The following is a 57,280-nucleotide window of genomic DNA, read 5'->3' on the forward strand; positions in this document are numbered from 1 at the left end:
GCAGACCGAAACCGGTGCGGTGATGATCTCCCCGCTGCCCGGGGTGACCGACTGCAAACCCGGCTCGGCGATGACCGCGCTGCCCGGCATCTCGGCCAAGATCGTCGATGATGACGGTAACGACCTCGCACCCGCCCGCGACGGCGCCGAACCCGTCACCGGATATCTGGTGCTGGACAAGCCGTGGCCGTCGATGCTGCGCGGCATCTGGGGTGACGACGAACGTTTCAAGGAGACCTACTGGTCCCGGTTCGCCGAACAGGGCTGGTACTTCGCCGGTGACGGCGCCCGCTACGGCAGCGACGGCGAAATCTGGGTTCTCGGACGCATCGACGACGTCATGAACGTCTCCGGGCACCGCATCTCCACCGCCGAAGTCGAATCCGCGCTCGTCGGACACGCCGGGGTCGCCGAGGCCGCCGTCGTCGGCGCCACCGATGAGCAGACCGGCCAGGGCATCTGCGCGTTCGTCATCCTCAAGAGCCACGCCGCCCAGATCAGCCACGAACAGATGGTCGACGAACTACGCGCCGAGGTCTCCAAGGAGATCTCACCGATCGCCAAACCCCGGGAGATCCACGTCGTTCCCGAACTCCCCAAAACCCGCAGCGGCAAGATCATGCGCCGACTGCTTCGCGATGTCGCCGAAGGCCGCGAACTCGGCGACACCTCAACCCTGGTCGACGCACAAGTCTTCGAAGCCATCCGCGCCAACAAGTAACAGCCGGCGCGATCCCACCCTCAGCAGCACAGGACAAGGAGCAGACATGTCCGACGAAGCCTTCATCTACGAGGCGATCCGCACCCCGCGCGGTAAGCAGCGCGGTGGTGCCCTCACCGCGATCAGGCCGGTTGACCTGGTGGTCGGCCTGGTGGATGAAATCCGGGTCCGTTTCCCGGATCTCGACGAGAACCTGATCTCCGACGTCATCCTCGGTGTGGTCACACCGATTCACGAACAGGGCGGCGATATCGCCCGGACGGTGGCGATCGCCGCAGGCCTGCCGGACACCACCGGAGGTGTGCAGCTGAACCGGTTCTGCGGGTCCGGTCTGGAAGCGGTGAACATGGCCGCGCAAAAGGTCCGCTCGGGCTGGGACGACCTGGTGCTCGCCGGTGGTGTGGAATCGATGAGCCGCATCACGATGCTGTCCGACGGTGGCGCGATGTTCAACGACGTCGCGTTCACCTATGACAATCGGATCGCCCCGCAGGGCATCGGTGCCGACCTGATTGCCACCATGGAGGGCTTCACCCGCGAGGACGTCGACGCCTATGCGCTGCGTTCACAGCAGCGCGCGGCGGCCGCCTGGTCCGGCGGCTACTTCGCCAAGTCGGTTGTGCCGGTGAAGGATCAGAACGGACTGGTGGTGCTCGACAACGACGAGCACATGCGCCCCGGCTCCACGATGGAGAGCCTGGGCAAGCTCAAGGCCGCATTTGCCGACATGGGTGCGATGGGCGGCTTCGACGACGTGGCACTGCAGCGCTACCACTGGGTCGAGAAGATCAACCACGTGCACACCGGCGGCAACAGCTCGGGCATCGTCGACGGCGCCGCGCTCGTGCTCATCGGCTCCGAAAATGCGGGGAAGGCTCAGAATCTGACGCCACGGGCCCGCATCGTGGCCACCGCCACCAGCGGCGCCGATGCCACGATCATGCTCACCGGTCCGACCCCGGCCACCCAGAAGGTGCTCGACCGGGCCGGGCTGACCGTCGATGACATCGACCTGTTCGAGCTGAACGAGGCGTTCGCCTCGGTGGTGCTGAAGTTCCAGAAGGACCTGAACATCCCTGACGAGTTGCTCAACGTCAACGGTGGCGCCATCGCGATGGGCCACCCGCTGGGCGCCACCGGCGCCATGATCACCGGAACCATGGTCGACGAGCTCGAGCGTCGCGGCGCCAAGCGTGCGCTGATCACGCTGTGCATCGGCGGCGGCATGGGCGTGGCCACCATCATCGAGAGGGTTTAAGACCATGGCAGAGAACACGATTGCGTGGGACCAGGATGCCGACGGCATCGTCACCCTGACCTTGGACGACCCGACCGGTTCGACCAACGTCCTCAACCGCGCATGCCAGGACTCGCTGCATAGCGCCGTGGAACGGATCGTCGCCGAGAAGGATTCGATCACCGGTGTGGTGATCACCAGCGCGAAGAAGAGCTTCCTCGCCGGTGGCGATCTCAAGTGGATGATGGGGCTGGGTCCGCAGGACACCGCCGAGGCGTTCACGACCGTGCACGGTGTCAAGGCCGATCTGCGCACGCTGGAGACTCTGGGCAAGCCCATCGTCGCCGCCATCAACGGCGCGGCGCTCGGTGGAGGTCTGGAGATCGCGCTGGCCACCCATCACCGCATCGCGTTCGACGGTCGCGGTGTGGTGATCGGCCTGCCCGAGGTCACCCTGGGCCTGCTGCCCGGTGGCGGCGGCGTGGCCCGCACCGTGCGGATGTTCGGTGTCCAGAAGGCGTACACCGAAATCCTCGCCCAGGGCACGCGGTTCGCCCCGGCGAAGGCGCTGGAGGTCGGGCTGCTAGACGAGCTCGTCGGCAGCGTCGAGGAACTGATCCCGGCCGCCAAGGCGTGGATCAAGGCCAACCCTGAAGGTGGCGTGCAACCGTGGGATGTCAAGGGCCACAAGATCCCCGGCACCTCCGCACTGGCTGCGGTGCTGCCGTCGTTGGGATCGAGCCTGCGCAAGCAGCTCAAGGGCGCACCGAATCCGGCGCTGCGGGCCATCCTGGCTGCCGCGGTCGAGGGGGCGCAGGTCGACTTCGACAACGCCTCGCTCATCGAGAGCCGCTACTTCACCGAATTGGCCACCGGGCAGGTGGCCAAGAACATGATCCAGGCGTTCTTCCTGGACCTGCAGGCCATCAACGGTGGCGCCTCGCGCCCCGAAGGCATCACGCCGGTGCCGATCACCAAGATCGGCGTGCTGGGTGCGGGCATGATGGGCGCCGGCATCGCCTACGTGTCGGCCAAGGCCGGCTATGACGTGGTGCTCAAGGATGTCTCGATCGAGGCAGCCCAGAAGGGTAAGGCCTACTCCGAGGGTCTGGAGGCCAAGGCGCTCAAGCGGGGCAAGACCACCGAAGAACGATCTGCTGCCTTGCTCTCCAAGATCACCCCGACCGCCGATCCGGCCGACCTGGCCGGTGTGGACTTCGTCATCGAGGCCGTCTTCGAGAGCCAGGAACTCAAGCACAAGGTGTTCGGCGAGATCGAGGACATCGTCGAGCCCAACGCCATCCTCGGCTCGAACACCTCCACGCTGCCGATCACCGGTCTGGCCTCCTGCGTGAAGCGCCAGGAAGACTTCGTCGGTATCCACTTCTTCAGCCCCGTGGACAAGATGCCGCTGGTGGAGATCATCAAGGGTGAGAAGACCTCTGATGAGGCGCTGGCCCGGGTGTTCGACTACACGCTGGCCATCAAGAAGACCCCGATCGTCGTCAACGACAGCCGCGGCTTCTTCACCTCCCGCGTCATCATGACCTTCCTGAAGGAAGCCATGACTATGCTCACCGAAGGCGCGGCGCCGGCCAGCATCGAGCATGCCGGATCGCAGGCGGGCTACCCGGCTCCACCGCTGCAGTTGGCCGATGAACTCAATCTGGAGCTGATCCACAAGATCGCCGCGGAGACGCGCGCCGCGGTGGGGGACGGCTACGTTGCCCACCCGGGTGAGGCCGTGGTGGCGAAGATGATCGAGATCGGCCGGCCGTCGCGGCTGGCCGGTGCCGGCTTCCACGAATACGCCGACGGCAAGCGCATCGGCCTGTGGGGCGGTTTGGTGGCCACATTCACCACGACCAGCGGCAGTGGAATTCCCTTGCAGGACATGATCGACCGAATGCTGTTCGCCGAGGCGATCGAAACCCAGAAATGTCTCGACGAGGGTGTGCTGACCTCGACCGCCGATGCCAACATCGGGTCCATCATGGGCATCGGATACCCCGGCTACACGGGTGGCTCGGCCCAGTTCATCGTCGGCTACCAGGGTCCCCTGGGCGTCGGTAAGGCCGCCTTCGTGGCCCGCGCCAAGGAACTGGCCGCGAAGTACGGCGAGCGGTTCACCCCGCCCGCCTCGCTACAGGACTGACGACCCGCGGCCGGGGTCAGCCCAAGCCCGAGCGCAACCGCGTCACGAACTCCTGGGTCTCCGCCCAGGACGGCAGCAGTCCATCGGCCAGTGCCTGCGCCAGCGTCGGCGCCCCCGCATCGCGTTCGGACAGGATCAGCCGGTGCTCCAGTGGCCAGTCGATACCGAGCGAGGTCGCCAGGATGGTGTGCTCATGCTCGGGGACGTAGCCCGCCGAGCACAGGTACATCACCGTCGAATCGTCTTCCAGGGCAAGGAAAGCATGCCCCAGGCCCTCGGACAGATAGACCGAACGGCGTTGCCGGTCGTCGAGCAGCACACCGTCCCAGCGCCCGAAGGTCGGCGAGCCCACCCGGATGTCGACCACCACGTCGTACACCGCACCACGCACGCAGATCACGTACTTGGCTTGGCTCGGCGGCAGTTCGGCGAAGTGCACACCGCGCAGCACCCCCGCCGCCGAGATGGAACAGTTTGCCTGGGTGATGTCGAACCGGTGGCCGGTCATCTCGGTGAAGGACCTGTCGGTGAACCACTCGAAGAACGTTCCGCGCGCGTCGTTGTGCACGGCGGGGGTGATCTCCCAGGCGCCGGGCACGCTCAGTTCCCGGGCGCTCATTGCGCGCACCGAGTTCCCGCGCCGACGCTGACCAACCACCGCATGGCGTCAGCGTAGACGCGGGACGTGCGCCGCTCGCCGAAATCAGTTGAGCCCGAGGGGACCCGCCAACTCGGTCAGCGTGGGCACCAGTTTGTCCCAGCCGCCGAGCACCTGGATGGCGACGTGATCGGCACCGGCCTCCAGATGCTGGTTGAGCCGGGCCGCCACGGCATCGGCGGTCCCGTGCGCGACGACCGCGTCGATCAATCGGTCGCTACCGGGCTTGGCGATATCGTCCTCGGTGAAGCCCAGCCGGCGCCAATTGTTCAGGTAATTACTGAGATTCAGGTAGAAGTCCACCGATCCGCGGCCGATCTCGCGGGCCTCGTCGACATCGGTGCTCAGCACCACCTTGTGCTCGGGCGCGAGGAACACGGTCTTCCCGATCAGATTGTGGGCCTGTCCGGTGTGCTGTGGGGTGGTCAGGTACGGATGTGCCCCCGCACTGCGCGCCGCCGCAAGCTTGAGCACCTTGGGGCCCAGGGCGGCGATGACGCGACGGCTGGTGGGCACGTGCGCGGCATCGAGGGCGTCGAGGTATTCGACCAGCACGTCGTAGGGCTTGCGGTACTCCTCGGTGTGCTCCGGGTGGCCGATGCCGATGCCCAGCAGGAACCGGCCGGGGTAGGCCTTCTCCACCCGGTGATACGCCTCGGCGACCTCGGCGGCATCGGCGGTCCAGACGTTGACGATGCCGGTGGCGATCTGCAGGTTCTCGGTGGCCTCCAACAGCGGCTCGACGTAGTTCAGGTCGCCCTTCGGTGACCCGCCGATCCACACCGCGCCGTACCCGAGCCGCTCGATCTCGGTGACCTGATCCGGCTTCGGGACCCCGAAGGTCCATACCCCGTAGCGGCCCAGATCCGGCTTGAGGTTCACGGCGTCTGTCATGGCGTCATCATCCTTCGTCTCGGTGCAGCGGTCTCAGCGCAGGCGCAGCGGCCCGGCCAACTCGGTGAGTGCGGGCAGCAGTTTGTCTGTACCCGTCAGCACCTGAACCGGAACATGGTCGGCTCCGGCGGCGATGTGCTCGGCGAGCCGGGCCGCGATCGCCTCGGTGCTGCCGTAGGCCACGACGGCGTCGACCAGCGCATCACTGCCCGGTTTGGCGACATCGGCGTCGGTGAAACCGAGCCGGCGCCAGTTGTTCAGGTAGTTCGCCAGGTTGAGGTAGACCTCCAGGGCCTTGCGGCCGACCGCCCTCGCTTGGTCGGCGTCGGTCGTCAGGACCACCTTGTGTTCAGGCGCCAGCAAGGCATCCGGCCCGATCAGCTCACGCGCCTGCGCGGTGTGTTCCGGGGTGGTCAGGTAGGGGTGCGCGCCGGCGCTGCGGCGGGCCGACAACTTCAGTACCTGCGGGCCGAGGGCGGCGACCACGACGCGGTCCTTGGGTACACCGTGCTCGCCGAGCGCGTCGAGATACTCGGTGAGCGCGTCGTAGGGCTTCTTGTACTCGGTATGCGCCTCGGGGTGCCCGACGCCGATCCCGAGCAGGAAGCGGCCGGGGAAGGCCTTCTCGATCCGGTGGAACGATTCGGCGACGGGACCGGCCGCCGCGGTCCAGATGTTGACGATGCCCGTCGCGAGCGCCAACGTGTCGGTGGCCGCCAGGATCGGGTCGATCCATTCGAGCGCGGCCGGCGGGGATCCCCCGGCCCAGATGGCGCCATAGCCGAGCGCCTCGATGTCCTTGAGCTGTTGGCCGTCGAGCTGCTGCCACTGCGAGTAATGCCCGAAGACGCCGTACGGTCCGAGATCTGGTTTGGTCATAGTCCGGTCAACCTCAGGCCAAACCCTGCGCATTCCGATCGCCGCATGGCGATTCGAATTATTCGGTGCCTGCGGCCGACAACTCACCCGGCGTCGGGATGATCGGTGCCGGCGCCACCAGCGGCAGGCACACCGCGAACCGGGTGTCACCGGGTTTGGACTGCACCGAGATGTTGCCGCCGTGCTTTTCCACCACGATCCGCCAGGCCAGGTCCAGACCGAGGCCGGTGCCCTCACCGAACGGTTTGGTGGTGAAGAACGGTGTGAAGATCCGGTCGATGACGTCCTCGGGAATGCCCGGTCCGTCATCACAGATCTCGACGCGGATCATCTCCTCGTTGTCCCGGCTGGTACGGATGGTCAGTGTGCCGGACCCGCCCATCGCCTGGATCGCGTTGTCGATGATGTTCGTCCACACCTGATTGAGATCGCCGGGATAGCACTGCAATTCGGGCAGTGTCTTGTCCAGGTCCTTGCAGATGGTGACCGGCCGCCCCTTACCCGGGCCGCCGATCTTGTCACCGAACATCATGATGGTGCTGCGCAGCAGCTCGTGGACGTCGGCGCTGCCGTAGCTGCCGCGGTCCATCTGCGAATACTGTTTGGCCCCGGCCAGCAGCGCCGAGATGCGCTTGCTGGCCTCGGCGATCTCGTTCATCCGCAGCTCGTTGTCGATCGTGTACTTGAGCCAGCCGATGGCGCCCTGCAACGAGGCGGTGGAGTCGAGATCGTCGACCAGTGCGGACACCCGTTCCAGCCAGTCGGTGTCCAGACCCGCCTCGACGAACGTCGGGGCGTAGTCCCAGGCGCCGACGATGCCGTGGTCCTCCAGCCAGTCGCCGAGTTCGTCCTCGCGGTCGGAGGCCTCCAGCGCGGTCAGCTCCAGGTCCTTGTTCTTGGCGACCTGCTCGGCGACCTGATCCTGGATGTTGACCAGGGCCCGCAGCGCCTCCGGGGTGAACTTGGCCTCGGCCACCATCGCGAGCTTGTGCCGCATGTGCCCGACGCTCTCGCGCAGGTCGGCGACGGCCCGTGCGGTGGCGGCGGCGGGGTTGTTGAGCTGGTGGGTCAGACCGGCGGTGATGGTGCCCAGGGCCAGCAGCTTCTCGCGCTGGCCGATGATCTGGCTCTGCCGGCGGCCGCCGACCATGTGGCCCTCCAGCAGGTGCACCGCCATCGGGAACTGATCGCGCATGAACTCGGCGAAGGCCCGGGCTTCGAGGACGAACACCCGCGACGGTTCCACCAGCCGCACCGACGCCTGATAGAGCTGTTCCTCACCGGGGATGTAGGCCGACCACGCGCCGAAGTAGACACCGCGCTGTGAGGTGCGGTTGGTCTGGATGTCGACCCCACCGGAGCGTTTCGACATGATCAGCTCGCCGTCGATCATGACGTAGAAACAGGTCGCCGGCTCACCCTCCTGCACGATGGGCCCGGCCGGGAAGTTCTCGATGGTGCCCGCCTCGCAGAGCGTGTCGAGCTGCTCATCGGAGAGGTGCTCGAACAGGAACAGCGTCCGCAGTTCGTCGCGCACACACTCTTCACTCATGTCTCAGGCCTCCGCTAGGTACCGGTGCACGAACATCACTGCCATCGACCCTTCGCCGACGGCCGCGGCAACCCGCTTGGCGGATTCCGAACGCACGTCTCCTGCAACAAACACACCCGGCACACTTGTTTCCAGGTGGTGTGGCGGCCGGTCCAGCGTCCAGCCGACCACGTCGCGCAGATCCGGCCCGGCCAGGATGAACCCGTGGTCGTCACGGGCGACCACGCCGTCGAGCCAGTCGGTGCGCGGCGTCGCCCCGATGAAACAACACAGCCGGTTGGCCGGAACTTCCTCCGTCTGTCCGGACTGTCGGTCGGCCAGCGTGAGCCCGACCAGATGATCGTCCTCGGCCGCGGTGCCCACCACCTCGGTGCAGGTGCGGACGTGGATGTTCTCGGTCGCCTCGATCTGCTGGATCAGGTAGTAGGACATCGATGCCTCCAGCGAGGGCCCGCGCACCAGCATCGTGACGTTCTTGGCCGTCTTCGACATGAACATCGCGGCCTGGCCCGCCGAGTTGGCCCCGCCGACGATGTAGACCTCTTCGCCGGCGCATTCAGCGGCGTCCGACACCGATGCGCCGTAGTAGACACCCCGCCCGATCAGATTGGACTCCTCGGCCGCCGAACAGCCACCGACCGACAGCTCGCGGTAGTCGACGCCGGTGGCCAGGATGACCGCACGGGCGCCGATGGTGCGGGTGCCGTCGTTGTCATCGGAGAATGTGATGGTGCGGGCCGTGCCGACCTCGCCGGCCTGCAGATGCACGGCCTTGCGCGTGGTGATCACCTCGGCGCCGAACCGCTCGGCCTGCCGTCGCGCAGTGGTCGTCAGATCGATCCCGGAGATGCCGTTCTCGAAACCCAGGTAGTTCTCGATCCGTGAGCTGCGCCCGGCCTGCCCGCCGGTCGTCGCACGCTCGATCAGCACGGTGTTCAGTCCCTCGGAGGCGCCGTACACCGCCGCGGCCAGGCCGGCCGGACCGCCGCCGATGACGGCCAGGTCATACATCTCCAGCGACGGATCGGTGGACAGGCCCAGCATGTTGGCCAGGTCGGTGTCCGTCGGCTCGACCATGGGCTTGCCGTCCTCGGTGATCACCACCGGCAGCTGGCGGCCGTCCAGGCCGGCGGCCTCCAACAGCTGACGGCCCTTGGGCTCCTCGGCGGTGAACGCCTTGAACGGGTAGCCGTTGCGGGCCAGGAACTGCCGCACGTCCCAGGACCGCGGATTCCATTGGTGGCCGATCACCTTGGTGTAGGGAATGGCGTGATCGCCGGCGGCATGCCAGGACTCCAGCAGACCGTCGATCACCGGGTAGAGCTTCTCCTCCGGCGGATCCCACGGCTTGAGCAGATAGTGGTCCAGGTCGACGACGTTGATCGCGTCGATGGCCGCGGTGGTGTCGGCGTACGCGGTCAGCAGGACCCGCCTGGCCATCGGATAGAGGTCCATCGCGGCTTCGAGGAACTCGATACCGCTCATCTGCGGCATCCGGTAGTCGGCGACGAACACCGCGACGGTGTCCCCGCGCAGCTTGAGTTCGTGCAGGGTGGTCAGGGCGTCGGGGCCGGATTCGGCGCGCACGATGCGGTACCGCTCGCCGTAATGACGACGCAGGTCACGCGCGACGGCACGGGACACGGCGGGGTCGTCATCAACGGAGAGGATCACTGGTTTGCGGGGTTGGCGCTCGGCGTCAGACATCAATGATGATTATGCGCCGACGGTCCACTACTTATCCCTGTCAGATCGCTGACGGCGTAAGGGCCTACGCTCGCGCTTTGTGACGGCTCTGGAATTTCTCCGACTCGATCCACGTCGACCTTGACCCCGAAGCGATGTACGCGCTGGTGTCCGATATCGGCCTGATGGGGAGTGGAGTCCGGTCTGCAAGGTGTGCTGGTGGGACGATCCCGACGCCGGGGCGGTGGCCGGGGCCTGGTTCACCGGGCGGAACGTGCTTCCCGAACGCACCTGGGAGACCCGCAGCCAGGTGGGTGGCCGCCGAACCCGGCCGCGAATTCGCGGGAGGTCAACGACGGCTGGGTCCGCTGGGATTTCGGCATCGAGGGCTTCCACGGCCGCTTCGGCGACGATGCCGACAATCAGATCGCCGCGCGTTCCGCGCCGGCGCTCTCCGGGATCCCGGTGACACTCGCGGCCATCAAGGCGACCGCCGAGGGATAGCTCACCGCCGAGTGTGAAACGGCTGCGAGTAAACCGCGCGGAGATCGCGACCGATTCACACTCGCGGACGCACCGCTTTCGAGCTGCGCTTTCGGTGATTTTGGGGTACGGCATCCGGCAGGTAGTATGGACCAACGGTGCGACTTGCGCGCCGACTCTTTGCGTGCCTCGTCTAAGAACCTTAGCGATTCGGATCCGGCTCACGTCATGTAGTCGGTGTCCCGGTCGTGCCGGGGCGCAGAGATACGAAAACGAAGGCAAGGATCGCTAAGACAGTATGGCCAAGAAAGACGGTGCCATCGAGGTCGAGGGCCGCGTAGTCGAACCCCTGCCCAATGCGATGTTCCGCATTGAGCTGGAGAACGGACACAAGGTTCTGGCCCACATCAGCGGCAAGATGCGGCAGCACTACATCCGCATCCTGCCCGAGGACCGCGTCGTGGTGGAGCTCTCTCCATACGACCTGTCCCGGGGCCGCATCGTGTACCGGTACAAGTAACCAGCCCACCACCAGACCAGACGAGAGAACAGGATCGCGAAACGTGAAGGTGAACCCGAGCGTCAAGCCGATCTGCGATAAGTGCAGGGTGATCCGCCGGCATCGGCGAGTCATGGTGATCTGCTCCGATCCCCGCCACAAGCAGCGGCAGGGTTAAGAGTCACACGCACCACCCACAACTGAATGCAGACCTCCCAGTACCACTGAGGGCATAGGGCTCTCAACCACGTCCGGCACGGAGGCCGGACCCCGAACAAGACGGGGAACGGACTGGGAACAGACCTCCGCAACGAAAAGGAACACTGCCTGATGGCACGTCTCATGGGCGTTGATCTCCCGCGCGACAAGCGCATGGAGATCGCGCTGACCTACATCTACGGCGTCGGCCGTACCCGCTCCCAGGAGATCCTGGACGCCACCGGCATCAGCCGGGACCAGCGCACCAAGGACCTGACCGATGATCAGGTCGCCACCCTGCGCGAATACATCGAAGCCAATCTCAAGGTCGAGGGTGACCTGCGCCGCGAGGTGCAGGCCGACATCCGTCGCAAGATCGAGATCGGCTGCTACCAGGGTCTGCGCCACCGTCGTGGCCTGCCCGTGCGTGGACAGCGCACCAAGACCAATGCGCGCACCCGCAAGGGCCCCAAGCGCACCATCGCCGGCAAGAAGAAGGCCAGGTAACCCCGGATGGCACAGGCAAAGAAGGGCGGCACCGCCGCCAAAAAGGGTCAGAAGACCCGCCGCAGGGAAAAGAAGAACGTCCCGCACGGCGCCGCTCACATCAAGAGCACGTTCAACAACACGATCGTCTCGATCACCGATCCCCAGGGCAACGTCATCGCCTGGGCCTCGTCGGGTCACGTCGGCTTCAAGGGTTCGCGCAAGTCGACCCCGTTCGCCGCGCAGCTGGCCGCCGAGAACGCTGCCCGCAAGGCGCAGGAGCACGGTGTCAAGAAGGTCGACGTGTTCGTGAAGGGCCCGGGTTCCGGCCGCGAAACCGCGATCCGTTCCCTGCAGGCCGCCGGCCTCGAGGTCGGCGCAATCTCCGATGTCACTCCGCAGCCGCACAATGGCTGCCGTCCGCCCAAGCGGCGCCGGGTCTAGGGAGGATCTAGAAAATGGCTCGTTATACCGGACCCGCAACCCGCAAGTCGCGCCGCCTCGGCGTCGACCTGGTCGGTGGCGATCAGTCGTTCGAGAAGCGCCCCTACCCGCCCGGCCAGCACGGCCGCGCGCGGATCAAGGAGAGCGAATACCGTACCCAGCTGCAGGAGAAGCAGAAGGCTCGCTTCACCTACGGCGTCATGGAGAAGCAGTTCCGCAAGTACTACGAAGAGGCCAACCGGCAGTCGGGTAAGACCGGCGAGAACCTGCTCCAGATCCTGGAGAGCCGGCTGGACAACGTCATCTACCGAGCCGGGCTCGCCCGCACCCGCCGGATGGCACGCCAGCTGGTCAGCCACGGCCACTTCACCGTCAACGGTGTCAAGGTGAACATCCCGAGCTACCGGGTATCGCAGTACGACATCATCGACATCAAGGACAAGTCGCTGAACACCCTGCCGTTCGAGGTCTCCCGGCAGACCGCCGGCGAGCGCCCGATCCCGTCCTGGCTGCAGGTCGTGGGCGAGCGTCAGCGCATCCTGGTCCACCAGCTCCCCGAGCGGGCGCAGATCCAGGTGCCGCTGACCGAACAGCTCATCGTCGAGTTCTACTCGAAGTAATGATTTCGGGCCGACCGGCCTGAAATCACCCAGACGGCATCAAATAGCGGGTGCCGAGAAGGAGATAGAAAAATGCTGATTTCTCAGCGTCCCACCCTGTCCGAGGAGTCGTTGGCCGACAACCGGTCCCGGTTCACCATCGAACCGCTGGAGCCCGGCTTCGGTTACACCCTCGGCAACTCGCTGCGGCGCACGCTGCTGTCGTCCATCCCGGGCGCGGCGGTCACCAGCATCCGCATCGATGGTGTGCTGCACGAGTTCACCACCGTTCCCGGGGTGAAGGAAGACGTCACCGACATCATCCTGAACCTGAAGGGTCTGGTCGTGTCCTCGGAGGAGGACGAGCCGGTCACCATGTACCTGCGCAAGCAGGGCCCGGGTGCGGTCACCGCCGGTGACATCGTGCCGCCGGCCGGTGTGACGGTGCACAACACGGATCTGCACATCGCTGCGCTGAATGACAAGGGCAAGCTCGAGGTCGAGCTCGTCGTCGAGCGGGGCCGCGGTTACGTTCCGGCCGTGCAGAACAAGGCCTCCGGTGCCGAAATCGGCCGTATCCCGGTCGATTCCATCTACAGCCCGGTGCTGAAGGTGACCTACAAGGTCGAGGCCACCCGTGTCGAGCAGCGCACCGACTTCGACAAGCTGATCCTCGATGTCGAGACCAAGAACTCGATCAGCCCGCGCGACGCCTTGGCGTCGGCCGGCGGCACCCTGGTCGAATTGTTCGGTCTGGCAAGGGAACTGAACACCGATTCCGAGCACATCGAGATCGGCCCGTCGCCGGCCGAGGCCGATCACATCGCCAGCTTCGCGCTGCCGATCGACGATCTGGACCTGACCGTGCGGTCGTACAACTGCCTCAAGCGCGAGGGTGTGCACACCGTCGGCGAGCTGGTCTCGCGTACCGAGTCGGATCTGCTCGACATCCGTAACTTCGGGCAGAAGTCCATCGACGAGGTGAAGATCAAACTGCACCAGCTCGGTCTGTCGCTCAAGGACAGCCCGGCCACCTTCGATCCGTCCGAGGTTGCCGGTTACGACGTCGCCACCGGCACCTGGACCGGCGACACCGGCTATGACCTGGACGAGGGCCAGGACTTCGCCGAGACCGAACAGCTCTGACAGGGCATATTCCCACCCAGCTTCGCCCGCCCGAAGAACCAACCGTCCCGGCCCTACCTGATACGGGGGCCGGCCCCACAAGGAGATAGTCGTAATGCCCAAGCCCACCAAGGGTGCTCGCCTCGGCGGGTCGTCCTCGCACCAGAAGGCGCTGCTGGCCAACCTGGCCACCTCGCTGTTCGAGCACGGCCGCATCAAGACCACCGAGCCGAAGGCACGGGCGTTGCGTCCGTACGCCGAGAAGCTGATCACCCACGCCAAGAAGGGTGAACTGCACAATCGCCGTGAGGTGATGAAGAAGATCCGCGACAAGGATGTGGTACACACCCTGTTCGCGGAGATCGCACCCTTCTTCGCCGACCGCAACGGTGGCTACACCCGCATCATCAAGATCGAGAACCGCAAGGGCGACAACGCTCCCATGGCGGTCATCGAACTGGTGCGGGAGAAGACCGTGACCAACGAGGCCGACCGTGCACGTCGTGCGGCCGCCTCGCAGGCCAAGGCCGAACAAGCCACCGAGGCTCCCGCCGAGGAAGCCGTTGCGGAAGAGGCTGTGACCGAGGAGACCACCGAGGCCCCGGCTGAAGAAGCCGCTGCCGAGGAGGCTCCGGCTGAGGAAGCCAAGGCTGACGACACCAAGTAGTCAAGCTGTGAACGAACCCGCCACTTCGACAGGTGGCGGGTTTGTTCGTCTTCGCCTGGACGTAGCCTACGACGGCACCGATTTCGCCGGGTGGGCCACCAATGTCGGGCAACGCACCGTGGCCGGTGTGCTCGAGGAGGCGCTGTCGACGGTGTTCCGCACCCCGGTGGTGCTGCGTGCCGCCGGCCGCACCGACGCCGGTGTGCACGCCTCCGGACAGGTGGCCCACGTCGACGTGCCCGGCGACGCACTGGCCCATGCCTACCCGCGCACCACCCGCCCGGCGGGCGAACCCGAATTCCTGCCGCTGGTTCGGCGGCTGAGTCGCTTTGTGCCCGAGGAGATCCGGGTGCTGGACGTGACACGCGCGCCGGACGGTTTCGACGCCCGGTTCTCGGCGCTGCGCCGGCACTACGAATACCGGCTCGGCACAGCGTCGTACGGGGTGATGCCGCAGCAGGCCCGGTTCGTCACCCCGTGGCTGCGCGCGCTGGATGTCGACGCGATGGCTGCTGCCTCGCGGCATCTGATCGGGCTGCACGATTTCGCCGCCTTCTGCCGGCACCGTGAGGGTGCCACCACCATCCGGGATCTGCAGCGCCTGGACTGGGCACGCAACGGTGATCTGATCACCGCGTACGTCACCGCCGACGCGTTCTGCTGGTCGATGGTGCGCTCTCTGGTCGGTGCGCTGCTGGCCGTCGGGGAGGGTCGCCGTGACCCGGACTGGACGGCCACGCTGCTGGACGCCGCGCGGCGGTCCAGCGATTTCGCGGCCGCCCCGGCACGCGGGCTGACGCTGGTCGGTGTCGACTATCCGCCCGATGCGGAGTTGGCGGCGCGGATCGAGATCACCCGCGACCTGCGCACACTCTGAGTTACAGTCGCGGGGCGACGAAGTCGGCGGCCTGGTTGACCATGCCTGCGCCGATATAGGCCGGCGCGAGGTGATCAGCCCAGTAGTCCTGCCAGTTCTCGGGATCGGTGGGATTGCAGATCGGGTCGTCGCCGTGGCACAACTCGATGGTGCGCTCCTGATAGAGCGGATTGAAATTGGAGATCGGCCCGACCCACGCGATGCCGTTGCCGAACAGGGCCACCGCGGTGACCTTCTGATCCAGCCCCGGCGGCAACGGATTCCGGAAGCCGAACACGCCGAAGGGAACAGCGAGCACCACATCGGTCACCGCCGCGCCCAGCGAGTACCCGCCAAGCACCAGGCGGGTGTCGGGGCAGGTGGCCGCCATGTGCTGCACACGCGCGCTCATATCGTTGGCACCGATGTCGATCTGGGTGTCGGCCGGATACTTCACCGCGTACAGCGAGACGTTCTTGCCGGACTTGGAGCGCAGCGCACTGGCCAGCGCATTGCCGATCTGGCCGGCCCCGGGGGACTCCATCCGCCCACGCGCGAAGATCAACTCGGCATCGGGACAGGCCGCCGTGGCGACCGGCAGCATGGCCGGTGGGGCGAGGGTGGACAGGACAAGCAGCACAGCTGCGACAAGCACCCCACGCGTGCGGATCCGACCCCTCGACATCAAGATCACCGTGCCGATTGTAGCGGCCGGAATTGACGCTCGCGCTGCGAAAGTTTGCCGCTAACGGACCCGGGCGGCCGCGAAATCGGCGGCCTGGTCGATCAACCCGGAACCGATGTAGCCGTCCTGCAGATGATCCCCCCAGACCCGCTGCAGGTCGTTCAGGTCGTTGGGCAGGCTGCCCGAGCAGACCGGGTCCTCGGCATTACACACATCGATGGTGCGCTCAAGGTACTGCGCGGCGATTTGATGGCCAGGAATCGACTTGGAGAAGTTGCCGACCAGCACGACTGCGGCGATATGGGAGTCCATCCCGGGCGGCAGTGGACGGTTGAAGCCCAGGCCCGACTGGTTGGCCGACAGGGCGAGCACCGCCGAGGCCGCGCCCAGCGAGTAGCCGCCGACGATCAGCCTGGTGGCCGGGCAGGCCCCGGCCATGTACTGGATCCGGTTGCTGATGTCATTGGCGCCCGCGGCGATCTCGGTGTTGGCCGGGTAGTTGACGCCGTAGACGCCGACGGGCTGGGGCAGCCGGGCGTTCAGCGTGCCGACGAAGTTGTTGCCGAGCCGTCCGACACCGGGGGCCTCGTTGCGGCCGCGGGCGAAGATCACCTCGACGGGTGCGCACGGTTCGGCCGACGCGACCGACAGCTGTGCCGCGGGGACGATGGTGACCGACGCCATGAATCCACCGACGGCGGCCGCCACCGTGGCCACGGTCGCGAGGAACTTACGCCCACGGCGCTTTGCTGAGAGGGTTCGGCTGGACACCAGCGCAATTGTACTCAGGTTGCTGCTCAGAGCAGGCCGGCCACGAAGGTGGCGGCCTGATCTGCCGGGCCACCGTCATAGGCCCGGTGAGCTGCGACGTCCTCGCCACCGGTGCATACCGGGTCACCCGGATTGCACAGGTCGATCGAGCGCGGAGCCCACACCGGGCTGACCGTCAGCGGCAGACCCACCTTGGCCGACGGATTGCCGAAGACCGCCAGTGCGGCGACGTGCTCGGGGGTGTTGGGCGGAAGCGGGGCGTTGAATCCGATGGCCGGTACCGGCACTGCGGCGATGACGTCGATGACGGCCGCGCCCTGTGAGTAGCCGCCCAGCACCAGGCGGGTGGTGGGGCAGTTGTTGATCATCCATTGGATGTGGGCGCTCGCGTCGTTGGCGCCGTTGGCGGCGGCCAGGAAGTCGTAGCTGGCCGGATAGTTCACGGCGTAGGTGCCCACCGAGCGACCGCCGACCTTGCCGCGCAGTGAGTTCACGAACGCATTGCCGATGCGGCCCAGCCCGGGGTCCTCGTTGGTGCCGCGCGCGAAGACGACCTCGATATCGGGACAACCTTCGGCCTGTGCCGGGGCTGCCGGGGTGATGATCAGACTGCCGGCCGCGGTGATTGCGGCGGCAAGGACCAGGGTGCAACGACGGATCAGCTTGATGCCCACACCAAAGCTTAACGCGAAGTCGAGCTAATCAAATTCCGTCAGACACGCGCCGCGATGAAACCGGCTGCCTGCCCGATCGCCGCGGAGTTCTCGTACCGGGTGTGTGCGAACGGGTTCCGCCCGCGGGAGCAGATCGGGTCACCGTCCTCGCACAGGTCGATACCGCGCCCGCTGAACGGCGGGGGAGCTGTTGATATCGGGTAGCTGAACTTCGCCCCGGCATTGCCGAACGTCGCCATCGCCGCGACATTGCCGGCCAGGTTGCCCGGCAGCGGCGGTGCGGAGCCGATATCGCCGATGCGGTCACCGACCGGCGGCAGACCCACGAGCATGTTCACGATCGCCGCGCCCTGCGAGTAGCCGCCGAGCACCACGCGGGTGTTGGGGCAGTTCTGGGCCAGGTAGGTGATCCGGTTGACGGCGTCGTACGCGCCGTCGGCCGCGCGGAAGAAGTCATAGGTGGCCGGGTAGTTGATCCCGTATGTGCTCAGCGTGCGTCCGCCGAGCTGAGGTCGTAACGCCTGCTCGAGCGCCACGCCCACCCGACCGATGCCGGGGGCCTCGCTGGTACCGCGCGCGAACATCAACTCCACATCCGAGCAGGCGGGCTCGGCCGACGCCAATGGTGCCGGGGCGGCAAGTACGGCAAGTGTGGAGACCAGGGCCGAGCCCAGCGCGGCCGAGCGGGCCGCCATCGTGCGCAACTTCATGAGCACATCTTCACATTTCAAGTTCAGGTATGGGCAATCGGCCGTTCTGCCGGTGGCGGAACATCCGGCCAATTCGCCTGCGCGACCTGATCGGAGCGATCGCCCTGACGGGCCAGCGCCAGACCTGCCAGCACGACGGCGCCGCCGACGGCCTGGGTGACCGACACGGCCTCGCCGAGCACCAGCCAGGCGATGAGCACCGCGAACAGCACCTCGGACAGCCCGACCAAGGAGGCGAACCGGGGCCGCAGGCGGGCGACGCCCATGATGCCCAGCGTGTAGGCGATCGCGGTGGGGATCAGCGCCAGCGCGATGACCGGGATGTACCAGGCCACGGTGAACCCGGCGACAACGGTGTCCGCGGCGGTGAAGCGCAGCGGCATCACACCCGAGACGCCGAGTGCCGCGACGGCCAGGGCGCCGACGACCAGGCCGCCGGCAGCCAGTGTGATGGGGCTCAGCCCGGTGCCGTCCGAGCTGGCCTTCTCCGACATCATGAAGTAGCAGGCCGCGCAGATCGCGGCGGCCAGGCCCCAGGCCACGCCCGTCGAATTGATGTGAGCACCGGCGAACACATCGAGCACCAGCATGATCCCGAGGATCGCCAGTGCGGCGCCGGCCAGGGTCATGACGGCCGGGCGACGCCGGGTGGTGGCCCACAACCAGCCGACGACCAGGATCGGGGCGGTGTACTCCAGCAGCAGGGCCACGCCCACGGACAGATGCGAGACCGCGTTGTAGTAGCAGAGCTGCGCGCCGGCGATCGGGATCAGGCCGTAGGCGATCACGGTGCCGCGATGCGCCAGGGCCTCGCGGATCCAGGCTGGCCGCGCGTAGCCGGCGAAGGCGGCCATCGCCAGTGCACCGCCGGCCAGTCGGGCCGTGACCGCGGCGGTCGGGGTCCAGCCGGCCTCCATCAGGGCCTTGGCCAGCGGACCGGACATCCCGAAGGTGAACGCGGAGGTGATCGCGAACATCAGCCCGAGTCGGAACCTGTTGGTCGCGCGCGCGTCGATCGCCGTCATGAAGCACTCCGGGGTGTAATGAGTAAAATGGATATTGCTCATGACAATAGGCACGACGGGAGTCATGCGTCAAATGATTTTCACTCATGACACGGAGCTCACACTGCGGGCGGCCTGCGTCCTGATCAACAGCGATCGGGTGGACGGTGACGATTTCGCGGAGCTGGCCGGTCTGGACGCCTACCTGGCCGAGTTCGGCTGGACCGGACGTCGCGACCGCGACGGCGCCGAGTTGGCCGCGGTGCATCGGCTGCGGGAACGCCTCGGCCGGCTCTGGGAATGCGCCGACGACGAGGAACGCACCGTCGGGCAGGTCAATGCGCTGCTGGCCGATACCAACGCCTCGCCCTGGCTGACCCGGCACGCCGAGATGCCCGAGTGGCACCTGCACCTGGCCTCCATCCACGACCCGCTGGCCCAGCGGATGGGCGCCGAGATGGCCATGGCGCTGGCCGATCTGGTCCGCGGCGGGGAACTGCGCCGGCTCAAGGTGTGTGCCGCACCGGATTGTGGTGCTGTACTTTTCGATATCTCCCGGAACCGGTCGAAGATCTTCTGCGACACCGGAAACTGCGGCAACCGTCAGCATGTCGCCGCTTACCGGGAACGGCGCGGCCGCGACGGGTAGCGTTGGCCCGCATGCGCGCCCAGCGTGACCTGGACCTCGTCCTTTACGGCGGGACCGGCTTCGTCGGACGGTTCGTCGCCGCTTTTCTCGAGTCCCACGGTGCCGGGCTGCGCATCGCGCTGGCCGGGCGCTCGTCCGCTCGACTGGAAGCGCTGCGCGCCTCGTTGGGGTCGGCGGCGCAGGACTGGCCGCTGATCGCCGCCGACCTGGACTCCGCGGCAGATCTGGCGGTGCTGGCCGCCCGGACGCAGGTCTTGGTGAGCACCGTCGGGCCGTACTCGGCGGTGGGTCTGCCGCTGGTGCAGGCCTGTGCGCGCGCCGGCACCGACTATCTGGATCTGGCCGGCGAGGTGCCTTTCGTCCACGCCAGCATCGACCGCTGCCACCGAATTGCGGCCGACAGTGGGGCGCGGCTGGTGCACTCCTGCGGATTCGATTCCATCCCTTCCGATCTCACCGTCTATGCCCTGCACCGCCGGGCCATCGCCGATGACACCGGGGACCTGGACCGGACCACCTTCGTGCTGCGCGCCTATTCGGGTGGCTGTTCCGGTGGCTCATTGCGCACCATGGTCGATCTGATGCGCAGTGCGCATGACGATCCGCAGCTGCGCAAAATCCTGGACGACCCCTACAGTCTGAGCCCGGACCGCGCCGGCGAACCGGATCTGGGTGCCCAGCCCGATGTCCCGGCGTTCAGCGGCGCGGAGATCGCCCCCGAGCTCACCGGGCTGTGGACCGGTGGTTACCTGATGGCGCTGTACAACACCCGCTGTGTGCGGCGCACCAATGCGCTGCTGGGCTGGGCGTACGGCCGTCAACTGCGCTACACCGAGACGCTGAGCTACGGGTCATCACCGATGGCGCCCATGTTGGCGACGATGAGCGGGCTGACCATCACGGCCGCCTCTCGGCTGGGCGGTGCCTACCTGCGCATGCTCGGCCCGGACGTGGTGGACCGCATGCTGCCGGATTCCGATACCGGCCACGACCAGGGCCCCCAGGGGCGATACCGGGTCGAAACGTACACCACCACCAGTGCCGGGCGCCGTTATGTCGCGACCATGGCGCAGGACGGCGATCCCGGATACACCGCCACCGCAACACTTCTCGGTGTCGCGGCGCTGGCTTTTGTGCGCGACCGGGAACGGCTGACGGATCTCCGCGGTGTGTTGACCCCGGTATCGGCGATGGGAGATCTACTGCTGGACCGGCTGCCGGAACACGGCGTCACGCTCACCACGACGGCCCTGCCCTGACCTCATGGCAGGTAGAACCCGCGGATGCGGTGAAACCGGCTGCGGCCGAGCAGACTGTTGGCTGCCTGCAGGCCCGACATCACGGCGGCCTCGATGCACCCGGCGTTGATCCCGGAATCGGTCCAGTCCCCGGCGAGCACCAGATTGTCGTAACCGCTCTCGTCGGAACGTAACCGGTACTTGTCCGAGCCGGGTACCGACTGCACATACCTATCGGACGGATCGATGTTCACACTGACATGCTGGGTCTCCAGGGCGTCCGTGCCACGGCGACCGTCCGATCCGCAGAGCAGGTGCCAGGCGAAACCGTCGTCGTCGACCGCGCCCGGAAGGTAGAAGCCGATGTGGCGGTCCAGGTGTTCCCGCGCGGTGGCGAGCACCCGTTGCCGGCATTGCCGCACGTAATCGGCGTCGGCGGCATCGGGAGGCCAGGGGGCGTCGAAGACACCGCAGAAGTACGCGACCGTCTTAGGTTCCTCTGCCGGGGGCCAGTTCTCGGCCCACAGTGTCTGTGGCATCGAGGCCCAGGTGTCGAATGGTGCCACGTACCCGCTGGTGGTCACGCCGGGTCGGGGCCAGCCGAGCGTCGGTTCATCGGGTGCCAGCCACAACTGAAATGCCTGGGTGGCCACCGTTTTCACATGCCGGGTCATGTCCCGCCATTCGCGCCGGTCGGCGATCAGCTCGGCGCAGACCATCGTCACCATCGCAGCCGATGTCGCCAGCACGACCTGATGGAAATCGGTGCCGTGCCGCAGCACCCGGCGCTCGGTGTCATCGCGCTCGGCGAAATGTGATTCCAGATCGTCGAGCCGCCGGTCGGTATCGGCGATCTGGATTTTCAACGGTGCGTGCGGGAACACCGGCAGACCGCCGACCCGGATCAGCGGATCGTAGTGCTCGACACCGTCGGCCAGGTCCAGCTGGCGACCGAGTGTGATGGCGGCGATGTGCGTGTGCCGGTCGTCGAGGTGCAATGCATCGACACGGTGGAAGAATTCGAAGTCGACACCGCGCCGGCGCAGTGCCTGATACATCGGGGCGATCACGACATCACCCATCCCGGCCGTCATCTTCCAGAAGAACGCGCCCTTGTACTGGAACAGTGCGATACCGGTCAGCAGGACCGCCAACCCCGCTGCAAAGGAGGGCTTTTCGCAATCACCGTCGGCGTAGCCGAACACCATGTCGTACAGCCCACGCACCAACGCGAAATCCAGTACATCGGGGTGGGCGCCGTGGCGGCGCAGCCAGTCGCCGTACTCCTCGTCATTGATCGCCCGGAACCCGGCCGGATCGGTCAGCAGGTTGTCGGCGATCAAACCGCGCGCGGTCGCGGTCAACATCGACAGCAGCAGCCAGAATCGGCGGTGGTCGGCGCGGTGCTCGTAGTCGAGCGCCGTGCGGATGGCAGTGAGCGGATCGTCGAGAACATCGCCGAGCGCGGCGGAGCCGGCCGGTTCGGCCAGTGCGGCCCGGGTGCCACGATCGATCTGTCCGACGATGTCCAGGAACAGCCGATGCGTGCTGGGTTCTGCAGGCAGCTGCTCGTCGAGTGAGTCGGCAAAACCCCGTACGAGTTCCAATACCCGCATCAGGAAGTCCACCACCGTGATATCGCGGCCGTCGGCGTGCGGCTCGCCGGGCAGCTCCGGGTTGTGCGGAAACGCGCCGGGCCACAGCGACCATTCGCCGCGCCAGCGGTCGGCCATCCCGAGCTCGTCGGCCGGTGCCAACGCCTGATCCCAGGACCGGATCGGCGCATCGGGATCGGTTGATCCGCGGTCGATTTCGGCATAACACTCACGCAGCAGGGTGAACGCGTTCTCGTAGGAGCCCAGCCAGATGTGCAGTCCGTGTTCCTCGATGCGGTCGTGCACGCCGCGACTCGACGCGCCCTTGCCGCCGAGCCGCCAGCCGCGTTGGTAGACGGTGATCGAGTCGAAGCGCTGCCGCCAGCCCGGTTCGCTGAGCCGCCAGGCGGCACTGAGCCCCGCCATACCGCCGCCCAGAATGGCGACCTTACCCCGGCTCGGCATCAGTGCAGGAGTGCGCGGGCCGCGGCGAGGGCGGGCCACTCCTGTTCGGCGGGAAAACGGCTCAGCACATCGGCCAACTCGTCACGGTGGCGTGTGTTGTCGATCACGAACCGGTCGGCGGTGGCCCGCAGCTCAGACGCGAGGGCGCCCTGCCGGCGGGCCAGTTCGACGGCTCGGGCCAGGTCGGTGTCCCGGTCTTGCGTGGACTCCTGGGTGTGCGCGCGGATGCGCAGGAGCTCGGCGTCGAACAGCTGCCACGAGGTGTCGGCCGACATCTCCAGGGCCATGTCGACGCGCAGCCGTGCGTCCTGCACCCGTCCCGCACCGAGCAGGGCCGCGGCCAAACCCGCTTCATACCAGCATAAGAAGGCCTTCAGATCGAAATCCCGCCAGACCTGCACCAGCGCGGTGAGAGCCTCGGTGGCCTCGTTCAGGGACGGCTGATCGGCGGCGGCCAACGCCGCCTTCGTGCCCGCGTTCGCCGCCGCGGTGGCCGAGATCATCACCCATTCGTCGAGCCCGTTCTGGGTGGCGATCTCGGCGATCCGATTGGCCAGATCGAGGGCGTGACCGCATTGGCCGGCATCGGTGCGGACCACGGCCTCTTGCACCCGGCCGTAACATTCGGTGAACGGTCCGTGCGGGAACATCAACGTCTGGCAACGCTTTTCCATATCGGCGAACGAAGTGATCGCGCCGTCCAGATCGCCCTGTAGATAGCGGGTCAGGCCCAGCAGGGCGTACATGCCGCCGACCGGATCGTTGGGGGCGTACCAATCACCGTCGATCTCAGGCGATTCCATGTTCTCGATCGCCGCCGCAGCCGACTCCAGCAGCTCCCGTGCACTGTTGAGCTCACCGCGGAACAGGGCCAGTGAGCCGGACACCGCGTCCATGACGGCCTGGTACCACGGCGGCATATCGGCGATATTGCTGCGCAGCGCATCCACCAGCTGAGCCGAGCGGCGCAGATCTCCGCGGGAGGCGAAGAAGCTCCACAACGCACTGAACGTGGCGAACATCTCCACGCCGGGGTGATTGTCGATGATGTGCAGGCAGTGCTCGAAGTCCGCGGCCGCCTCGACGCTGGCGTGCCCGTTGGCGGCGAAGCAGAGGAAGCCACGCTCCAGTCGCACCGCGACTTCACGTTCGTCGCGCCGGTGCCCATCGGCGGGCATGGCGGCGATGCTGTCCAGGGCGCGGGTCAGCAGTGACCGCGATTCGTTGAGGGCGCCGCGGTGGCGGGCGTCGGCGGCGGCCTTCTCGTAGCTGGAGGACGCTTCCTCGAACTGTTCGGCCCGCATGAAATGGTGTGCCACCAGCGGCCATTCGGGTGTGCCGTCGGCCGCGGTGCTCACCAGCGCTGTGCCGATCCGGTTGTGCAGACGCTTGCGCGCGCCCGACGGCAGGAGCTCGGCCGCGACCTCACGCAGCAGCTCGTGCCGGAACCGCCAGCCGCCGTTGCCGAACGGTTTCATGACCCGGTTGCGGGTCAGCTCGTCGAGGATGTCCTTGATCGCCCGGCTGTCCAGTTCGACGACCGCCGCCAGCAGGCCCTGATCGACCTGGCTGCCGATCAGCGCGGCCGCCTCGATCACGTGCCAGGAGCGCTCGTCGAGTCGCAGCCGGGCGACAAGTGCCTCGTACAGGGTGTCGGGTACCGCGCTGGTCTGCATCGCCTCGTTCGCGACGGCCTGCATCTTGGCGACGACTTCTTCGATGTAGAGCGGCATTCCGTCACATCGGTCGGTGACGGCCCTGCGTGCGCCGTCATCGAGTTCGGGATGCAGTGCGGCGATCAGCATCTCGGAATCGTGATCGTCCAGCGGTTTCAGCTCGAAGGTGTGGCAGCCGGCCAGCGGCGGCACCTCCCGGCCGGTGATGACCACCATCAGCCGGCCGGGCGCCGCGCCCAGCAGCGCCTGCAGGATCTCGACGGTGTCCTCGTCGTACCAGTGCACATCCTCGAAAACGACCAGCGCCGGGCCGGTTCCGGTGGCCGCGAGCAGATAGTTGTGCACGGTTTCGGCGATCTGGTCGTAGAGGCGGCCGGGGCTGGCATTCGGCACCTGATAACCACCACCCGGTGCGATACCGAGAACCGGGGCGAGCAGTGGCACGGTCTGATCCGGATCGAGGCCGTGCCGGATCACCTCGGTGCGCAGCTGGCGCAGTCCCTGGGCGGGATCGGCATCGCGGGCGATCCCGCTCGTGCGTTCCAGCATGCGTCGGATCGGGCGCAGACCGACATCGGTGTGGAAGGGCGAACCGTAGATGCCCAGCACGACGGCCCCGGACTGGCGGGCGAGCGCGATCGCCGCGTCGGCCAACCGGGTCTTGCCGATGCCGCCCTCACCCTTGAAGACGATCCCGGAGACGGCCAGCGTCCCGGTCAGCGCATCGCTCCAGCAACGCTCCAGATAGGCCAGTTCGTCGTCGCGGCCCACCAGCGGCCCGCTGAGCAGTGGTGCCTCGGTCCGCTCGGCGAGCACCCGGTAATGCTCCAACGGTTTGTCGAATCCCTTGACCGGACGGGGCGGACGCACCTCCAGGGTGAAGTCCTCGCGCAGGACCCGCTTGACGGGTTCGGACACCGCCACCGTGCCCGGTTCGGCGAGATCGCAGACCCGGGAGGCGAAGTTGGCACCGACCCCGATCACCTCGTCACGGACCGGGTCGATGGTCACCACACCGCGATGGACACCCACCCGGATCGCCACGTCGAAACCGAATCTGCGGCGGAATCGTCGGCTCAGCGCGGCGACCTCCGCGGTCAGGTCGAGCCCGGCCGATACCGCGCGGTGTGCGTCGTTCTCATGCGGGGTCGGGTGACCGAAGGTGATCAGCAGACCGTCACCCTGGGCGGACCCGATGTGGCCCTCATACGAGCCGACGATCCGTTGCACCTCGTCGCGGTACCGCCGGATCACATTGCGGTACGTCTCGGGATCCAGCCGGGTGGACAGCCCGGTGGAGTCCACCAGGTCGACGAACAGCAACGTCAACCGCTGGACCACACACCCGTCGTCGGAGGCCGCGAGCACCTCTTCGGCTTCGAGATTGTCGCGGTCGACGGCAAGGATCTGGCCGGCAAGAGACTTGGCGGTGCTGTGGTCCTGCCGGTTGAGCGCCTCGACTGCCCGGTCGAGCAACTCCTCGATGGTCGGCTTGGTGTACTCGTCGCTCACAGCCCTATGGTGACGGATAGCGACGGCTGGGGCACGACATTCGTGCTTGCGTCCACGCGGCGGAATCCGACCTTTCCGGAGTAATTGGCGCCGATGTAGTTGTAATCGGTCAGCTTGATCTGGAAACTCGTGGCGCCCGCGGGCAGGATCGGCGGCGTGAACGCCAGCGCGCCGTCGGGCAGTCTGGCGCCCTTGCGGCCGACTCGTTCGAACGGCTGTGCCACCGACAGGATGCGTGGGTAGGGCTCCGGAGTCACGTCGATCGGGCTGGAGATCGCGGGTTCGCGGTCCACCGGCTTGAGCCACCACGGACCGGCCAGACCCAACTGCACACCCTGGGCGGCGGTGCGGATCTGGAGGTCGATCAGATCGTGGACGATGGTGATCCAGGGATCGACGCCCCACACCCCCTTTTCGTCGGTGCGGGCGGCCTTTTCGACGATCGCATTGATCTGGCTCAGGTAGCCGCGGACGGCGCCGGCGCCGGTCTGGATCCACTCGGCATCGGTCACGACGGACCTCCACTGTCGTGGTATCGCGGCCGGTTGATCGAGTTCAGGTAGGTCAGTGGCGCGGCAGCCAACCGGCTGCCCACCCGGCCGCCGAACTCGGCGAGTTCCGACGCGGACACCCCGGTGGTCCACCACTTCTGGGCCAGATCGGCGTAGTGGCCGGTGACATCCATCAACGTGTCGTTCCATACCTGGACCGCCGCGGGCACGGCGTGCCGGTGCAGTGCCACCGGCGGATCGTCGACATCGGCCTGATCCGCCGCGGCTTCGCTCACCGGGAATTCGAAGGGTTCGGCCTCCTTCGACGGCTTCTCCGCCGGCCCGAGCAGGAAATCCGAGGAGGCGGTGCCGTAGCCGGTGATACACACCAGACGTTGTTGCGCGAACGGGCTGATACCGCTGATGTGCACAACCTTGCGGGTCTGCACCCGAACGCCGTTCTGGTCCGGATCCCTGGCCTGATTCGTCGCCGTCATGTTGATATAACCGCGGTCCACCAGCACCCGGCGGTCGCCGGCGTCGAACTCGGACATGTCCAGGTCGTATTCCAGCATTGCCGAGTACCGGGTGTCGGCGATGGGTAGATACTTCAGCGGTGTCGTGATCTCGACCCCGTCGAAGAAGGCCACCGATTCGAGTACGCGGCGCCAGCCGTCAGAACAGATCTCGCTGCCGGGGTAGTCCTTCATCGCGACGAAGAACTGCGGATAGTTCTCGTCCCAGTTGTACGGGTTGACGATCGCCTTGAGGTTGGTCAGCGAGACACGGTCGGACTGCAACGTCGAGTCCACGACCACGGAATCCAGCCCGTTGACGGTCACCACCGCGGAGTCACAGATGGGTGCCAGCGCGGTCTGCTCGCCGATGACGCTCTTGTCCAGTGCGACCTTGCGGACGGCGGAGAAGGCGCCGCGGCCGACGAAGTTCTGGCGCACGCCGTCGGCGAGATCGTCGAGTTGGGCGTGTGCGATGTCGATGCGTGCAGCGTGCTCGCGGCTGTCCGGACCGGCGGCCGCGAGCGCCCGAACGGTGAGGTCACGGTGCTCGTCGTCGGTGAGTTCGGGCAGCGGACAACCGGGGTCGAGCTTGTTGAGCCGGGTGATGGTCGCGAGCGCAAACAGCAGACGTGCCTTCTGCGGCTGGGCCAGTCGTCGGCCGTCGTTGTCGAAGTCGACGATTCGGGTCAGACAGTCCTCGATGCCCGTGTGGTCCCGCGGGTCCTCGAACAGCGCGTGCTCGATCTCGGTATGCCACCCGCAGTGTGTCGAATACCCGGGCAGAAAACTGTCCACGGCCGAACGGAATTCGTTGCGATCGGAAAGCCTGACGGCGGTGTCGAGGGCACCGTAGATTCCGAGCAGTTCCCGGACTCCCTGCCTGCCCACCACCATCGCCCCTCCTCACGGTGTTTGCGCAGCTAGCATACCGTCAAGCGATGTTATTTGCGGCTGAGTAAAGGGACAAAACCGTCGATGGACAACAATGTTGGCAACGAGGTTCCGTGGGCCTCGGTATTCGACTCGACCGCCAACATGCGCGCCCTGACGGCCATTCAGGCCGAAGGTCTGCGCGCTGCCAGCAAACTTGTGGATCGTTTCATCGCGGCCGCCTCCGACAGTGTGAACACCCTCGGCGGCACCATGGGTTCGCGGTCGGCCCTGTCACCCGATCAACGGGCAGACCTGTGGGGTGCCACCGATATCGAGCCGCTGCTCAAATCCTGGTTCGCCATGGTGAATCAGTTGGGTCGCGGTGGTACACCGACGGCCGGCACCCCCGGACCGCCCACCCTGGAATTCGGTGACGACACCGCCGCCGGCCGACTCGATGTCGAGGTGCTGGTGGGGGCCGTGACGACCACCGAGATCTGGGTGAGCAACCGCGATGCCGGGGATGTCGGCACCGTCCGGCTGCGGGTGAGCGCATTGGAGTCCGACGCCGGCGAGGTGTGCAACCCCGGCGATGTGGCGCTGCTACCCGACACCGTCGAGATGCCCGGACGATCCAGTCGCGCAGTCGATCTACGGATCCGTGCCGAGTGCGCCCCCGGTGTCTACCGGGGCAGCCTGTTCACCGTGGGGCGCCCCGAGCTGTGGTTGCCGATCACGCTGACGGTGCGGGAGCTGCCCGCGTGACCTCGCTGGCCGATCGGCCCGGGCTCGTCGAAGAGGTGGAGAGCCGACTGCGGCTCGTGGGTCGTGATGTGCGCCGGGCGATGCTCGACGCCATGCCCGACGGTGAACCGGTGCAATGGCTGTACGCGCCGATGCGCGAGTATCCGTCACGGCCCGGTAAGGCCCTGCGTCCCGCGCTGTGCCTGTCTGCCGGTGCCTGTTTCGGGGCGAGTTCGACAGGTCTGATGGGCATCGCGGTGGCAATAGAGTTGTTGCACAACGCCTTTCTGGTGCACGACGATATCGCCGATGGCAGTGAGATGCGCCGCGGGCGGCCGACGCTCTCGGCCGGCTACGGACTCGCCGCCGCGCTGAACGCCGGCGACGCCCTGGCGATCGTCGCCAGCCAGGTGCTGCGGCGCGCTACCCGACAGTTGGATCGGGACCTGGCCGACCGGGTGATGGCCGAGTTCGACACGATGGCCCTGCGCACCCTGGAGGGGCAAGCCACCGAGGTCGGCTGGCAGCTCGACAATGTCGAGAACCTGGCACCGGCGGACTATCTCGAGCTGATCATGCACAAGACGTGCTGGTACACCACCATCTACCCGCTGCGGGTCGGGGCACTGATCGGCTCGAACGGCACGGCCGATCTGGGGCCCATGGTGCGCTTCGGGTTTCACTTCGGTGCGGCCTTCCAGATCCGCGACGACCTGCTCAATCTGATCGGCGACGAACAGACCTACGGCAAGGAGATCCTCGGTGATCTCTACGAGGGCAAGCGGACTCTGACGTTGGTGCACTTGATGGATGTCGCGCGCGGCGCCGACCGTGCCGCCCTGCGCGACTATCTGCGCCGCAGTCGTAGCGAGCGGACCGAGGAGATGGTGCGCCGGATCCGTTCGATGATGGACGAGTACGGCAGCATCGACTTCACCCGCGAGTACGCCGAAGGCATCCTGCTGGTCGCCGAGGAGTACTTCGAGCAGGCCTTCGCCGACGCCCGGCCGGGACCCGATCTGGACTTCCTGCGCGCCCTGGTGCCCTACGTGTGGGCGCGCTGGCGCTGAAACTCCCGCGCCCGGGCCGCCCGACGATCGGTTAGGGTCGAATGGGGGTCAGATGGGGCGTCGTTCGGTCAGTGCACAGCAGGTCAGCGGGTACCGCTTCCTCACGCGCAGAATGGAATACGCGCTGGTGTGTCGGGACGTCCGAATGCTCGACGACCCGATCCGGGTCCAGTCACGTTCCCTGGCCGCCGGTGTCGCGATCACCGCGATCGTGCTGGCGGTGTGCGCCGTGCTGGCTCTGCTGCGACCACACGGCCCGCTCGGTGACGATCCCATCGTCGTGGTTCGGGAATCCGGTGCGGTGTACGTCCGGGTCGGGGACACCGTGCACGCGGCACTCAACCTGGCCTCGGCTCGGCTGATCGCGCGGACCCCCGCGCAGCCGCAACTGGTCAGCGCAGCGATGGTCGCCGACGCCGAACATGGCCCCATGATGGGTATTCCGGGTGCACCGGCTACCCTGGACCCGGTGCTGGAGGCGGACCGGTCAGCCTGGACGGTCTGTGACGGTGCGGACCGCGGTAGCACCCTGATCATCGGCGCGTCCGGTGAGCAGGCCGCCGCGGCACCGGTGCTGGTGACCTCGCGCGAATCGGCCCGCACCTACCTGGTGCACGACGGGCGGCGGGCCGCCGTCGACCTGCGGGATCGGGCCGTCGTCACCGCGCTGCAGCTCGACGGTGTCGTCCCGCGGTCGGTGTCGCGCCCGCTACTGGACCTGCTGCCGGAACAGAACCCGGTACAGCCGGACACCGTGGCACCGCACGGTGCACAGGTCGGTGGTGTGCTCTGTGTGCGGTGGCGGTCGGTGGGGCTCGGGCAGGCCCCCGATATCGTGGTGTTCAGCACGAAATCCGTTCCGGTCGAATCGAAACCGGTTCAGCTCGCCTCGGCGGACGGTGCCGGACCGAATATCGACGCGGTGTCCGTGCCACCCGGTCGCAGTGTCTACGCCCGCGCGTCGGGAGTGGCGGGTGACGGCGCGGCCACCGGACCCCGCCATCTCATCACCGGATCGGGTGTCGCATTCGGTATCCCCGACGACGAGTCCGCCGATGCACTGGGGTTGCCGCCGGCACCCGGGGATGCGCCCTGGCCGGTGCTGGCGCTGTTACCGCGCGGCCCCGAATTGTCCATCGCCCGAGCCACTGTCGTCCGGGATACTGTCGCCGCGCCGTGACCGCGGTGCGAGCAGCACCGCGACCGCCAGACCGGCACACACCGCGGTGCCGATCAGCGCCACCCGGCCGTGCTTGTCGCCCGATGCCGTCGGTGGCGGTGCTCCCGCTCGTCGGGCCGTCGGCGGTGCCGGCTCACCCAGACCCGCCACGGCGGCGACCACGTCGACGACCCCATGTCCGATCAGTGGGTCCCATCCGGCGGCCGGCCGCCGGGCCGTGCTCTCGATGCGCTGCATCACCTGCCGCGCCGTCAGCTGCGGAGCCACCGCGCGCAGCAGCGCGACGATTCCCGATACCACCGGCGTGGCATAGCTGGTACCGGAGATCGGCTGCAGCCCTTCGACACCGGGCATCGAGTCGATCAACCCCTCGCCGGACGGGCTCAGTGAAACGACTGCCTCGCCGGTGGCCGCGACATCGACCCAGGGGCCGGCCAGCGTGAAATCCGATGGTCGGCCATCGGCGGTCACCGAACCGACCGTCAACACCAGGTCGTCGTACCAGCTCGGGCTCACCACCACCCGCACGTGCTCCCAGTCCGGGGTGGCGCCGCTGTCGGGATTCTGTGCCGGGCAGGTGCCGTGGCCGCCGACATTGCCCGCCGCGGCAACCACCACCGCGTTGCGGACGTCGACGGCGTAGGCGAGCGCTGCCCCGAGCACCCGATCGTCGAGACCTGCCGAGGCATCCAGACAGGCGACGGAGGCGATGTTGATGACGGTGGCGCCCTGATCCGCGGCGCTACGCACCGCGGCGGCCAGCGTCTCGACATCGCCGACACCGCCACCACCGGAGGTATCCACCGCGCGGAACATCATGCTGGACTGGCGGATCGCCAGGATGCCGGCCTCCGGTGCGATACCGCTGAACCCGGATGCCGGATCGGGTGGGGCGCCGATGATGCCGGCCACGATGGTGCCGTGTCCGTCGCAGTCGGCCGTTCCGTCCCCGGTGGACACATAGTCGCCACCCGGGGTCAGCCGGGGGAGCAACCGGTGCCGGGCCACCCCGGTGTCGATCACGGCGACGATCTGGCCGGCGCCGCGGGTGCGGGCCCACACCGTGTGCAGGTCGGGGCGGGCCACCAGATGCGGTGCGGTGGCCGGTGGCGGGGAAGCGCACACCCCGTCCTGGCGTGTCGGCACCGTCGGTGACGCGGGCCCGGGTGGCGGGGTCAGCGTGCCGTCCACCGGCGGCGGTCGCACCGCGCCCGCCGGGGCCGATACCGACACCGGGGCCGCGGCCAACAACACCGCCACCGCGGCACGCAGTATCGCGCTCATCCCGGACTCGCCGACTGCACGAGGTCGTAACCCCCGGCCACCCAACATGCCAACGGTATTGCGGCAGCCAGCAGTACGCATTCGACCACGTCGACGGTGCGCGCCAACGCGGGGCTGACCACTGCGGGGCGCAAGCGGTACCAGGCCGCTGCGGCGAACACCGTCACCGCGGGCCACCCGGCGTGCCCGGGTGCCACCACACACATCAGCGCCAGCGTCACCAGAGCGCCCGCCAGCCCGCTCCAACCGACCGCGGCGCCACACCGCGGGTCGGCATACAGTCGGCCGCGTATCAGCAGCACCCCGGCGATCACCGCGGTCAGTGCAACCCCGGGCGGCCACGGAGCAGCACCGCGCGCACATCCCACCGCGATCAGTGCTGTCGCACCGGCGCCGGCCGCTGCACTCCCGCAGACCAAGCCGGCCAATCGATCCCGGGCGGTGTCCGCCCCGCACACCGATCCCGGGCGCAGTCCGCTCATGCCCAGCGCCAACCGTCCCGACATCCCGAGCACACCCAGTGCCGCCCCGGCCAGGATCGCGCCGTGCGCGGCAGTGTCGAGGTCGAGCGCGACCGCCGCCACGGTCGCCACCGTTGCCAGGGCCGAAACCGTGGCAATGGCGGTGAACAACGGCGGATCACCGCCGGTCCGCAACACGGCCACCGCGGCGGTGGCGCAGACTGCCGTCGCCAACAACAGCTGTGGCGGGCCCGGCACCCCCGGAAGTACCTGGAATGCGGCGGCGCCGAGGAACACGATGCCCAGCGCCGCGGCCGGCGAGCGACCGGTGCGCCGGTGTACGAACAGGCAGCCGACGGCGCTTCCGAGCGCGAGCAGTATCCCGACGATCGGCCGATCCCGGCCCGAAAGGCAAAGGGCAACTGCGATACTCGCCCCGGCGATCCACCAGGTGGCCGACGGCGTCCCGGCCCGCGGTGGCCCACCACTGTCGGCGGTGATCAACTCGCGGACGATATCGACGGGTACCGGGCCGGGCGCCGGGTCGGTCTGCCTCGACAACATGATCACGTCGCCATCGTGGACACCGCTGTCGTGCAGGCTCAGCGCCTCGTCGCAGCGGCCGCCCGCCAGTCGGTCTAGTCGCCAGTCCGCCGACACCACGGCATCGTCGGTGACCAGTGCGGCGATATCCGGTAGCAGCAGCCCCAGCGGAGCGTGGCGCGGTACCGACAGGTCCACAAAGCAGTTGTCCCAGGCACGTTGAATCGTCACCCGACACAACGGCTCGTCCAGCACATCCTCACCGTAACCGGCCCGCAGACCACTGGTGCGCACCAGAATTCAATGGAACCGAACGGTGTCGCGCTGCGTCCATACAAGAATGGAGTTCCCGTGCACCAGCCGGATCCCGGCGCCGACCATGCCGTCGGGGACGGTGCGACTGCGTCGTCCGCCCGAAGTTCCCGCTTCGTCGCCGACCAATCCACTGGCCCGACTGCTGCCGTTGGTCATGCTGGTGGCCGCCGGCGGCATGGCGATCCTGTACCTGACCGGCGGGCCCGATCTGTCGCCCACCCGCAGCCCGATGTACCTGTTCTTCCCGCTGATGATGCTCGTCTCGGTGCTGGGCACGGTGGCGAACAGCGTCCGGGGACGCAGCGGTGAACTCGACGTCGCCCGTCGTGGGTATCTGCGCTACCTCGACACCATCCGTGCGGATCTGGAACACACGGCCGACGCGCAGCGGCGCAGTCTGCACTGGACACACCCGCCCCCGAGCACGCTGTGGGCGATGGCCGGCGGCCCGCGGATGTGGGAACGCCGCCGCGCCGATCCAGATTTCGGCCGGATTCGGGTGGGCCTGGCCCCGGCCGCGCCGGCGACGCAGGTGGTGATCGCCGATGGTGACCCGACCGGCGAGCCAGATCCGGTCACCGAGACCGCACTCGATGATCTGCTGGCCGCCGGCGCCGTGGTACCCGCGTTGCCCGACACCGTGGCACTCACCGGCTCGCTCGGCATCACCGGTGATCCCGAGTCCGCCCGTGATCTGGTGCGCGCCATGGTGTGTCAGCTCGCCATGCTGCACAGCCCGGCCGATATCACGATCGCGGCACGGGTCCGCCCCGGCGAGCGGCACTGGGACTGGCTGAAATGGCTGCCGCATCACCGGGCCGAACACTCCCGTTCCCGGACGGTGCTGATCGTCGACGACGACGGCCCGGTTCCCGACGGTTCGGCGCTGGCCGTGCTGGTCATCGGCGGCATCGGGGAACAGATGCTGCAGATCGGTCCCGACTCCGATGCGTTGACCGCCGCGCAGGCCCAGATGTGCGCGCGTAGGTTGGCTCGATGGTCGGCGGGTGGGGCCGCCGGATCCGGCCACAGCCCGGACTGGTCCCGGCTGATCGGCGATACCGGCGCCCACCTACGGGTGCCGATCGGGGTGGACGACCACGGTGTGCCGGTCCACCTGGACATCAAGGAAGCGGCCCAGGGCGGGATGGGCCCGCACGGCCTGTGCATCGGCGCCACCGGGTCGGGGAAATCAGAGTTCCTGCGTACCCTGGTCCTCGGGATGGTCGCCACCCATCCGTCCGACCGGCTGAACCTGGCGTTGATCGATTTCAAAGGCGGGGCAACCTTTCTCGGCTTCGAGCAGCTGCACCATGTCGCCGCGGTCATCACCAACTTGGCCGAGGAGGCGTATCTGGTCGACCGGATGCGCGAGGCGTTGACCGGTGAGATCCACCGTCGCCAGCAGTTGCTGCGCGCGGCCGGGGTCGGCGGTATCGCCGAGTATCGCGGGACCGATCTGCCGGTGCTGTTCATCGTCATCGACGAGTTCTCCGAACTGCTGAGCCAGCATCCCGATTTCGCGGAGTTGTTCCTCGCGGTCGGCCGGCTGGGCCGGTCGTTGGGGATGCATCTGCTGCTCGCCAGCCAGCGACTCGACGAGGGCAGGTTGCGCGGTCTGGAGACCCACCTGTCCTACCGGATATGCCTCAAGACGTTCTCGGCGGGCGAATCCCGGGCCGTGCTGGGAGTTCCGGATGCCCATGAGTTGCCCGCCGAACCCGGAGCGGCATATCTCAAGACCGCCGACGGTGCGCTGGTGCGCTTTCGCACGGCGTTCGTGTCCGGACCGGCGGATCCGCCGCCACAGACGCACCCCACGGTCCGGTTGTTCACCGCCGATGCGGACGCTACTGACACCGCGACGGCGGCCCCATCGACCGGGACCGTGCTGAGCCGGTTCCTGCACCGGCTGGCCGGGCACGGCCCGCGGGCGCACCGGATCTGGCTGCCACCGTTGAGCGCACCGCCGATGTTGGCCGCACTCCTGGAGTGCCACGACGGTTCCCGGCTGTGCACCCCGATTGGTCTGGTGGACAACGCCTTTGCCCAGCGCCGCGATCTGCATACCGTCGACCTGACCGGTGCCGGGGGACACGTCGCGGTGGTCGGCGCCACCCGATCCGGTAAGTCCACGCTGCTGTGCACCGTGGTGATGGGGCTGGCGGCACAGCACAGCCCGGCCGAGGTCCAGTTCTACTGCCTGGACTTCGGCGGCGGCATGTTGACCGCACTGCGCGAGGTGCCGCACGTCGGTGTGGTGGCCGGCCGCGACGACCACGAACTGATCCGGCGCACCATCGCCCACGTGCAGGGGGTGATCACGCGCCGGCAGGCCCGCCGACCCGATGACCACGGCGAGGTCATCCTGGTGATCGACGGGTGGGCGTCGCTGCGCCAGCACGGTGACGGACTCGACGACGCCGTCACCGAGATCGCCGCGCACGGGCTGGCACACGGTGTGCACGTGATCATCTCCGCGTCCCGATGGGCCGAACTGCGGCCCGCCCTCAAGGACCAACTCGGCAGCCGGATCGAACTGCGGCTCGGCGAACCCGGTGAGTCCGAGATGGACCGCCGGGCCGCCCGTCTGCTGTCCGACCAGCCACCGGGAACCGCCCTGACCCGCGACGGCGGTCTGTCGGTGCTGGCTCTGCCGGCCACCGACGCCACGACGATCGCGGCGCTTCGAGCCCGTCACCCGGATATCACTGCGCCGCCGGTGCAGCTGCTGCCCGTACGGCTGGACCGGCGCACGCTGCCTGCCTCGGCTCCGGGCTGCACGGTGGTCGTCGGGATAGCAGAAACCGACCTCGGTTTGGCCACCGTGGATTTCGCCGGATCCGGTCATCTGATCGTGCTCGGCGACTCCGGCTGCGGCAAGACCGCGACCCTGCGCACGCTGTGTGCCCAACTGGTCGATACCAACCCGCCGGAGGCGGTGCAGTTGTATCTGGCCGATCCACGGCGCACTCTGCTCGGTGCGGTGGATACCGGGCATCTGGCCGGGTACGCGATCTCGGCCGCCATCCTCGCCGATCAGTTGCCGGCCCTGGTGGACACCCTCCGTGTCCGGATGCCCGGTGCCACGGTGACCCAGCAGCAACTGCGGGACCGGTCCTGGTGGGTCGGCCCGGAGATCTTCGTCATCGTCGACGACTTCGAGTTGCTCTCCGGCACAACGGACCCGTTGACGGTGCTGCTGGAGTTCCTGCCGTACGCCCGTGATGTCGGCCTGCACGTGGTGCTCGCCAGGCGCGCCGGGGGAGCGGCGCGGGCATTGTTCAATCCGGTGCCCGCGACGCTGCGCGAACTCGGTGCCGCCGGTCTGATGATGAGCGCGGGCGCCGAGGAGGGCGTGCTGCTCGGTACGGTGCGCCCCAGCCGAATGCCACCCGGCCGCGCCATCCTGAGCCGGCGGGGGCACACCGATCAACGCATCCAGATCGCGTGGACCGAGCCGCCGTGACCGTCGTCGTGGTCGGTCCCGGCACCGTGCACGGACCCCGGCCGGTTCCCGGTGAACTCGCCGCGGCGGCATGCGCGGCGATCGACGACGGGCAGACAGTCGTGGAGGACCGTGTGGTCGATGTCGACGCGCTGTGGCGGACCGTGTTGGGCGCAGCAACGGGCGGTGCCGCACCGCTGGTGCTCATCTGCCCCGGCTGGTGGCGCCCGGCCCGCATCGACCGGGTTCGGCGCACGGCCGGTGCCGAACATGTGCTGCGGCAGCGACATACCTGCTACCCGGCGGCCGATGGCAGCGTCGAGATCACCGAGGATTTTGTGTTGGTGCGTCTCGGCGGCCATCCAGTCCCCGCGATACCCAGACTGGGACCCGCCGCGCAGATCGCCGACGAGGTCGACCGCCTGCTGACCGTCAGTGGACCGGTCGTGATCGACGCCGCGGTCGCAGTGTCCGGGGCAGCCGACCTGGCCGCCGCGATCGCGGCGCGCACTCGGGCCCGCGGCCGGGATGCCACGATCGTCGACGACCACGTGCTGCTGCGCAGCGTGCCGGCACCTCGGCGGGCCCGGCCGCCGCAGCGTCGCCGGGTGGGCCTGGCCCTGGCCGCCGGGGCATTGCTGGCCACCGGGGCGTTGCTGCCGACCGGCCGCGGGTCACCGGAGTCGTCGTCGCCCACCCTGATCACCGAAGGCCGGGTGGCGGTGCAGGTACCGGCCGACTGGACGGTGGCCAAGGTGCTCGACGGTCCGGGTTCGGCTCGGCTGCAGGTGATCTCACCCGAGCATCGACAGGCCGCTATCCTGCTCACCCAGTCGCCCGCGGGACCGGAACCGGCGGCGGTGCTGGCTGCCGCTCTCGCCGGGCAACCGCCCGGGGTGTTCGTCGACTTCCGTGCCGAGGACCACCGTGCCGGCCGGAATGTGATGAGCTACCGGGAGATCCGGCCCGGCCGCAATATCGACTGGGCGGTTTTTGTCGACGGAGGTGTGCGGATCGCCGTCGGTTGTCAGCAGCCCGGCGACCGTCCCGACATCATCCGCGCCGAGTGTGACGAGGCGATCCGATCGGCCCGCGCGGCGGTGTGAAAACCCGAATCAAAATGTGATGGAACCGATTCGGCGTCTGCTGCGTCTAAACACACAACACCACAGCGAGGAGTACACCGATGACAGCCCTGAACACCGACCTGGAGCTCATGCACACCGTCTCCGGTCAGATCGACGCCCGCAACGACGAGGTCCGGGCCATGCTCGGGGTCTTCATCGGACGGATGTGCAGTGTGCCGGCCTCGGTGTGGGGCGGCGCGGCGGCCGTCCGGTTCCGTGAGGTGGTCGACCGCTGGAACACCGAGTCGATCGCCCTGCACGCTTCGCTCGGACGCATCGCCGAGACCATCCGGCTCAACGAGGCCACCCTGCGCGATGCCGCCGACGGGCATGCGCAGCACCTCGCCGCCGTCACCACCAACCTGTAGAGGACCCGCACATGGACATGATGTTGACCTACAACTTCGACGAGATCGAGCACACCGTGCGCCAGGAGATCCACAACATCTCGGCACGGTTCAATGCCGCCCTGGCGGACCTGCGCGCGCAGATCGCACCGCTGCAGCACACCTGGACCGCGCAGGCCGCCGAGGCCTACCGCGCCGAACAACTGCGGTGGAATCAGTCGGCCGCGGCCCTCAACGACATCCTGCTGCGGCTCGGCAACGCGGTCCGCGACGGCGCCGACGAGGTGTCGGCCACCGACCGTCGGGCAGCCGGCGCCTGGGGCTGACACCGTCCGCCTGGTCCTGTGCAACCCCGCCGAGAGGAGAGCTCGGCGGGGTTGCACGATCCCGTCCCGGGCGAACGGTGATCCACTGTGACGCGTTCCACTACGCTGGTCATCGAGATGCGATGCGTCCGGTGATTGGCGCAGCGCGGGGAGTGTGAGCATGGTGGCGTTGTCCAAGACCTCCGGCGGCCGGGTGCCGCCTGCGCAGGTTCGTGCTGTCCACGACCTCTTCGTCGCTGGTCAGGTGGACGCCTCCTATCTCGATTCGGTCCCGCTGCGTCGCATCGTCGCCGAGAGCTGGCAGCGCAGCCTCGCCACCGGCGTCGACCCCGACACCGTCGGCCAGGCCACCGAGGCCGCCAAGGCGCTCGAAGAACTGCGCAGGTCACACCCGCTGGCCCCGACCCTGCCGCTGATCCGGCGGCTGCTGGTCGAGGACGCCACCGAGTCCGGTGTGGTCGTCGCCATCACCGCCGCCGACGGCACCCTGCTGTGGGTCGAGGGGGACCGGCGTGCCATCCGCAAGGCCGAGGGCATGAACTTCGTGCCCGGCACCGACTGGAGTGAGCACACCGCAGGCACCAACGCGCCGGGCACCGCGCTGGCGCTGGACCGGGAACTGCAGATCCGCGGCACCGAACATTTCTCCCGCATCGTCCACCCGTGGAACTGCACCGCCGTCCCGGTCCACGATCCGTCGACCGGTGCGCTGCTCGGTGCCATCGACCTGACCGGCGGTCCCGCGGTCGCCACCCCGCAGACATTGGCGCTGGTCCGCGCGACCGCCGTCGCGGTGGAGAACCAGCTCGCGCTGTTGCGCCTGGCCGGCCCGGCCGCCGGTACCGACGAGGCCACCAAACTGTCGGTGCTGGGTGCCGAGCGGCCGCGCTGGCATGTCGGTGGGGCCAACGCGGTCGCCCTGACCGGACGGCACGCCGACATCCTGGTGCTGCTCATCCGCCATCCCGAAGGGCTCAGTGCCGACCACCTGGCGATGCTGCTCGACGACAAGGACCTCGACGTCGTGACCATCCGCGCCGAGATGTCGCGGCTGCGCCGGGTGATCGGCGGTGACCACATCGCCTCGCGCCCGTACCGACTGCTCGGACCGGTCGCCAGCGATATGGGTGATGTGCTCGACGCCCTGCAGAGCGGTGACGTCGCCGGCGCCGTATCGGCGTATGCCGGGGCACTGCTCCCGCAGTCGGTGTCCCCGGCGATCGCCCGGTTGCGCACCGAGCTGACCACCAGCGTGCGCGGTGCGGTGCTCGCCGAGGCGGCCCGCGGCAATCTCGCCCTGCTGCGGCGGTGGTTGCAGCTGCCCGACGGCCGCGATGACCGGCGCGGCTGGCAGCTGCTCGCCGAACATGCCGCCGCCGACCCGGTGTTACGCGCCCGCGCCCGCGCCCATCTGGCCGGCCTGGACTCCGAGCTCGGCTGAAAACCTGAGCAAACCCGGCGGCACCCCCGCTGAACTGGTCTGATACCCGACCCGAACGCGAGTTGTCAGCACCTGCCGAACGTTCGACCATCAAGGCATGGATCTCACCGTCATCGAGCGTTACGCCGCCTTCCTGCCCGCCGAGCGCCGCACGCAGCCCTTCGCCGCGCCGCGGTCGGACTGGATGCCGTGGCGCGGCCGCCGCGTTCACATCGCCCGCAGCGGCAACGCGGATGCCCAGGTGCGCGGCATCCTGGTGCACGGGGCCGGCGGATACTCCGGGGCACTCTGGCCGCTGGCCGGGCTGGTCGCCGGTGCGCAGGAGGACATCGGTGTGGAGATCCTCGCGCCGGACATGCCGCTGTACGGCTACACCGTGGAACCCGATCCGGCGGGTGTGCGCTACCAGGACTGGCTGGACCTGCTCAGCGATATCGTCGCCGCCGAACGGGCCCGTGACGAGCGGCCCATCATCCTGTTCGGCGCCAGCATGGGCGGCCTGATGGCCTATGAGGTGGCTCATCGGACCGGCGCGGTGGACGCCGTGCTCGCGACCTGTCTGCTGGACCCTGCCGACACCGCGGCCCGGCGCGCCGCGTCGCGCTTCAAGATGCTCGGCCGGCCCAGTGCGGTCGCGCTGCGTGCCGCCGCACCCGCGTTCGGCCGGCTGCGGGTGCCGGTGAAGTGGCTGGCGGACATGTCGGCGATGAGCAACGACCCGGGCCTGACGCGGCTGTGCGCCACCGACCCGCGTGGCGGCGGGTCGCGGGTGCCGATCGGATTCCTGTCGACGTGGTTCAACCACCGGCACACCCCGCCCGAGGCCTACCGCGGCGCGCCGGTGACGCTGGTCGCCCCGGCCGCCGACGCCTGGACCCCGGCGGAGCTGAGTCAGCGTTTCCTGCAGCGGATTTCGGGCCCCACCCGGACCGTCCTACTGGAGAACTGCGGGCACTACCCGATCGAGGAACCGGGCCTGACCCAACTGGAAACCGTCGGCCGCGACATCGTCAGGAGCCTGGTTTCGGGGAGCGCTGCGGAGCGAGCCGAGCCACGGTGAGCCGCAGCTGCTCCATGCTGTAGCCGTGCTCGGGCATCACCCGGTGCAGCTGCGCGTCGATGGTGTGTACCAGGGTGCGGGCGGTCAGCTCGGGGTCCACATCCGGTGCGCCCCGGTCGCAGCGCTTCAGGTGAAAGGCCACCTCGGCGGACACCCGGTCCTCGAACAACCGCATCTCGTCGAGGTCGGCGGCCGTCATCGCCACCCGGTGCAGTACGGCGTGCAGCCGGGGCTGACCGGCGTGTAGATCCACCAGTTCGGCCAGCACCGCGTCCATCGTCTCGTCGAAGGGTGGCGCGGTGGCGCGCAACCGGCCGAACAGTGCCGTCAGCCGGGTATCGGCCTCGGCGACATGGCGGGCGGCCACCGCGTGCAGCAGCGCGTTCTTGTCCGGAAAGTACTGGTACAGCGTGCCGATGGAGACGCCGGCGCGCTCGGCGATCCGGTTGGTGGTGGCGGCCAGGCCCTCCCGGGAGAACATCTGCGCGGCGGCCTCCACCAGAACGGCCAGCGTCTGGATCGACCTGGCCTGCCGTGGACTCCTGCGTGTGGTGCCGATGGGGGTGATTGTTCTCTGTTCGGCCGAACAGGTGCAACCGTCATGCAACGTTGCAACACCTAAATTGAGTGACGGCCGACACACCCATGTGTCCGAACGCAGGAGATTCTCATGACTGTTTACGCACGGCCGGGTGCCGACGGCGCCTTGATGTCGTTCGACGCCCGCTATGACAACTACATCGGCGGCGAGTGGGTTGCCCCGAACGCCGGCCGGTACTTCGAGAACCGCACTCCCGTCACCGGTGAGGTGTTCTGCGAGGTCGCCCGCTCCGACGAATCCGATATCGAGAAGGCTCTCGACGCCGCGCATGCCGCCGCACCGGCCTGGGGCAAGACCTCGGCCACCGAGCGCGCGCTGATCCTCAACAAGATCGCCGACCGCATCGAGGAGAACCTCGAGTCCATCGCGCTGGCCGAGTCGTGGGACAACGGCAAGCCGATCCGCGAGACGCTGAACGCCGACATCCCGCTGGCCGTCGACCACTTCCGCTACTACGCCGGCGCGATCCGCGCCCAGGAAGGTTCGCTGTCGGAGATCGACAACGACACGGTCGCCTACCACTTCCATGAGCCCCTCGGCGTCGTCGGCCAGATCATCCCGTGGAACTTCCCGATCCTGATGGCCGTGTGGAAGCTGGCCCCGGCGCTCGCTGCCGGAAACGCCATCGTCCTCAAGCCGGCCGAGCAGACCCCGGTCTCGGTGCTCTACCTGTTCAAGGTGATCGGTGACCTGCTGCCCGCCGGTGTGGTCAACGTCGTCAACGGTTTCGGTGTCGAGGCGGGCAAGCCGCTGGCCTCGTCCAACCGGATCGCCAAGATCGCCTTCACCGGTGAGACCACCACCGGCCGGCTGATCATGCAGTACGCCAGCCAGAACCTGATCCCGGTGACGCTGGAACTCGGTGGCAAGAGCCCCAACATCTTCTTCAACGATGTGCTGGCCGCCAACGACGACTACCAGGACAAGGCGCTCGAGGGCTTCACCATGTTCGCCCTCAACCAGGGCGAGGTGTGCACCTGCCCGTCGCGCAGCCTGGTGCAGGCCGACATCTTCGACGAGTTCCTCGCCATGGCCGCCATCCGCACCAAGGCGGTGCGCCAGGGCGATCCGCTGGATACCGAGACGATGATCGGTGCGCAGGCCTCCAACGATCAGCTGGAGAAGATCCTGTCCTACATCGAGATCGGCAAGAGTGAGGGCGCCCAGGTCGTCACCGGTGGTGAGCGTGCCGAACTGGGTGGCGATCTCAGCGGTGGCTACTACGTGGCGCCGACGATCTTCACCGGCAACAACAAGATGCGCATCTTCCAGGAGGAGATCTTCGGACCGGTGGTCGCGGTGACGTCATTCAAGGATTACGACGACGCCATCGACCTGGCCAACGACACCCTCTACGGCCTGGGTGCCGGGGTCTGGAGCCGCGACGGCAACACCGCCTACCGTGCGGGTCGCGATATCAAGGCCGGCCGCGTGTGGACCAACTGCTACCACCAGTACCCGGCGCACGCCGCCTTCGGTGGTTACAAGCAGTCAGGTATCGGTCGGGAGAACCACCTGATGATGCTCGACCACTACCAGCAGACCAAGAACCTACTGGTGTCCTACAGCAACAAGGCGCAGGGCTTCTTCTGATCCCTTTCTGATCTCCGCGGACGTGAGCTTGGGACGAAACTCCCCCCGATCTCCGGCTCAAGCTCACGTCCGCGGCCCCTCTACCCTCAACTGAAAAGAACCCCTCTCGGCGTCAGGAGCAGCGTTGCCCAAATTCGTCGCGGCCATAGACCAAGGCACCACCAGCACCCGAGCGATGATCTTCGATCACGCAGGCGCGGAGGTGGGGCGCCACCAGCTCGAACACGAGCAGATCATGCCGCAGGCAGGCTGGGTGGAGCACAACCCCGTCGAGATCTGGGAACGCACCTCCTCGGTGCTGACCTCGGTGCTCAACAACACCAATCTCGGGTCCGATGACATTGTGGCCCTGGGGATCACGAATCAGCGCGAGACGACCCTGGTCTGGAACCGGCATACCGGGCGGCCGTACTACAACGCCATCGTGTGGCAGGACACCCGCACCGACCGGATCGCCTCGGCGCTGGACCGCGACCGCCGCGGCGACGTGATCCGGCGCAAGGCGGGTCTACCGCCGGCCACCTACTTCTCCGGCGGCAAGATCCAGTGGATCCTGGAGAACGTCGACGGTGTACGGGAAGCCGCCGAGGCCGGTGATGCGATCTTCGGCAACAGCGACTCCTGGGTGGTGTGGAACCTCACCGGCGGCCCGCGCGGCGGGGTGCACGTCACCGATGTCACCAACGCCAGCCGCACCATGCTGATGAACCTGGAAACCCTGGACTGGGACGACGAGTTGTTGTCCTTCTTCGGGATTCCGCGCCAGATGCTGCCGCAGATCCGGCCGTCGTCATCGCCGGAACCGTACGGGACCACCCTGGCCACCGGACCGATGGGCGGTGAGGTTCCGGTGACCGGCATCCTGGGCGATCAGCAGGCGGCCATGGTCGGCCAGGTGTGTCTGAAGGCCGGCGAGGCCAAGAACACCTACGGAACCGGAAACTTCTTGCTGCTCAACACCGGAGAGAAGATCGTCCGGTCTGAGAACGGCCTGCTGACCACGGTGTGCTATCAGTTCGGGGATGCCAAACCGGTGTACGCGCTGGAGGGTTCGATCGCGGTCACCGGCTCGGCGGTGCAATGGCTGCGCGACCAACTGGGCATCATCAGCGGTGCGGCGCAGAGCGAGTCGTTGGCGCGGCAGGTCGAGGACAACGGCGGGGTGTACTTCGTGCCGGCGTTCTCCGGACTGTTCGCGCCCTACTGGCGCTCCGATGCCCGCGGCGCCATCGTCGGGCTCAGCCGGTTCAACACCAACGCCCACGTGGCGCGCGCGACGCTGGAGGCGATCTGCTACCAGAGCCGCGACGTGGTCGATGCGATGGAAGCCGATTCCGGTGTGCACCTTGAGGTTTTGAAGGTGGACGGCGGGATCACCGCCAACGCACTGTGCATGCAGATCCAGGCCGATGTGCTCGGTGTCGACGTCGTCAAGCCGGTCGTCGCCGAGACCACCGCGTTGGGCGCGGCGTACGCGGCCGGGCTGGCGGTGGGGTACTGGGACAGTCCCGATGACCTGCGCGAGAACTGGCAGGAAGGCCGGCGCTGGTCGGCGCAGTGGGATGACGACAAGCGCACCGACGGTTATGCCGGTTGGCAGAAGGCCGTGCAGCGCACGCTGGACTGGGTCGACGTCTCCTAGATAGCACCGTTCCCGCCCTGCGGAAGGAGAGCCGCGGGGCGGGAACGGTTTTCGTGTGCGAGCCTACGCAGCTAGAGTGCCGCGACACCGGCCTCGGCGACGGAGACATCCTGCTCGACGCTGCCCGCGCTGACCCCGATGGCACCCACAACCACACCGTCGACCTCCAGCGGGATGCCGCCGCCGAAGATGACCAGGCCGCCGCAGGTCTGCTCCAGGCCGTAGAGCTCGGCACCCGGCTGCGCCAGTGGCATCAACGCGCTGGTGGGGGCATTCATCAGAATTGACGTGCGCGCCTTGCTGATCGAGATGTCGATGCTCGCCTTGATGGCGCCGTCCATGCGGGCGAATGCCACCAGATGACCGCCGTCGTCGACGACCGCGATGTTCATCGGCTGACCGATCGCGCCGGCCTTCTCGATGGCCGCATTGACGACCTTGGTTGCGCTGGACAGGCTGATGGCACTCATGGACGAACCTCTCGAATAGGTTTTCCCGCAACGAATTTTGACAATCGCGGGGGTGTACTGCCGCGGTATCGATCATAATCGGATTCCAGACGGCACAACAGGTGTTTGCCGCCGCCGGTAGAACCTGACCAAAAACTCACCCAAAGTCGTGACACGCCAACACCTCCGGCGAGTGTCCAACCGGGATCCACCCGATGTCCCGCAGTAACGCCCACAGCCACAAAGACTGTGCAGCAGCGTCTTTTGCCGAATGAGTTAGGTGGATCAGTGGCGAACATCGACATCTTCGTTTGGGAGTTCCTCGGCACGGCGGTGCTGTGTCTGCTGGGCAGCGGTTCTGTCGCCGCGGTGGTCCTGAAGAACTCGTTCTCCCATGGCGGCGGCGGTGATTGGATCGTCATCGTGCTCGGCTGGGGGTTCGCCGTGTTCACCGGCGCCAGCATCGCCGCACCGGCGGGCGCACATATCAACCCGGCGGTGACGTTCGCGGTGGCACTGTCCGGCGGTGTGCCGTGGGCGAGTGTGCCGGTCTACTGGGCGGCGCAGTTCCTGGGTGCCTTCGTCGGCGCCTCGCTGGCCTGGGCGGCGTTCAAACTGCAGTTCGACAAGATGGACGACAACTCCGGTACCCGCGGCATCTTCTGCACCTCACCCGCGGTGAAGAACACGCCGTGGAACATCATCACGGAGGTGATCGCCACCTTCGTGCTGATCCTCTGGATCCTGACCAACCCGGAGATCAACACGACCCTGGGTTATGCGGCGGTGTCGTTTGTCATCATCACCATCGGTTTCGGTCTCGGCGGGCCGACCGGCTACGCCATCAACCCGGCCCGCGATCTCGGGCCGCGGATCGCCTACGCCATCCTGCCCATCCCGGGTAAGGCGAAGGCCGACTGGGGTTACGCCTGGGTGCCTGTGGTGGCACCGCTGATCGGTGCGGGCCTGGCCGCCGGGCTGGTGCAGGTGTTGCCCGCCTGATAAGTGGCACCGGGCACCGCCGCCGCGAGCGACCCCAAAGGGTCACCCTCGGCGGCGTGTCTGCGTCAGGACACGGTCGCTCGCGCCACCTTCTGGGTGATCGCCCGGCCCGGTACGAACCCGGCTACCGCCCCGATCACCGTGGTGGCCGGCGGCCGGATCCCGGCGTTCGCGGCGGCCTCGGCGATGCCGACCAGATCGGCCCGGATCTCCTGCTGACCGGCGAGTGTGCCGTCGGCGATCACCGCCGCCGGGGTATCGGCCGGCATCCCGGCCTCGATCAGGGCGCGTGAGATCGGCTCCAGGTTGGCGACGGCCATCATCAGCACGATGGTGGTGTTGGCCAGTGCCAGCGCCGCATAGTTGACCGTGCACTCGGGGTGACCGGGCGGAACATGGCCTGAGACAACGGTGAAACCCTGGGTCAGGCCCCGATGGGTGACCGGGATCAGCGCGGATGCCGGTGCGGCGATGGACGAACTGACACCTGGGATCACCTCGACCGCGATACCGGCCCGCACACACTCGTCGATCTCCTCGCCGCCGCGGCCGAAGACGAAACCGTCCCCACCCTTGAGGCGCACCACGGTGCGGCCCGCGCGGGCGTTTTCGATCAGCATGGCGTTGATATCGCACTGCTCGGTGCGCCGGCCACCGGGGATCTTGGCGACATCGATGATGCGTGCCCGCGGGGCGATCTCACCCAGCGCGCCGACCGGGGCGAGGCGGTCGGTGACGATGACGTCGGCCCGGGCGATCGCATCACGACCGGCGAGGGTGAGCAGACCGGGGTCGCCCGGCCCGCCGCCGACGATGATCACCCGGCCGGATCCGGTGTTTGGGCGGACCGTCGGGCCGTCCGGTTCGATGCAGAACAATCTGTGTCCATCGACTGCGGCACGCTCGTCGGCGGTCAACTCTGCACAGTTGAACAGCACCGTGCCTGCGCCGAGTTCGTCGGCCCGGAAAGCGCGTGGCCGCAATGTGATCAGGCCACGTTGGGCCAGGTCGATCAGATAGCCGGTCGGCTGGTCGGCGAACAGGGTGACCGCCGCTCCGGCGTTCAGCAGGGCGCCGACAATCGTCGGGGCCCGCTCCGAAGAGCCCACGACGGCCACCGCGCGGCCACGGACGGGTAGCCGGACGGCGACCCCGTCAGCCATGGTCGCGCGCACGCAACACCGTGGCGACCAGTGCCGCGCGACTGTGTACCCCGAACTTGCTCTTGATGTTGTGCAGGTGGAACTTCACGGTGGCCTCCGAGATGAACAGCGCACCGGCGATCGCACGGTTGTCCAGACCGTCGACCAGCAGGTCGAGAACCTCCCGCTCGCGCCGGGTGAGTGATCCGGTGTGCCCCGGGTCGGCCTGTTCGCGGAGCTCGTCGATGACGGTTTCGGCGCTGCGGACGTCCAGGGTGCGGTGACCCTCCAGCATTCGCGCCACGGCAGCATGCAGCTCCGCCGAGGACGAGCGCCGGTCGACCACCGCGTCGGCGCCGGCCCAGATCAGCGGCAGCGCACGTTCCCGGGGGTCCTCGCCGTCGATGACGGCCAGCACCTTGGGGGTGGGATCCAGGGCCGACAGCCATATCGACAGATCCGACCCCGCCTCGGCTCCGACGACCAGCAGCTGCGGCCGCATGGGTGCCAGCACATCGGCCAGGCCCGGACCGTGCGCAAGATCACCGACCAGCCGGACCCCGGGCTCGGTGGACATCACATGGATCAGCCCGTGCCGGAGGAGCTCGTCGGTCATCACGAAGACCATCCGCAATGCGGCGGCTTCGATGAAAGATATTGGCCTGCTGATTGTTTCGATCGAATGATCGTCCTCGGCGGCGCTGCCATCCCGCTGGGTCGGTGCGTCGCGGGTCTGTGGCCAGCCCATGGTCAACTCCGTCCTGCTGCTGAGCGGCGAATGTTAGCGCGGTGAGCGTTGCACGGACGTTGCAACGGCGGGTTACGGCGAGGTCTGCGGAATCAGCACGCAGTCGCCGCACAATCCGCCGCCCGGGCCCTGGTAGTACAGGCAGCAGCTGTTGCGGCGGAAGCCGGCGGCTGTGAACGCGCCTGTCCCGGAGAGCGGTTCGGTGTCCAGTAGTGCGCGGATGAGCGCCCGGCCTGCGGATTCGTATGCCGGATGCGACATCGCCAGCACCGTCACCGCCCCGTTGGCGGCCGAGGTGAGATTGCCCAGCGTGACCTGGGACGAGAGCCCCACCAGCGTGTGTAGCCGGTCGCCGAGCTCGAGTAGGGCTCCGACCACCGTGTCGACGATGAACGGTGCGGCCGTCGCGGCGCCCACATCGACCCAGGCCGGCGAGCACACGGCGAACTGGGGGGCATGCCCGTCGGACGGCACCCAGCGAACCGACCCGAGGTCGAGCACCGGAGCGGCGCCGAGGCAGACGGCGGCCCCGATCACCGGTGAGAGCAGGCGGGCGGCGACACCCAGCTGAAACGACGAGGCCGCCATCCGGATCGGGATGCGGTCCGGGGGGGCGTCGGCGGACCGGGCGATCGCCGCGCGGGTCGCGGCGATATGGCCGTCGAGCACGGTGTCGGTGAAAAACTCTGTCAGAGAGCGTGATTGCCCGGGTACGTCGACGGTGAGTGCGAAATAACCGCCCAGGCTCGACAGCTCGGCCAGTCGGCCGGTGGTCGATGACGGGCTGTTGTTCATGATGTCTGCAGGTTAATCGGGTTCGGTGGGCCTCGACGACCGGACAGGCAGACCGGCGACCGGAACTGATCGACGGGCTAGTCCGGCTCTCGCCGAACGGTGGGGGCGGCCACTGGCCGGTGCGCCACCGCGCGACCGGCGCTGCAACGTTGTTGCAACGTGACGCGAGCCACAATGGCTGGACCGCGGCAACCCCGCGACACCGAAGTCAGGTGACCTCGCCTGTGGTCATCCCTCACCTGGGAGCTGTGTATGACAGAACCGACCCTCGATCCGACGGTGGACTACCCGTTGAGCCTGAACCGGCAGGATCTGCTGTTCACCCCCAACGGAAAACCCATTGCCGACATCACCATGGAGGCGGTGATGTCGGGCGACGTCACGGCCTCGGATCTGCGGATCACCCCGCAGACGCTGCGCCTGCAGGCGCAGATCGCCGAGAAGTCCGGCCGTAACCAATTGGGTTCCAACCTGCGCCGAGCGGCCGAGATGACCGCGATCAGCGACGAGCGGGTGCTGCAGATCTATAACGCTTTGCGTCCCAACGCATCCACCAAGGCGGAGCTCGACGCCATCGCCGAGGAACTCGAAACCCAGTACGGGGCCGACATGCTGGCCGGTCTCGTCCGTGAAGCCGCCGACGTCTACGAGCGTCGCGACATTTTGGCCGAGAGCGTTTAGGAGACAGGCGATGACTGCAGCAGCGGCGCACAACCCCACCGAGAAGCGACAGTCCGAGCGCACCAAGGTGCTCGAGGCGCGCCCGGTCAACCTCGACGGATTCGTCCAGGAATGGCCCGAGGTCGGCATGGTCGCCCTCGACAGCGAGTTCGACCCGGAGCCCAGCGTCAAGGTCGTCGACGGGGTGATCGTCGAGATGGACGGCCGCGCCCGTGCCGATTTCGACTTCCTCGACCAATTCATCGCGGACCACGCCATCGAGGTGGAAACCACCGAGGCGTCGATGGCGATTCCGGCTCAGGAGATCGCCGCCATGCTGGTCGACCCCCGGGTCACCCGCGACGAGGTGATCGCGGTGACCCGTGGTCTGACCCCGGCCAAACTGCTCGAGATCGTCAAGACGATGAACATCGTCGAGATCATGATGGGCATGCAGAAGATGCGGGCCCGCCGGACACCGGCCAACCAGGCGCATTGCACCAGCGCCCGGGACAACCCGCTGCAGGTCGCCTGCGAGGCCGCCGAGGCGTCGCTGCGTGGATTCTCCGAGGTCGAAACCACCCTCGGCGTCGTGCGTTACGCCCCGCTGGTCGCCATGGCGCTGCAGATCGGCAGCCAGGTCGGCACCGGCGGCCGGCTCACCCAGTGTGCGCTGGAAGAGGCCACCGAGCTGGAACTGGGCATGCGCGGTATCACCGCCTACGCCGAGACGATCTCCGTCTACGGAACCGAGTCGGTGTTCGTCGACGGTGACGACACCCCGTACTCGAAGGCGTTCCTGGCCGCGGCCTATGCGTCGCGCGGTATCAAGATGAGGTTCACCTCGGGCACCGGCTCGGAGGTGCAGATGGGTAATGCCGAGGGCCGATCGATGCTCTACCTGGAGATCCGCTGCATCCTGGTCACCAAGGGCGCGGGTGTGCAGGGTCTGCAGAACGGCTCGATCTCCTGTATCGGCGTTCCCGGTGCGGTACCCGCGGGTATCCGCGCGGTGGCCGCCGAGAACCTGATCGCCTCGGCGGTGGACCTGGAGTGCGCCTCCGGTAACGACCAGTCGTTCTCGCATTCGCCGATGCGCCGCGTCGCGCGGCTGCTGCCGCAGCTCATGCCCGGCACCGACTTCATCACCTCGGGGTACTCGGCAACGCCCAACTACGACAACATGTTCGCCGGATCCAATGTGGACGCCGAGGACTTCGACGACTTCAACACCATCCAGCGTGACCTGCAGATCGACGGTGGTCTGCAGCACGTGAAGGAGGTCGACATCCTGGCCGCCCGGCACCGCGCGGGCAAGGCACTGCAGGCGGTGTTCCGGTACCTGGAGTTGCCGACGATCTCCGATGCCGAGATCGAGGCGGCGGTGTACGCGCACGGCAGCCGCGAGCTGATTCCGCGCGATGTGCTCGAAGACCTCAAGGGTGCCCAGCAGGTGATGGACCGTAATGTCACCGGCCTGGACCTGGTCAAGGCGCTGGAGTCGACCGGATTCGGTGATATCGCCGAGAACCTGTTGACCGTTCTGCGCCAGCGTGTTTCGGGTGACCTGCTGCAGACCTCGGCGATCATGACGCGCGATCTGCAGCCGCTGTCGGCGGTCAACGATCGCAACGACTACGCGGGCCCGGGCACCGGTTACCGGCCGTCGGGGGCGCGGTGGGAAGAGATGAAACGCCTGCGGCACGTCACCAGCGCGGAGAACCCGGAAGTAGAGGTGGACTGAAATGTCGGACAGAACACTCACATTCGCGCAGGAGAAGCAAGCCGAACCGGGCAAGCGCACCGACGAGGTGCTCGTCGGGGTCTCGCCGGCGTTCGCCGACTTCTTCAGCCAGACCATCACCGGGCTCTCACATGCCGACGTGATCCGCCAGATCCTGGCCGGTATCGAGGAGCAGGAGGTGTCGGCCCGTGTCGTGCGGATCCGGCACAGCAGTGACCTCGCCGTCGTCGCGCACACCGCGGCCAAGCTGTCGGGCTCCGGTATCGCGATCGGCCTGCTCTCGCGCGGCACCACCATGATCCACCAGCGTGACCTGCCGCGGCTGTCCAGCCTGGAGCTGTTCCCGCAGTGCCCGCTGATGACGCTGGAGACCTACCGTCAGGTCGGCTCGAATGCTGCGCAGTACGCCAAAGGTGAGTCACCGGAACCGGTTCCGACGCTCAACGACCAGATGGCCCGCCCGCGCTGGCAGGCCAAGGCGGCGCTGCTGCACCTGAAGGAGACCGAGCAGATCGTCAAGGGAGCCAAGCCGGTCGAGGTGGTACCGCAGTTCGAGCAGGCGCTGGCGACCTGATGGCCGGCACGCCGATGAAGAACGCCCGATGAAGAACGTTGTCGGTGTCGACATCGGCAACTCGACGACGGAGGCCAGCGCGGCGACCGTCGGCGCCGACGGCTCGGTGCAGTTCTGCGGGGCGGCCCTGGCTCCCACCACCGGGGTCAAGGGCACCCCGCGCAATGTCGACGGTGTCGCCGACGTCGTCGAACGCTGTTTGCGGCTGGCCGGTATCGGCATCGGGGATCTGGACATCGTGCTGCTCAACGAGGCCACCCCGGTGATCAGTGGGATGGCGATGGAGACCATCACCGAGACCATCATCACCGAGTCGACGATGATCGGGCACGACCCGCGCACCCCCGGCGGGCGTGGTCTCGGTGTCGGCAGAACCGTCGCCTTCGCTGCGCTGCCGGAAATTGCCGGGACACAACCGATCATCGTGGTCGTGCCCAAGGGTGTGGACTTCGACGAGGTCGCCGCCGCCATCAACGCCGCGACCCGGCGCGGGGTCGCGGTCGCCGGGGCGATCCTGGCCAACGATGACGCGGTGCTGGTGGTCAACCGGCTCGATGCGGTGATCCCGGTGATCGACGAGGTGTCGCGCATCGATGCCGTACCGCTGGACATGCTCGCCGCGGTCGAGGTGGCCGGACCCGCCCAGTCGATCCGCACCCTGTCCAACGCCTACGGCCTGGCGACGATCTTCGATCTCGATGCGGCCGCCACCAGGGTGGTGTCCCCGGTGGCCCGGGCGTTGACCGGTAACCGATCCGCGGTGGTGGTCCGCACGCCGGCCGGCGATGTCGCCGACCGCACCATCCCGGCGGGTTCGCTGGAGCTCAACGGCGAGAGCCGGCGCGCCACCGTCGACGTCTCGCGCGGGGCCGTGGAGATCATGGCCGCCGTCGAGCGGGTCAGCCCGCTGGCCGATGTCAACGGTGAGGCAGGCACCAACACCGGCGGCATGATCGCCAACGTGCGCCAGAGCATGGCCGAACTGTCCCACCATGCCGTCGCCGACGTCCATATCAAGGACCTGCTGGCGGTCGACACCTTTGTGCCGCAAGAGGTTCGCGGCGGGGTGGCCGGTGAGGTGGCACTGGAGAACGCCGTGGCGCTGGCCGCCATGGTGCGCACCCGGGAGAGCGGTATGCAGGCGGTGGCCACCGCCGTCGCCGACCGGCTGCGCGCCGCCGGCGCCGAATCGGTCCAGGTGGTTGTCGGTGGGGTGGAGGCCGAGATGGCGGTGCTTGGCGCGCTGACCACCCCCGGCACCGACAAACCGCTGGTGGTGCTCGATCTTGGTGGGGGATCCACCGACGCCGCGCTGCTGGAGCCCGACGGTTCGATCGATGCCGTGCACCTGGCCGGTGCGGGGGACCTGGTGACCAAACTCATCGACGCCGAACTGGGCCTGGACAACCTGGAACTGGCCGAGGACATCAAACGGTTCCCACTCGGCAAGGCCGAGAGTTTCTTCCATGTCCGGTTGGAGAACGGCACCGTCCAGTTCTTCGAAAAGCCGCTACCGGCAACGGCATTTGCCCGAGTGGTCACCCTGGAAGGGTCGGTGCTGAACCCGATTCCGGGCCGCCAGTCGATGGAGCGCATCGCGATGGTGCGCCGCACCGCCAAGGAGCGCATCTTCGTGGTGAACGCGCTGCGTGCACTGCGGTCCGTCGCACCCGGCGGCGATCTGCGCCAGATCGGGTTCGTGGTGCTGCTCGGCGGGTGTGCCCTCGATTTTGAGATCCCCGATCAGATCGCCGACGCGCTGGCGCCGTACGGGATCGTCTGCGGTACAGGAAATGTGCGCGGCACCGAGGGGCCGCGTAATGCCGTCGCCACCGGGCTGGTGGCCGCGCACGCCGTGAGACCGGGTGCCGGTGGCTGAGGGGAGCGGCGGGGGGTTCCGGCTGCGCGGCGGGGCGCCCGCCCGGCCGGCGATCATCGTGTTCAGCGGCGGCGCCGATCAGGTGGTGCGGGAAGTGCTGGCCGGTATCGAGGAAGAGGGCGTCCCGCGGGAGGCGCATATCGTCACCGATCCGGCGGGGGCCGCGGAGTTGGCGATCCGGGCGGCCGGACAGTCGCCGCTGCAGGTCGGGGTGGGCATCGGTGCCGCGGGTGAGGTGAGTGTCTGCCATGCCAAGCTTGAGCAGCCGGTTTTCGAGCTGACTGCCGGTGCGGCACCCATCCTGATGCGCACCCTGGGACACAACGCCGCCCGCATGGTGGCGGGTCTGCCGCTGCGAACGCTCGCCACCGACTGAATTCCGCCCCGCCGGAGGCCATGTTGGGCTGGACACCACGCCGGGATGGGGCGATACTTCCTATCAAAGGTCGGATAGCCGACCTTTAGGCAGCATGCATGTGGCAGCCGAACGCTATCCGGTCAGCCCGTGGCTGGCAGATGCGGAGACGCAGGCGGCGTCCCCGATCAATGTCGATCGACCGCAATTGCACTGTCAATGAAGGAGTTTTGAAGTGGCCGGTGTCGAAGAACACCTCGAGAGCGCAGACTATCTGCAGAAACGTCAGCTCAAATCGGGCACCGCGGGCTGGTTGCTGTTGGCCGGTCTCGGCGTCAGCTATGTCATTTCCGGCGACTACTCGGGATGGAACTTCGGGTTGGAGCAGGGCGGTTTCGGCGGTCTGGCGATCGCTGCCGTCATCATCGCCGGCATGTACCTGGCGCTGGTGCTGGGTATGGCCGAACTGTCCTCGGCGCTGCCCGCGGCCGGCGGCGGCTACACCTTCGCCCGACGCGCCATGGGCCCGTGGGGCGGATTCGCCACCGGCACAGCAATTCTCATCGAATACGCCATCGCGCCCGCGGCCATCGCCACCTTCATCGGCGCCTACGTCGAATCGCTCGGACTGTTCGGGATCACCGACGGCTGGTGGGTCTACCTGGCCGCGTACGCCTTGTTCATCGGTATCCATCTGGCCGGTGTCGGCGAGGCGCTGAAGGTGATGTTCGTGATCACCGCGATCGCCCTGGTCGGGCTCATCGTGTTCGCGATCGCGGCGATCGGACACTTCGACGTCGCCAACCTGACCAATATGGCGGTCGACGAGACCGCCGCGGGAGCTTCGTCCTGGCTGCCCAACGGCTACCTGGGTATCTGGGCGGCCTTCCCGTTCGCCATCTGGTTCTTCCTGGCCATCGAGGGTGTGCCGCTGGCCGCCGAGGAGACCGCCAACCCCGAGCGCAACGTGCCGCGCGGCATCATCGCCGGCATGGGTGTCCTGCTGGTCACCTGCGCCGCCGTGCTGATCCTGACAACAGGAGCCGGTGGTGCGGACGAGATGAAGGATTCGGGCAACCCGCTGGTCGAGGCGCTCGGTGACGGCACCGCGGCCACCGTCGTCAACTACATCGGTCTGGCCGGCCTGATCGCCAGCTTCTTCTCGATCATCTACGCCTACTCGCGCCAGTTGTTCGCGTTGTCGAGGGCCGGCTACCTGCCGAAGGCGTTGTCGGTGACCAACTCCCGCAAGACACCCACGCTGGCGCTCATCGTGCCGGGCATCATCGGATTCTGTCTGTCGCTGATCGGCCAGGGTGCGTTGCTGCTGAACATGGCGGTCTTCGGGGCCGCGCTGAGCTATGTGCTGATGATGATCAGCCATATCGTGCTGCGCCGTCGGGAACCGGACATGCCGCGGCCCTACCGCACCCCGGGCGGTGTGGTGACCACCGGTTTTGCCCTGGTCATCGGCCTCTTCGCCGTCATCGCGACCTTCCTGGTGGACCCGGTCGCGGCAGGTATGTGTCTTGGGGTGTTCGCACTGTTCATGGTGTATTTCGCTGTTTACAGCCGGCACAAGCTGGTGGCCAATTCACCCGACGAGGAGTTCGCCATGCTGGCGAAGGCGGAGAGCGAGCTCAGATGATCTATCGGCAGCAGGTCTCGGGCGTGAACTACGCCTTCGACGGTCTTGTAGAGGTGATGGCCAAGGCCACACCACTGCGCTCGGGCGACCAACTCGCCGGGTGTGCCGCCGAACACGACGCCGAACGCGCGGCCGCCGCGTGGGTGCTCGCCGACCTGCCGCTGCAGACCTTCCTGAACACCGACATCGTCGACTACGAGACCGATGAGGTCACCCGACTGATCATGGACAGCCATGACCGGCAGGCGTTTTCGACCGTGTCGAGCCTGACGGTGGGCGGCCTGCGGGACTGGCTGCTGGATGCGTCGTCACATGACGACAGCGCCGAGCGGATCGCGGCGATCTCTCCGGGGCTTACCCCGGAGATGGTCGCCGCGGTCAGCAAGATCATGCGTAACCAGGATCTGATCGCGGTGGCGGCGGCGAGCTCCGTCACCGCGTCGTTCCGCACCACCGTCGGACTGCCCGGCACACTGGCCACCCGGCTGCAGCCCAACCATCCGACCGACGATCCCCGTGGCATCGCCGCCGCGGTCCTGGACGGGTTGCTGCTGGGCTGCGGCGACGCGGTCATCGGTATCAACCCGGCCACCGACTCCCCGCAAGCCACCGCTGACCTGCTGGGCCTGCTGGACTCGATCCGCACCCGCTACGACATCCCGGTGCAGTCGTGTGTGCTCTCGCACATCACCACCACCATCGGTCTGATCGAGAACGGCGCTCCGGTCGATCTGGTGTTCCAGTCGATCGCCGGCACCGAGGGCGCCAATTCGGCGTTCGGGGTGGACATCGCGCTGCTGCGCGAGGGCCGTGCCGCCGCAATGAGCCTGCACCGCGGCACCGTCGGTGACAACGTCATGTACCTGGAGACCGGGCAGGGTTCGGCGCTCAGCTCGGGGGCGCATCTGGGTGTCGGCGGTAAGCCGGTGGACCAGCAGACCCTGGAGACCCGGGCCTATGCCGTCGCGCGCGACCTGCAACCGCTGTTGGTCAACACCGTCGTGGGCTTCATCGGGCCGGAGTACCTGTACGACGGGAAGCAGATCATCCGCGCGGGCCTGGAGGATCACTTCTGCGGCAAGCTGCTCGGCCTGCCGATGGG

The 57,280-nt window shown here is 67.7% G+C and carries 53 protein-coding genes and 1 pseudogene (1 of these 54 cut by a window edge); 33 read left to right on the forward strand and 21 right to left on the reverse strand.

Features of this window, described 5'->3' with window-relative positions:
- From ACLBYA_RS29250 to ACLBYA_RS29260, 3 genes are all read left to right on the forward strand, one after another.
- A partial coding sequence (locus ACLBYA_RS29250) for an AMP-binding enzyme (RefSeq protein ID WP_447712984.1) occupies positions 1-721 on the forward strand: 721 nt, incomplete at its 5' end.
- Positions 722-767: 46 nt separating this feature from the next.
- A complete protein-coding gene (locus tag ACLBYA_RS29255; RefSeq protein ID WP_447712985.1) occupies positions 768-1,979 on the forward strand; it encodes an acetyl-CoA C-acetyltransferase in 1,212 nt (403 codons plus the stop codon).
- Positions 1,980-1,983: 4 nt separating this feature from the next.
- Positions 1,984-4,113 carry a 3-hydroxyacyl-CoA dehydrogenase NAD-binding domain-containing protein gene (locus ACLBYA_RS29260; RefSeq protein WP_447712986.1) on the forward strand — a complete coding sequence of 710 codons (2,130 nt, stop codon included), beginning with the start codon at positions 1,984-1,986 and terminating at the stop codon, positions 4,111-4,113.
- Between the two features lie 16 nt (positions 4,114-4,129).
- Here ACLBYA_RS29260 and rfbC read toward each other — a convergent pair whose 3' ends face one another.
- The 5 genes from rfbC to ACLBYA_RS29285 form a co-directional block, all read right to left on the reverse strand.
- Positions 4,130-4,732 carry a dTDP-4-dehydrorhamnose 3,5-epimerase gene (gene rfbC / locus ACLBYA_RS29265; RefSeq protein ID WP_447712987.1) on the reverse strand — a complete coding sequence of 201 codons (603 nt, stop codon included), beginning with the start codon at positions 4,730-4,732 and terminating at the stop codon, positions 4,130-4,132.
- Positions 4,733-4,816: 84 nt separating this feature from the next.
- Positions 4,817-5,665 (reverse strand): LLM class F420-dependent oxidoreductase, encoded by an 849-nt coding sequence (locus ACLBYA_RS29270; protein WP_447712988.1) that lies wholly within the window; start codon positions 5,663-5,665, stop codon positions 4,817-4,819.
- Positions 5,666-5,698: 33 nt separating this feature from the next.
- Positions 5,699-6,544, reverse strand: a complete 846-nt coding sequence (locus ACLBYA_RS29275; RefSeq protein WP_447712989.1) for an LLM class F420-dependent oxidoreductase — start codon at positions 6,542-6,544, stop codon at positions 5,699-5,701.
- A gap of 58 nt (positions 6,545-6,602) precedes the next feature.
- Complete coding sequence (locus ACLBYA_RS29280; RefSeq protein ID WP_447712990.1) at positions 6,603-8,096, reverse strand: ATP-binding protein; 1,494 nt, start codon at positions 8,094-8,096, stop codon at positions 6,603-6,605.
- A 3-nt stretch (positions 8,097-8,099) separates the two neighbouring features.
- Positions 8,100-9,803, reverse strand: coding sequence for an FAD-dependent oxidoreductase (locus ACLBYA_RS29285; RefSeq protein WP_447712991.1), 1,704 nt, complete (start codon positions 9,801-9,803; stop codon positions 8,100-8,102).
- Positions 9,804-9,937: 134 nt separating this feature from the next.
- Between ACLBYA_RS29285 and ACLBYA_RS29290 the strand changes: the two are divergent.
- The 9 genes and pseudogenes from ACLBYA_RS29290 to truA all read left to right on the forward strand — a co-directional run bounded on the left by ACLBYA_RS29290 (position 9,938) and on the right by truA (position 15,160).
- A pseudogene (locus ACLBYA_RS29290) lies at positions 9,938-10,286 on the forward strand (SRPBCC family protein).
- A gap of 277 nt (positions 10,287-10,563) precedes the next feature.
- The gene (gene infA, locus ACLBYA_RS29295; protein ID WP_003418601.1) at positions 10,564-10,785 is read left to right on the forward strand and encodes a translation initiation factor IF-1; all 222 of its coding nucleotides are present in this window, start codon (positions 10,564-10,566) and stop codon (positions 10,783-10,785) included.
- Positions 10,786-10,828: 43 nt separating this feature from the next.
- Positions 10,829-10,942 carry a 50S ribosomal protein L36 gene (gene rpmJ / locus ACLBYA_RS29300; protein WP_079925868.1) on the forward strand — a complete coding sequence of 38 codons (114 nt, stop codon included), beginning with the start codon at positions 10,829-10,831 and terminating at the stop codon, positions 10,940-10,942.
- 152 nt (positions 10,943-11,094) lie between these two features.
- Positions 11,095-11,469 carry a 30S ribosomal protein S13 gene (gene rpsM / locus ACLBYA_RS29305; protein ID WP_447712992.1) on the forward strand — a complete coding sequence of 125 codons (375 nt, stop codon included), beginning with the start codon at positions 11,095-11,097 and terminating at the stop codon, positions 11,467-11,469.
- A 6-nt stretch (positions 11,470-11,475) separates the two neighbouring features.
- Positions 11,476-11,892, forward strand: coding sequence for a 30S ribosomal protein S11 (gene rpsK / locus ACLBYA_RS29310; protein WP_019512358.1), 417 nt, complete (start codon positions 11,476-11,478; stop codon positions 11,890-11,892).
- 14 nt (positions 11,893-11,906) lie between these two features.
- Positions 11,907-12,512 carry a 30S ribosomal protein S4 gene (gene rpsD, locus ACLBYA_RS29315; RefSeq protein WP_447712993.1) on the forward strand — a complete coding sequence of 202 codons (606 nt, stop codon included), beginning with the start codon at positions 11,907-11,909 and terminating at the stop codon, positions 12,510-12,512.
- Between the two features lie 72 nt (positions 12,513-12,584).
- Positions 12,585-13,637, forward strand: a complete 1,053-nt coding sequence (locus tag ACLBYA_RS29320; protein ID WP_447712994.1) for a DNA-directed RNA polymerase subunit alpha — start codon at positions 12,585-12,587, stop codon at positions 13,635-13,637.
- Between the two features lie 94 nt (positions 13,638-13,731).
- The gene (rplQ, locus tag ACLBYA_RS29325; RefSeq protein ID WP_447712995.1) at positions 13,732-14,283 is read left to right on the forward strand and encodes a 50S ribosomal protein L17; all 552 of its coding nucleotides are present in this window, start codon (positions 13,732-13,734) and stop codon (positions 14,281-14,283) included.
- A gap of 7 nt (positions 14,284-14,290) precedes the next feature.
- A complete protein-coding gene (gene truA, locus ACLBYA_RS29330) occupies positions 14,291-15,160 on the forward strand; it encodes a tRNA pseudouridine(38-40) synthase TruA (RefSeq protein ID WP_447712996.1) in 870 nt (289 codons plus the stop codon).
- A gap of 1 nt (position 15,161) precedes the next feature.
- On the opposite strand, the gene ACLBYA_RS29335 is transcribed toward truA, so the two are convergent.
- From ACLBYA_RS29335 to ACLBYA_RS29355, 5 genes are read right to left on the reverse strand one after another with little or no spacing between them, the layout of a single operon-like run.
- Complete coding sequence (locus ACLBYA_RS29335) at positions 15,162-15,824, reverse strand: cutinase family protein (protein ID WP_447712997.1); 663 nt, start codon at positions 15,822-15,824, stop codon at positions 15,162-15,164.
- A gap of 60 nt (positions 15,825-15,884) precedes the next feature.
- Positions 15,885-16,595 (reverse strand): cutinase family protein, encoded by a 711-nt coding sequence (locus ACLBYA_RS29340; protein WP_447712998.1) that lies wholly within the window; start codon positions 16,593-16,595, stop codon positions 15,885-15,887.
- A 26-nt stretch (positions 16,596-16,621) separates the two neighbouring features.
- Positions 16,622-17,263: a cutinase family protein gene (locus ACLBYA_RS29345; RefSeq protein ID WP_447713048.1), complete on the reverse strand. Its 642-nt coding sequence runs from the start codon at positions 17,261-17,263 to the stop codon at positions 16,622-16,624.
- A 44-nt stretch (positions 17,264-17,307) separates the two neighbouring features.
- A complete protein-coding gene (locus ACLBYA_RS29350; RefSeq protein ID WP_447712999.1) occupies positions 17,308-17,979 on the reverse strand; it encodes a cutinase family protein in 672 nt (223 codons plus the stop codon).
- Between the two features lie 23 nt (positions 17,980-18,002).
- Positions 18,003-19,004, reverse strand: coding sequence for an EamA family transporter (locus ACLBYA_RS29355; protein ID WP_447713000.1), 1,002 nt, complete (start codon positions 19,002-19,004; stop codon positions 18,003-18,005).
- A 73-nt stretch (positions 19,005-19,077) separates the two neighbouring features.
- Here ACLBYA_RS29355 and ACLBYA_RS29360 point away from each other — a divergent pair, with 73 nt between their 5' ends.
- Both ACLBYA_RS29360 and ACLBYA_RS29365 read left to right on the forward strand, forming a co-directional pair.
- Entirely contained in the window at positions 19,078-19,632 is a 555-nt protein-coding gene (locus tag ACLBYA_RS29360; RefSeq protein WP_447713001.1) for a CGNR zinc finger domain-containing protein, read from the forward strand.
- Positions 19,633-19,643: 11 nt separating this feature from the next.
- Positions 19,644-20,891, forward strand: a complete 1,248-nt coding sequence (locus ACLBYA_RS29365; protein ID WP_447713002.1) for a saccharopine dehydrogenase family protein — start codon at positions 19,644-19,646, stop codon at positions 20,889-20,891.
- Positions 20,892-20,893: 2 nt separating this feature from the next.
- Here the strand turns inward: ACLBYA_RS29365 and ACLBYA_RS29370 are convergent, their stop codons facing one another.
- From ACLBYA_RS29370 to ACLBYA_RS29385, 4 genes are read right to left on the reverse strand one after another with little or no spacing between them, the layout of a single operon-like run.
- Complete coding sequence (locus tag ACLBYA_RS29370) at positions 20,894-22,930, reverse strand: FAD-dependent oxidoreductase (RefSeq protein ID WP_447713003.1); 2,037 nt, start codon at positions 22,928-22,930, stop codon at positions 20,894-20,896.
- Complete coding sequence (locus ACLBYA_RS29375; RefSeq protein WP_447713004.1) at positions 22,930-26,118, reverse strand: ATP-binding protein; 3,189 nt, start codon at positions 26,116-26,118, stop codon at positions 22,930-22,932. The genes ACLBYA_RS29370 and ACLBYA_RS29375 overlap by 1 nt, the downstream gene beginning before the upstream one ends.
- On the reverse strand, positions 26,115-26,630 hold the full coding sequence (locus ACLBYA_RS29380; RefSeq protein WP_447713005.1) for a hypothetical protein: 516 nt from the start codon (positions 26,628-26,630) through the stop codon (positions 26,115-26,117). Before ACLBYA_RS29380 ends, ACLBYA_RS29375 begins: the two co-directional genes overlap by 4 nt.
- Positions 26,627-28,021: a hypothetical protein gene (locus tag ACLBYA_RS29385; protein WP_447713006.1), complete on the reverse strand. Its 1,395-nt coding sequence runs from the start codon at positions 28,019-28,021 to the stop codon at positions 26,627-26,629. Before ACLBYA_RS29385 ends, ACLBYA_RS29380 begins: the two co-directional genes overlap by 4 nt.
- Positions 28,022-28,102: 81 nt before the next feature.
- On the opposite strand from ACLBYA_RS29385, the gene ACLBYA_RS29390 reads away from it, so the two are divergent.
- From ACLBYA_RS29390 to eccB, 3 genes are read left to right on the forward strand one after another with little or no spacing between them, the layout of a single operon-like run.
- Positions 28,103-28,765 (forward strand): hypothetical protein, encoded by a 663-nt coding sequence (locus ACLBYA_RS29390; RefSeq protein WP_447713007.1) that lies wholly within the window; start codon positions 28,103-28,105, stop codon positions 28,763-28,765.
- Positions 28,762-29,814 carry a polyprenyl synthetase family protein gene (locus tag ACLBYA_RS29395; protein WP_447713008.1) on the forward strand — a complete coding sequence of 351 codons (1,053 nt, stop codon included), beginning with the start codon at positions 28,762-28,764 and terminating at the stop codon, positions 29,812-29,814. Before ACLBYA_RS29390 ends, ACLBYA_RS29395 begins: the two co-directional genes overlap by 4 nt.
- A gap of 52 nt (positions 29,815-29,866) precedes the next feature.
- Positions 29,867-30,994: a type VII secretion protein EccB gene (eccB, locus tag ACLBYA_RS29400; RefSeq protein WP_447713009.1), complete on the forward strand. Its 1,128-nt coding sequence runs from the start codon at positions 29,867-29,869 to the stop codon at positions 30,992-30,994.
- Here eccB and mycP read toward each other — a convergent pair.
- Together mycP and eccD are read right to left on the reverse strand one after the other, a co-directional pair.
- A complete protein-coding gene (gene mycP, locus ACLBYA_RS29405; RefSeq protein ID WP_447713010.1) occupies positions 30,926-32,278 on the reverse strand; it encodes a type VII secretion-associated serine protease mycosin in 1,353 nt (450 codons plus the stop codon). The two genes, eccB and mycP, sit on opposite strands and share 69 nt — an antisense overlap.
- A complete protein-coding gene (gene eccD, locus ACLBYA_RS29410) occupies positions 32,275-33,576 on the reverse strand; it encodes a type VII secretion integral membrane protein EccD (RefSeq protein WP_447713011.1) in 1,302 nt (433 codons plus the stop codon). The genes mycP and eccD overlap by 4 nt, the downstream gene beginning before the upstream one ends.
- Positions 33,577-33,622: 46 nt before the next feature.
- On the opposite strand from eccD, the gene eccCb reads away from it, so the two are divergent.
- From eccCb to ACLBYA_RS29440, 6 genes are all read left to right on the forward strand, one after another.
- Positions 33,623-37,066, forward strand: a complete 3,444-nt coding sequence (eccCb, locus tag ACLBYA_RS29415) for a type VII secretion protein EccCb (RefSeq protein ID WP_447713012.1) — start codon at positions 33,623-33,625, stop codon at positions 37,064-37,066.
- A complete protein-coding gene (locus ACLBYA_RS29420) occupies positions 37,048-38,151 on the forward strand; it encodes a type VII secretion-associated protein (RefSeq protein ID WP_447713013.1) in 1,104 nt (367 codons plus the stop codon). The genes eccCb and ACLBYA_RS29420 overlap by 19 nt, the downstream gene beginning before the upstream one ends.
- An 80-nt stretch (positions 38,152-38,231) precedes the next feature.
- Entirely contained in the window at positions 38,232-38,540 is a 309-nt protein-coding gene (locus tag ACLBYA_RS29425; protein WP_447713014.1) for a WXG100 family type VII secretion target, read from the forward strand.
- An 11-nt stretch (positions 38,541-38,551) separates the two neighbouring features.
- Entirely contained in the window at positions 38,552-38,845 is a 294-nt protein-coding gene (locus ACLBYA_RS29430) for a WXG100 family type VII secretion target (RefSeq protein ID WP_447713015.1), read from the forward strand.
- A gap of 160 nt (positions 38,846-39,005) precedes the next feature.
- Entirely contained in the window at positions 39,006-40,286 is a 1,281-nt protein-coding gene (locus tag ACLBYA_RS29435) for a GAF domain-containing protein (RefSeq protein ID WP_447713016.1), read from the forward strand.
- Positions 40,287-40,383: 97 nt separating this feature from the next.
- Positions 40,384-41,346: an alpha/beta hydrolase gene (locus ACLBYA_RS29440; protein WP_447713017.1), complete on the forward strand. Its 963-nt coding sequence runs from the start codon at positions 40,384-40,386 to the stop codon at positions 41,344-41,346.
- On the opposite strand, the gene ACLBYA_RS29445 is transcribed toward ACLBYA_RS29440, so the two are convergent.
- Positions 41,297-41,845 carry a TetR/AcrR family transcriptional regulator gene (locus ACLBYA_RS29445; RefSeq protein ID WP_447713018.1) on the reverse strand — a complete coding sequence of 183 codons (549 nt, stop codon included), beginning with the start codon at positions 41,843-41,845 and terminating at the stop codon, positions 41,297-41,299. The two genes, ACLBYA_RS29440 and ACLBYA_RS29445, sit on opposite strands and share 50 nt — an antisense overlap.
- A 171-nt stretch (positions 41,846-42,016) precedes the next feature.
- On the opposite strand from ACLBYA_RS29445, the gene exaC reads away from it, so the two are divergent.
- Both exaC and glpK read left to right on the forward strand, forming a co-directional pair.
- Positions 42,017-43,540 carry an acetaldehyde dehydrogenase ExaC gene (exaC, locus tag ACLBYA_RS29450; protein WP_447713019.1) on the forward strand — a complete coding sequence of 508 codons (1,524 nt, stop codon included), beginning with the start codon at positions 42,017-42,019 and terminating at the stop codon, positions 43,538-43,540.
- A 124-nt stretch (positions 43,541-43,664) separates the two neighbouring features.
- Entirely contained in the window at positions 43,665-45,182 is a 1,518-nt protein-coding gene (glpK, locus tag ACLBYA_RS29455) for a glycerol kinase GlpK (RefSeq protein ID WP_447713020.1), read from the forward strand.
- Positions 45,183-45,253: 71 nt separating this feature from the next.
- Here the strand turns inward: glpK and ACLBYA_RS29460 are convergent, their stop codons facing one another.
- Positions 45,254-45,652: a GlcG/HbpS family heme-binding protein gene (locus ACLBYA_RS29460; RefSeq protein ID WP_447713021.1), complete on the reverse strand. Its 399-nt coding sequence runs from the start codon at positions 45,650-45,652 to the stop codon at positions 45,254-45,256.
- A gap of 267 nt (positions 45,653-45,919) precedes the next feature.
- Between ACLBYA_RS29460 and ACLBYA_RS29465 the strand changes: the two genes are divergently transcribed.
- Positions 45,920-46,633, forward strand: a complete 714-nt coding sequence (locus ACLBYA_RS29465; protein ID WP_447713022.1) for an MIP/aquaporin family protein — start codon at positions 45,920-45,922, stop codon at positions 46,631-46,633.
- A gap of 65 nt (positions 46,634-46,698) precedes the next feature.
- Here the strand turns inward: ACLBYA_RS29465 and cobA are convergent, their stop codons facing one another.
- The 3 genes from cobA to ACLBYA_RS29480 form a co-directional block, all read right to left on the reverse strand.
- Complete coding sequence (gene cobA, locus ACLBYA_RS29470; protein ID WP_447713023.1) at positions 46,699-47,808, reverse strand: uroporphyrinogen-III C-methyltransferase; 1,110 nt, start codon at positions 47,806-47,808, stop codon at positions 46,699-46,701.
- On the reverse strand, positions 47,789-48,523 hold the full coding sequence (locus tag ACLBYA_RS29475; RefSeq protein ID WP_447713024.1) for a helix-turn-helix domain-containing protein: 735 nt from the start codon (positions 48,521-48,523) through the stop codon (positions 47,789-47,791). The genes cobA and ACLBYA_RS29475 overlap by 20 nt, the downstream gene beginning before the upstream one ends.
- Positions 48,524-48,595: 72 nt before the next feature.
- Positions 48,596-49,318, reverse strand: a complete 723-nt coding sequence (locus tag ACLBYA_RS29480) for a (2Fe-2S)-binding protein (RefSeq protein ID WP_447713025.1) — start codon at positions 49,316-49,318, stop codon at positions 48,596-48,598.
- Positions 49,319-49,570: 252 nt separating this feature from the next.
- Here ACLBYA_RS29480 and ACLBYA_RS29485 point away from each other — a divergent pair, with 252 nt between their 5' ends.
- From ACLBYA_RS29485 to ACLBYA_RS29515, 7 genes are all read left to right on the forward strand, one after another.
- Positions 49,571-49,999, forward strand: a complete 429-nt coding sequence (locus ACLBYA_RS29485) for a diol dehydratase small subunit (protein ID WP_447713026.1) — start codon at positions 49,571-49,573, stop codon at positions 49,997-49,999.
- Positions 50,000-50,009: 10 nt separating this feature from the next.
- Entirely contained in the window at positions 50,010-51,722 is a 1,713-nt protein-coding gene (locus ACLBYA_RS29490) for a propanediol/glycerol family dehydratase large subunit (protein WP_447713027.1), read from the forward strand.
- Between the two features lies 1 nt (position 51,723).
- On the forward strand, positions 51,724-52,296 hold the full coding sequence (locus ACLBYA_RS29495) for a propanediol/glycerol family dehydratase medium subunit (RefSeq protein WP_447713028.1): 573 nt from the start codon (positions 51,724-51,726) through the stop codon (positions 52,294-52,296).
- A 28-nt stretch (positions 52,297-52,324) separates the two neighbouring features.
- Entirely contained in the window at positions 52,325-54,175 is a 1,851-nt protein-coding gene (locus tag ACLBYA_RS29500; protein WP_447713029.1) for a diol dehydratase reactivase subunit alpha, read from the forward strand.
- Positions 54,168-54,551 carry a glycerol dehydratase reactivase beta/small subunit family protein gene (locus tag ACLBYA_RS29505; protein ID WP_447713030.1) on the forward strand — a complete coding sequence of 128 codons (384 nt, stop codon included), beginning with the start codon at positions 54,168-54,170 and terminating at the stop codon, positions 54,549-54,551. Before ACLBYA_RS29500 ends, ACLBYA_RS29505 begins: the two co-directional genes overlap by 8 nt.
- Before the next feature lie 214 nt (positions 54,552-54,765).
- A complete protein-coding gene (eat, locus tag ACLBYA_RS29510; protein WP_447713031.1) occupies positions 54,766-56,178 on the forward strand; it encodes an ethanolamine permease in 1,413 nt (470 codons plus the stop codon).
- Positions 56,175-57,280: the 5' portion of an ethanolamine ammonia-lyase subunit EutB gene (locus tag ACLBYA_RS29515; protein WP_447713032.1), read on the forward strand. 304 nt of this gene lie beyond the right edge of the window; the window shows 1,106 of its 1,410 coding nt (coding positions 1-1,106); it begins with the start codon at positions 56,175-56,177; its stop codon lies off the right edge, out of view. The genes eat and ACLBYA_RS29515 overlap by 4 nt, the downstream gene beginning before the upstream one ends.

The sequence above is a fragment of the Mycobacterium sp. C31M genome (assembly GCF_053345865.1).

Coding starts and splice junctions, on each gene's coding strand:
- ACLBYA_RS29275 (WP_447712989.1), bottom strand. CDS start 6,544: ATGACCAAACCAGATCTCGGACCGTACGGCGTCTTCGGGCATTACTCG.
- infA (WP_003418601.1), top strand. CDS start 10,564: ATGGCCAAGAAAGACGGTGCCATCGAGGTCGAGGGCCGCGTAGTCGAA.
- ACLBYA_RS29435 (WP_447713016.1), top strand. CDS start 39,006: ATGGTGGCGTTGTCCAAGACCTCCGGCGGCCGGGTGCCGCCTGCGCAG.
- ACLBYA_RS29370 (WP_447713003.1), bottom strand. CDS start 22,930: ATGCCGAGCCGGGGTAAGGTCGCCATTCTGGGCGGCGGTATGGCGGGG.
- ACLBYA_RS29270 (WP_447712988.1), bottom strand. CDS start 5,665: ATGACAGACGCCGTGAACCTCAAGCCGGATCTGGGCCGCTACGGGGTA.
- ACLBYA_RS29365 (WP_447713002.1), top strand. CDS start 19,644: ATGCGCGCCCAGCGTGACCTGGACCTCGTCCTTTACGGCGGGACCGGC.
- ACLBYA_RS29485 (WP_447713026.1), top strand. CDS start 49,571: ATGACAGAACCGACCCTCGATCCGACGGTGGACTACCCGTTGAGCCTG.
- ACLBYA_RS29260 (WP_447712986.1), top strand. CDS start 1,984: ATGGCAGAGAACACGATTGCGTGGGACCAGGATGCCGACGGCATCGTC.
- ACLBYA_RS29355 (WP_447713000.1), bottom strand. CDS start 19,004: ATGACGGCGATCGACGCGCGCGCGACCAACAGGTTCCGACTCGGGCTG.
- ACLBYA_RS29440 (WP_447713017.1), top strand. CDS start 40,384: ATGGATCTCACCGTCATCGAGCGTTACGCCGCCTTCCTGCCCGCCGAG.
- ACLBYA_RS29390 (WP_447713007.1), top strand. CDS start 28,103: ATGGACAACAATGTTGGCAACGAGGTTCCGTGGGCCTCGGTATTCGAC.
- ACLBYA_RS29255 (WP_447712985.1), top strand. CDS start 768: ATGTCCGACGAAGCCTTCATCTACGAGGCGATCCGCACCCCGCGCGGT.
- ACLBYA_RS29480 (WP_447713025.1), bottom strand. CDS start 49,318: ATGAACAACAGCCCGTCATCGACCACCGGCCGACTGGCCGAGCTGTCG.
- rfbC (WP_447712987.1), bottom strand. CDS start 4,732: ATGAGCGCCCGGGAACTGAGCGTGCCCGGCGCCTGGGAGATCACCCCC.
- rpsM (WP_447712992.1), top strand. CDS start 11,095: ATGGCACGTCTCATGGGCGTTGATCTCCCGCGCGACAAGCGCATGGAG.
- ACLBYA_RS29350 (WP_447712999.1), bottom strand. CDS start 17,979: ATGAAGTTGCGCACGATGGCGGCCCGCTCGGCCGCGCTGGGCTCGGCC.
- rplQ (WP_447712995.1), top strand. CDS start 13,732: ATGCCCAAGCCCACCAAGGGTGCTCGCCTCGGCGGGTCGTCCTCGCAC.
- ACLBYA_RS29385 (WP_447713006.1), bottom strand. CDS start 28,021: ATGGTGGTGGGCAGGCAGGGAGTCCGGGAACTGCTCGGAATCTACGGT.
- ACLBYA_RS29495 (WP_447713028.1), top strand. CDS start 51,724: ATGTCGGACAGAACACTCACATTCGCGCAGGAGAAGCAAGCCGAACCG.
- ACLBYA_RS29280 (WP_447712990.1), bottom strand. CDS start 8,096: ATGAGTGAAGAGTGTGTGCGCGACGAACTGCGGACGCTGTTCCTGTTC.
- ACLBYA_RS29460 (WP_447713021.1), bottom strand. CDS start 45,652: ATGAGTGCCATCAGCCTGTCCAGCGCAACCAAGGTCGTCAATGCGGCC.
- ACLBYA_RS29490 (WP_447713027.1), top strand. CDS start 50,010: ATGACTGCAGCAGCGGCGCACAACCCCACCGAGAAGCGACAGTCCGAG.
- ACLBYA_RS29320 (WP_447712994.1), top strand. CDS start 12,585: ATGCTGATTTCTCAGCGTCCCACCCTGTCCGAGGAGTCGTTGGCCGAC.
- ACLBYA_RS29425 (WP_447713014.1), top strand. CDS start 38,232: ATGACAGCCCTGAACACCGACCTGGAGCTCATGCACACCGTCTCCGGT.
- ACLBYA_RS29475 (WP_447713024.1), bottom strand. CDS start 48,523: ATGGGCTGGCCACAGACCCGCGACGCACCGACCCAGCGGGATGGCAGC.
- eccB (WP_447713009.1), top strand. CDS start 29,867: ATGGGGCGTCGTTCGGTCAGTGCACAGCAGGTCAGCGGGTACCGCTTC.
- ACLBYA_RS29285 (WP_447712991.1), bottom strand. CDS start 9,803: ATGTCTGACGCCGAGCGCCAACCCCGCAAACCAGTGATCCTCTCCGTT.
- exaC (WP_447713019.1), top strand. CDS start 42,017: ATGACTGTTTACGCACGGCCGGGTGCCGACGGCGCCTTGATGTCGTTC.
- mycP (WP_447713010.1), bottom strand. CDS start 32,278: ATGAGCGCGATACTGCGTGCCGCGGTGGCGGTGTTGTTGGCCGCGGCC.
- rpsD (WP_447712993.1), top strand. CDS start 11,907: ATGGCTCGTTATACCGGACCCGCAACCCGCAAGTCGCGCCGCCTCGGC.
- ACLBYA_RS29335 (WP_447712997.1), bottom strand. CDS start 15,824: ATGTCGAGGGGTCGGATCCGCACGCGTGGGGTGCTTGTCGCAGCTGTG.
- ACLBYA_RS29430 (WP_447713015.1), top strand. CDS start 38,552: ATGGACATGATGTTGACCTACAACTTCGACGAGATCGAGCACACCGTG.
- ACLBYA_RS29360 (WP_447713001.1), top strand. CDS start 19,078: ATGATTTTCACTCATGACACGGAGCTCACACTGCGGGCGGCCTGCGTC.
- rpsK (WP_019512358.1), top strand. CDS start 11,476: ATGGCACAGGCAAAGAAGGGCGGCACCGCCGCCAAAAAGGGTCAGAAG.
- ACLBYA_RS29500 (WP_447713029.1), top strand. CDS start 52,325: ATGAAGAACGTTGTCGGTGTCGACATCGGCAACTCGACGACGGAGGCC.
- eccCb (WP_447713012.1), top strand. CDS start 33,623: ATGGAGTTCCCGTGCACCAGCCGGATCCCGGCGCCGACCATGCCGTCG.